Origin of the sequence: Paenibacillus sp. NPDC058177 (genome assembly GCF_042883835.1) — a bacterium.
GTDB lineage: Bacteria > Bacillota > Bacilli > Paenibacillales > Paenibacillaceae > Paenibacillus_AQ > Paenibacillus_AQ agri.
Genome location: NZ_JBHVVB010000001.1, coordinates 115,344 through 173,014, shown reverse-complemented (window position 1 = coordinate 173,014; position 57,671 = coordinate 115,344). Strand labels below are relative to the sequence as shown.

General features: G+C 49.7%; 48 protein-coding genes (2 of these 48 cut by a window edge). 13 read left to right on the top strand and 35 right to left on the bottom strand.

Annotation, left to right across the window (positions count from 1 at the left end; translation table 11 throughout):
* Window positions 1-77, bottom strand: the 5' end (the start) of a protein-coding gene (gene map, locus ACFVU8_RS00720) for a type I methionyl aminopeptidase (protein WP_379196193.1). It extends 670 nt beyond the left edge of the window; the window shows 77 of its 747 coding nt (coding positions 1-77); it begins with the start codon at window positions 75-77; its stop codon lies beyond the left edge, outside the window.
* Between the two features lie 238 nt (window positions 78-315).
* Here map and ACFVU8_RS00715 point away from each other — a divergent pair, with 238 nt between their 5' ends.
* Complete coding sequence (locus tag ACFVU8_RS00715) at window positions 316-2,454, top strand: exosporium glycoprotein BclB-related protein (protein WP_387425494.1); 2,139 nt, start codon at window positions 316-318, stop codon at window positions 2,452-2,454.
* Between the two features lie 177 nt (window positions 2,455-2,631).
* Here ACFVU8_RS00715 and cysI read toward each other — a convergent pair whose 3' ends face one another.
* The 7 genes from cysI to ACFVU8_RS00680 form a co-directional block, all read right to left on the bottom strand.
* Complete coding sequence (gene cysI / locus ACFVU8_RS00710) at window positions 2,632-4,359, bottom strand: assimilatory sulfite reductase (NADPH) hemoprotein subunit (RefSeq protein WP_387425492.1); 1,728 nt, start codon at window positions 4,357-4,359, stop codon at window positions 2,632-2,634.
* Window positions 4,360-4,411: 52 nt separating this feature from the next.
* Entirely contained in the window at window positions 4,412-6,259 is a 1,848-nt protein-coding gene (locus tag ACFVU8_RS00705; RefSeq protein WP_387427153.1) for an assimilatory sulfite reductase (NADPH) flavoprotein subunit, read from the bottom strand.
* Between the two features lie 356 nt (window positions 6,260-6,615).
* Window positions 6,616-7,512, bottom strand: a complete 897-nt coding sequence (locus ACFVU8_RS00700) for an SDR family oxidoreductase (protein WP_387425489.1) — start codon at window positions 7,510-7,512, stop codon at window positions 6,616-6,618.
* A gap of 164 nt (window positions 7,513-7,676) precedes the next feature.
* On the bottom strand, window positions 7,677-8,126 hold the full coding sequence (lspA, locus tag ACFVU8_RS00695) for a signal peptidase II (protein WP_387425487.1): 450 nt from the start codon (window positions 8,124-8,126) through the stop codon (window positions 7,677-7,679).
* Window positions 8,127-8,349: 223 nt separating this feature from the next.
* Complete coding sequence (locus ACFVU8_RS00690; protein ID WP_387425485.1) at window positions 8,350-11,628, bottom strand: ATP-binding protein; 3,279 nt, start codon at window positions 11,626-11,628, stop codon at window positions 8,350-8,352.
* Window positions 11,625-11,987, bottom strand: coding sequence for a response regulator (locus ACFVU8_RS00685; protein WP_379464609.1), 363 nt, complete (start codon window positions 11,985-11,987; stop codon window positions 11,625-11,627). Before ACFVU8_RS00685 ends, ACFVU8_RS00690 begins: the two co-directional genes overlap by 4 nt.
* Window positions 11,988-12,037: 50 nt before the next feature.
* A complete protein-coding gene (locus ACFVU8_RS00680; protein ID WP_387425482.1) occupies window positions 12,038-13,672 on the bottom strand; it encodes a GGDEF domain-containing response regulator in 1,635 nt (544 codons plus the stop codon).
* 258 nt (window positions 13,673-13,930) lie between these two features.
* Here ACFVU8_RS00680 and ACFVU8_RS00675 point away from each other — a divergent pair, with 258 nt between their 5' ends.
* A complete protein-coding gene (locus tag ACFVU8_RS00675) occupies window positions 13,931-14,200 on the top strand; it encodes an ACT domain-containing protein (RefSeq protein WP_175373564.1) in 270 nt (89 codons plus the stop codon).
* A 17-nt stretch (window positions 14,201-14,217) separates the two neighbouring features.
* Entirely contained in the window at window positions 14,218-15,573 is a 1,356-nt protein-coding gene (locus ACFVU8_RS00670; protein ID WP_483875052.1) for a DUF711 family protein, read from the top strand.
* Window positions 15,574-16,413: 840 nt separating this feature from the next.
* Here the strand turns inward: ACFVU8_RS00670 and ACFVU8_RS00665 are convergent.
* From ACFVU8_RS00665 to ACFVU8_RS00655, 3 genes are all read right to left on the bottom strand, one after another.
* Window positions 16,414-19,635: an ATP-binding protein gene (locus ACFVU8_RS00665; RefSeq protein WP_387425479.1), complete on the bottom strand. Its 3,222-nt coding sequence runs from the start codon at window positions 19,633-19,635 to the stop codon at window positions 16,414-16,416.
* A 475-nt stretch (window positions 19,636-20,110) separates the two neighbouring features.
* Window positions 20,111-20,983 carry a sigma-70 family RNA polymerase sigma factor gene (locus ACFVU8_RS00660; RefSeq protein WP_387427151.1) on the bottom strand — a complete coding sequence of 291 codons (873 nt, stop codon included), beginning with the start codon at window positions 20,981-20,983 and terminating at the stop codon, window positions 20,111-20,113.
* Window positions 20,984-21,074: 91 nt separating this feature from the next.
* Entirely contained in the window at window positions 21,075-21,524 is a 450-nt protein-coding gene (locus ACFVU8_RS00655) for a carboxymuconolactone decarboxylase family protein (protein ID WP_379464613.1), read from the bottom strand.
* 207 nt (window positions 21,525-21,731) lie between these two features.
* On the opposite strand from ACFVU8_RS00655, the gene ACFVU8_RS00650 reads away from it, so the two are divergent.
* Window positions 21,732-22,736 (top strand): ABC transporter substrate-binding protein, encoded by a 1,005-nt coding sequence (locus ACFVU8_RS00650; RefSeq protein ID WP_387425477.1) that lies wholly within the window; start codon window positions 21,732-21,734, stop codon window positions 22,734-22,736.
* A gap of 80 nt (window positions 22,737-22,816) precedes the next feature.
* Window positions 22,817-24,424 (top strand): helix-turn-helix domain-containing protein, encoded by a 1,608-nt coding sequence (locus ACFVU8_RS00645; RefSeq protein WP_387425476.1) that lies wholly within the window; start codon window positions 22,817-22,819, stop codon window positions 24,422-24,424.
* Window positions 24,425-24,428: 4 nt separating this feature from the next.
* Here the strand turns inward: ACFVU8_RS00645 and ACFVU8_RS00640 are convergent, their stop codons facing one another.
* The gene (locus tag ACFVU8_RS00640; RefSeq protein WP_379464616.1) at window positions 24,429-25,889 is read right to left on the bottom strand and encodes an MFS transporter; all 1,461 of its coding nucleotides are present in this window, start codon (window positions 25,887-25,889) and stop codon (window positions 24,429-24,431) included.
* A gap of 202 nt (window positions 25,890-26,091) precedes the next feature.
* Between ACFVU8_RS00640 and ACFVU8_RS00635 the strand changes: the two genes are divergently transcribed.
* On the top strand, window positions 26,092-26,511 hold the full coding sequence (locus tag ACFVU8_RS00635) for a MarR family winged helix-turn-helix transcriptional regulator (RefSeq protein WP_379464753.1): 420 nt from the start codon (window positions 26,092-26,094) through the stop codon (window positions 26,509-26,511).
* A gap of 119 nt (window positions 26,512-26,630) precedes the next feature.
* Here ACFVU8_RS00635 and ACFVU8_RS00630 read toward each other — a convergent pair whose 3' ends face one another.
* Window positions 26,631-27,362 carry a type 1 glutamine amidotransferase domain-containing protein gene (locus ACFVU8_RS00630; protein WP_387425474.1) on the bottom strand — a complete coding sequence of 244 codons (732 nt, stop codon included), beginning with the start codon at window positions 27,360-27,362 and terminating at the stop codon, window positions 26,631-26,633.
* A gap of 186 nt (window positions 27,363-27,548) precedes the next feature.
* Between ACFVU8_RS00630 and ACFVU8_RS00625 the strand changes: the two genes are divergently transcribed.
* A complete protein-coding gene (locus ACFVU8_RS00625; RefSeq protein ID WP_387425472.1) occupies window positions 27,549-28,772 on the top strand; it encodes an MFS transporter in 1,224 nt (407 codons plus the stop codon).
* 126 nt (window positions 28,773-28,898) lie between these two features.
* Here ACFVU8_RS00625 and ACFVU8_RS00620 read toward each other — a convergent pair whose 3' ends face one another.
* From ACFVU8_RS00620 to ACFVU8_RS00590, 7 genes are all read right to left on the bottom strand, one after another.
* Window positions 28,899-30,617 (bottom strand): adenine deaminase C-terminal domain-containing protein, encoded by a 1,719-nt coding sequence (locus ACFVU8_RS00620; protein ID WP_387425470.1) that lies wholly within the window; start codon window positions 30,615-30,617, stop codon window positions 28,899-28,901.
* 22 nt (window positions 30,618-30,639) lie between these two features.
* Window positions 30,640-31,704: an ABC transporter ATP-binding protein gene (locus ACFVU8_RS00615; protein ID WP_379464620.1), complete on the bottom strand. Its 1,065-nt coding sequence runs from the start codon at window positions 31,702-31,704 to the stop codon at window positions 30,640-30,642.
* A gap of 15 nt (window positions 31,705-31,719) precedes the next feature.
* Complete coding sequence (locus tag ACFVU8_RS00610; RefSeq protein ID WP_175373576.1) at window positions 31,720-32,508, bottom strand: ABC transporter permease; 789 nt, start codon at window positions 32,506-32,508, stop codon at window positions 31,720-31,722.
* Window positions 32,509-32,512: 4 nt separating this feature from the next.
* Entirely contained in the window at window positions 32,513-33,334 is an 822-nt protein-coding gene (locus ACFVU8_RS00605; protein WP_387425468.1) for an ABC transporter permease, read from the bottom strand.
* Between the two features lie 4 nt (window positions 33,335-33,338).
* Entirely contained in the window at window positions 33,339-34,298 is a 960-nt protein-coding gene (locus ACFVU8_RS00600; RefSeq protein ID WP_387425466.1) for a nucleoside hydrolase, read from the bottom strand.
* Between the two features lie 2 nt (window positions 34,299-34,300).
* Window positions 34,301-35,395, bottom strand: coding sequence for an ABC transporter substrate-binding protein (locus ACFVU8_RS00595; RefSeq protein WP_387425463.1), 1,095 nt, complete (start codon window positions 35,393-35,395; stop codon window positions 34,301-34,303).
* A 290-nt stretch (window positions 35,396-35,685) separates the two neighbouring features.
* Window positions 35,686-36,030, bottom strand: coding sequence for a DUF2294 domain-containing protein (locus ACFVU8_RS00590; protein WP_379464623.1), 345 nt, complete (start codon window positions 36,028-36,030; stop codon window positions 35,686-35,688).
* A gap of 277 nt (window positions 36,031-36,307) precedes the next feature.
* Here ACFVU8_RS00590 and ACFVU8_RS00585 point away from each other — a divergent pair, with 277 nt between their 5' ends.
* The 3 genes from ACFVU8_RS00585 to ACFVU8_RS00575 all read left to right on the top strand — a co-directional run bounded on the left by ACFVU8_RS00585 (window position 36,308) and on the right by ACFVU8_RS00575 (window position 40,709).
* Entirely contained in the window at window positions 36,308-37,951 is a 1,644-nt protein-coding gene (locus ACFVU8_RS00585; RefSeq protein ID WP_387425461.1) for a helix-turn-helix domain-containing protein, read from the top strand.
* Window positions 37,952-38,129: 178 nt separating this feature from the next.
* Complete coding sequence (locus ACFVU8_RS00580; RefSeq protein ID WP_387425459.1) at window positions 38,130-39,242, top strand: ABC transporter substrate-binding protein; 1,113 nt, start codon at window positions 38,130-38,132, stop codon at window positions 39,240-39,242.
* An 840-nt stretch (window positions 39,243-40,082) separates the two neighbouring features.
* Window positions 40,083-40,709, top strand: a complete 627-nt coding sequence (locus ACFVU8_RS00575) for a GyrI-like domain-containing protein (RefSeq protein WP_387425458.1) — start codon at window positions 40,083-40,085, stop codon at window positions 40,707-40,709.
* A gap of 295 nt (window positions 40,710-41,004) precedes the next feature.
* Here the strand turns inward: ACFVU8_RS00575 and ACFVU8_RS00570 are convergent, their stop codons facing one another.
* Genes ACFVU8_RS00570 through ACFVU8_RS00555 form a run of 4 tightly spaced genes read right to left on the bottom strand, consistent with a single transcriptional unit; the run spans window position 41,005 to window position 44,588 of the window.
* Complete coding sequence (locus ACFVU8_RS00570; RefSeq protein ID WP_379464627.1) at window positions 41,005-42,543, bottom strand: MDR family MFS transporter; 1,539 nt, start codon at window positions 42,541-42,543, stop codon at window positions 41,005-41,007.
* A gap of 53 nt (window positions 42,544-42,596) precedes the next feature.
* Window positions 42,597-43,268 (bottom strand): polymer-forming cytoskeletal protein, encoded by a 672-nt coding sequence (locus ACFVU8_RS00565; protein ID WP_387425456.1) that lies wholly within the window; start codon window positions 43,266-43,268, stop codon window positions 42,597-42,599.
* Window positions 43,261-43,944 carry a hypothetical protein gene (locus ACFVU8_RS00560; RefSeq protein WP_379464629.1) on the bottom strand — a complete coding sequence of 228 codons (684 nt, stop codon included), beginning with the start codon at window positions 43,942-43,944 and terminating at the stop codon, window positions 43,261-43,263. The genes ACFVU8_RS00565 and ACFVU8_RS00560 overlap by 8 nt, the downstream gene beginning before the upstream one ends.
* Before the next feature lie 14 nt (window positions 43,945-43,958).
* Window positions 43,959-44,588 (bottom strand): YhbD family protein, encoded by a 630-nt coding sequence (locus ACFVU8_RS00555; RefSeq protein ID WP_387425454.1) that lies wholly within the window; start codon window positions 44,586-44,588, stop codon window positions 43,959-43,961.
* A 354-nt stretch (window positions 44,589-44,942) separates the two neighbouring features.
* Here ACFVU8_RS00555 and ACFVU8_RS00550 point away from each other — a divergent pair, with 354 nt between their 5' ends.
* A complete protein-coding gene (locus ACFVU8_RS00550; RefSeq protein WP_387425452.1) occupies window positions 44,943-45,932 on the top strand; it encodes a GNAT family N-acetyltransferase in 990 nt (329 codons plus the stop codon).
* A 278-nt stretch (window positions 45,933-46,210) separates the two neighbouring features.
* On the opposite strand, the gene ACFVU8_RS00545 is transcribed toward ACFVU8_RS00550, so the two are convergent.
* The 8 genes from ACFVU8_RS00545 to ACFVU8_RS00510 form a co-directional block, all read right to left on the bottom strand.
* Window positions 46,211-46,822 (bottom strand): 50S ribosomal protein L25, encoded by a 612-nt coding sequence (locus tag ACFVU8_RS00545; RefSeq protein WP_387425450.1) that lies wholly within the window; start codon window positions 46,820-46,822, stop codon window positions 46,211-46,213.
* A gap of 223 nt (window positions 46,823-47,045) precedes the next feature.
* On the bottom strand, window positions 47,046-47,519 hold the full coding sequence (locus ACFVU8_RS00540; protein WP_387425448.1) for a GNAT family N-acetyltransferase: 474 nt from the start codon (window positions 47,517-47,519) through the stop codon (window positions 47,046-47,048).
* 242 nt (window positions 47,520-47,761) lie between these two features.
* Window positions 47,762-48,727, bottom strand: a complete 966-nt coding sequence (locus ACFVU8_RS00535; protein ID WP_387425446.1) for an ABC transporter ATP-binding protein — start codon at window positions 48,725-48,727, stop codon at window positions 47,762-47,764.
* On the bottom strand, window positions 48,720-49,703 hold the full coding sequence (locus ACFVU8_RS00530) for an ABC transporter ATP-binding protein (RefSeq protein WP_387425445.1): 984 nt from the start codon (window positions 49,701-49,703) through the stop codon (window positions 48,720-48,722). The genes ACFVU8_RS00535 and ACFVU8_RS00530 overlap by 8 nt, the downstream gene beginning before the upstream one ends.
* A 12-nt stretch (window positions 49,704-49,715) precedes the next feature.
* A complete protein-coding gene (gene opp4C, locus ACFVU8_RS00525) occupies window positions 49,716-50,639 on the bottom strand; it encodes an oligopeptide ABC transporter permease (RefSeq protein WP_066362920.1) in 924 nt (307 codons plus the stop codon).
* A gap of 12 nt (window positions 50,640-50,651) precedes the next feature.
* Window positions 50,652-51,608 carry an ABC transporter permease gene (locus tag ACFVU8_RS00520; RefSeq protein ID WP_066362923.1) on the bottom strand — a complete coding sequence of 319 codons (957 nt, stop codon included), beginning with the start codon at window positions 51,606-51,608 and terminating at the stop codon, window positions 50,652-50,654.
* Window positions 51,609-51,669: 61 nt separating this feature from the next.
* Window positions 51,670-53,436 (bottom strand): ABC transporter substrate-binding protein, encoded by a 1,767-nt coding sequence (locus tag ACFVU8_RS00515; RefSeq protein WP_379464636.1) that lies wholly within the window; start codon window positions 53,434-53,436, stop codon window positions 51,670-51,672.
* A 221-nt stretch (window positions 53,437-53,657) separates the two neighbouring features.
* Entirely contained in the window at window positions 53,658-54,563 is a 906-nt protein-coding gene (locus ACFVU8_RS00510) for an ArsR/SmtB family transcription factor (protein WP_387425443.1), read from the bottom strand.
* Between the two features lie 168 nt (window positions 54,564-54,731).
* Between ACFVU8_RS00510 and ACFVU8_RS00505 the strand changes: the two genes are divergently transcribed.
* Together ACFVU8_RS00505 and ACFVU8_RS00500 are read left to right on the top strand one after the other, a co-directional pair.
* Window positions 54,732-55,025: a GNAT family N-acetyltransferase gene (locus ACFVU8_RS00505; protein ID WP_175373595.1), complete on the top strand. Its 294-nt coding sequence runs from the start codon at window positions 54,732-54,734 to the stop codon at window positions 55,023-55,025.
* 69 nt (window positions 55,026-55,094) lie between these two features.
* Window positions 55,095-55,937 carry a GNAT family N-acetyltransferase gene (locus ACFVU8_RS00500; RefSeq protein WP_387425441.1) on the top strand — a complete coding sequence of 281 codons (843 nt, stop codon included), beginning with the start codon at window positions 55,095-55,097 and terminating at the stop codon, window positions 55,935-55,937.
* A gap of 125 nt (window positions 55,938-56,062) precedes the next feature.
* Here ACFVU8_RS00500 and ACFVU8_RS00495 read toward each other — a convergent pair whose 3' ends face one another.
* From ACFVU8_RS00495 to ACFVU8_RS00485, 3 genes are all read right to left on the bottom strand, one after another.
* Window positions 56,063-56,821, bottom strand: a complete 759-nt coding sequence (locus tag ACFVU8_RS00495) for a hypothetical protein (RefSeq protein WP_387425440.1) — start codon at window positions 56,819-56,821, stop codon at window positions 56,063-56,065.
* A 23-nt stretch (window positions 56,822-56,844) separates the two neighbouring features.
* On the bottom strand, window positions 56,845-57,297 hold the full coding sequence (locus ACFVU8_RS00490; protein WP_175373598.1) for a flavodoxin: 453 nt from the start codon (window positions 57,295-57,297) through the stop codon (window positions 56,845-56,847).
* 315 nt (window positions 57,298-57,612) lie between these two features.
* A protein-coding gene (locus ACFVU8_RS00485) for a VOC family protein (RefSeq protein WP_387425439.1) crosses the window boundary here: on the bottom strand, window positions 57,613-57,671 show its 3' end. It continues 307 nt past the right edge of the window; only the last 59 of its 366 coding nucleotides appear in the window; its start codon lies beyond the right edge, outside the window; its stop codon occupies window positions 57,613-57,615.

Here is a 57,671-nt window from a genome sequence, read left to right as displayed (position 1 = left end):
TGCCGATGGCATTCGGCAAGAATCTTGCCGGCAGCCCGCATCTTCTCGATCTCTTCCATCGTTTTGATGATTATCATATATTCGCCTCTTTTTTTGTACAGAATCCATTACTGATCATAATGGCTCTTTATATGGTTTAGTAGTACTCCCCTTATATTATGAAAGAAAAACGGAAGAAATCCAAATTTTTTATGATTTCATTTAGAACAACTCCTATTTAAGTAGAAGGAATAACTAGATCGTACGAGGGGTCGAGGAACTTTCTTTGGATTAGCACATAAGATATTAAAATCCAAAAGTAAAGGGATGTTTCTCTTGCCTCTAGAAGATATTCCTAATATTACACCTACCGTCCTCATCACTAGAGATGAAGCGCTTAACCTCTTGTTATCCTCAATAGCCATTGAAGAATTAGGATTAGGTCATCTCATTAATGCCGAAGCAGAAAAAATTCAATACGCCGTTGGAACCCTACCTGGATTAACCAATCCACCTTCTATAAGCGATCTGATTGCTATTAATGAAAGTGTTCAAAATACGATGCAGGAAATCATTAAGAAAGAGATACTCCTGGTGTTTAAAATGAAATGCATCTTGGCGGCCCCTTCATTAGTTGGCCCAACTGGTCCAACCGGTCCTACAGGACCAGCCGGCGGACCGATTGGGCCTACTGGGGTTACGGGAGCTACAGGAGATACTGGGGCTACTGGGGCCACAGGTGATACGGGGGCTATAGGGGCTACTGGCGCTACCGGAGCGACGGGTGCTACTGGCGCTACCGGGGCCACAGGTGCGACAGGTACTACGGGTACTACTGGGGCGACAGGGGCTACTGGCGCTACTGGGGCGACGGGTGCTACGGGCACTACGGGCGCTACCGGAGCGACGGGGGATACTGGGGCGACGGGTGCTACTGGAGACACGGGGGTTGCAGGGGCGACAGGTGCTACTGGGGCGACAGGTGCTACCGGGGCTACCGGGGCTACAGGGGCTACTGGGGCTACAGGGACTACAGGGGCGACAGGAGATACCGGGGCTACAGGGGCTACGGGCGCTACTGGTGCTACTGGGGCTACAGGTGCTACTGGGGCTACAGGTGCTACGGGTATTACTGGGGCTACAGGTGCGACAGGTGATACGGGCGCTACTGGAGCTACCGGGGCGACAGGTACTACTGGGGCCACTGGCGCTACTGGGGCGACAGGTGCTACTGGGGCGACTGGGGTGACGGGTGCTACTGGCTCGACGGGTGCTACAGGTGCTACTGGGGCTACAGGGGCTACGGGTAATACTGGGGCTACAGGGGCTACGGGTAATACTGGGGCTACAGGTGCGACAGGTGATACGGGTGCTACTGGAGCTACCGGGGCGACAGGTGCTACTGGCTCGACTGGCGCCACGGGCTCGACTGGCACCACAGGCACCACTGGCGCCACAGGCTCAACTGGCGCTACAGGCACTACTGGTGCCACGGGTACTACTGGCGCGACAGGCTCGGCTGGCGCCACCGGCTCGACTGGCGCCACCGGCTCGACTGGCGCCACGGGCTCGACTGGCGCCACGGGCTCGACTGGCCCCACTGGCACCACTGGTACTGTCGGCGCCACGGGCTCTACCGGCCCCACTGGCACCACTGGTACTGTCGGCGCCACGGGCTCGACTGGCGCCACGGGCTCGACCGGCCCCACTGGCACCACTGGTACTGTCGGCGCCACGGGCTCTACCGGCCCCACCGGCACCACTGGCACTGTCGGCGCCACGGGCTCGACCGGCCCCACTGGCACCACTGGAACTGTCGGCGCCACGGGCGTTACCGGCCCCACTGGCACCACGGGTACTGTCGGCGCCACGGGCTTCACCGGCCCCACTGGCACCACTGGTACTGTCGGCGCCACGGGCTTCACCGGCCCCACTGGCACCACTGGTGCTACTGGTCCCGGGGCGATCATTCCGTACGCATCAGGTGTGCCAATCACTATGACCACTATTGTTGGTGGGTTAATCGGAACAACAAGCCTTGTAGGCTTTGGTAACTCTGTAACAGGTGTCAGCGCTTCAGGTGGAACCATCGATTTGACCGGTTCTTCAGGCACCCTACTCAACTTTGCATTTCAATGCCCTCGGCCTGGCACAATTACGAGTATGGCTGCTTTCTTCAGCACAACTTCCGGTCTTTCATTAGTCGGCTCATCGATTACGATTACAGCACAATTATATAGATCAGTTACTCCTAACAATACCTTTACGCCAATCCCTGGAGCGAGTGTTACTTTAGCCCCCGCACTCACAGGAATTATCCCTATTGGTCAGATTAGTAACGGATTGTCATCTGGTTTATCGATAGCCGTTACAAGCCAAGAGAGCCTGCTCTTGGTCTTCTCCGCAACAGCTTCAGGTCTAAGCCTGCTGAACACCATTGGTGGATATGCTAGAGCAGGTGTCACAATCAGCTAATACTTTAATAATTACTCGGATATCCCAATAATCCTTAACAATAAAGCTGGTCCAAAGATCTAACTAGATCCGAGGATCAGCTCTGTTTTGTTTTAAACTTTGTAATTTACAAAAAAACAAAGCTCCGACGCAATGCCGGAGCTTTAATAATCCCACTGTCTGTTCTAACTTTCTTTTTTATACCGTGTGAAAATTAAGTCCTGAAGTTACCGCCTTCACATACCCGGCACGGATGACAAAGTCGCCAAAGTGCTCACCCGATTGACGCTCTTTGGCATAACGGTGAAGCATCGGCGTGAGCAGCGAAAGAATCTCATCCTCGCCGATATTTTCCCGATAAATCTTATTCAGCCGGTCCCCAGTGAAGCCTGCGCCCAGGTACATATTGTATTTGCCCAGTGACTTGCCGATGAACGAAATCTCACCCAGCGCCGGGCGCGCACAGCCATTCGGGCAGCCAGTCATCCGGATAACGATTTCTTTGTCACGCAGACCCGCCTCGTCGATCACCAGTTCCAGCTTATCCAGCAGCAGCGGCAAATAACGCTCGGCTTCCGCCATCGCCAGACCACATGTCGGCAGGGCCACACAAGAAAGTGAGCTTCTCCGCAGTGCCGAATGATGGGCCCCATCAGTCAGACCGTAATGCTGAGCCAACTCCATAATCTTGCGTTTCTTCGCTGTAGTGATGTTGGCGATTATCAGATTCTGGTTCGGGGTCAGGCGGAAATCACCGGTATGGATCTTGGCAATCTCCCGGAGGCCAGTCATCAGTTCATAACCTTTCTGATCATGAATCCGTCCGCTCTGAACGTAGAGCGTCAGGTTCCAGCGGCCATTGCTGCCTTTGATCCAACCATAACGGTCGCCGTTGTGCTCAAAATAAAAATCGCGTGCCGCCTCCAGCTGCCAGCCCAGCCGGTCATACAGCTCTTCAGTGAACCACTCGATACCGTGACGGTCGATGGTGTACTTGAAGCGGGCGTTCTTCCGTACAGAACGGTTGCCATAATCACGCTGGATCGTTACCGTCTTCTCGGCGACATCAATCAACTGCTCCGGCTTGCAGAAACCGATGACCCGGCCAAGCTGCGGATAAGTATTGGTATCGCCATGGGTCATTCCCATCCCGCCGCCCACAGTGACATTGAAACCGACCAGCTTGTTATCTTCAATAATAGCGATGAAGCCCAGGTCCTGGGAGAACACATCCACATCATTGGAAGGCGGCACCGCCAGACCAATCTTGAATTTACGCGGCAGGTAAACCGGACCGTAAATCGGTTCTACCTCTGGTTGGTCTGCAAGACTGTCCACTACCTTTTCCCCATCCAGCCAGATCTCATGATAAGCCGGTGTGCGCGGCGACAGATGATCGCTGATCCGTCTTGCCCATTCATAAACCTCACCGTGTACATCCGACTGATATGGATTGGGGTTGCTCATGACATTACGGTTCACGTCGCCGCATGCCGCAAGTGTTGTCATCAGCGAATCATTGATGCTTTTGATCGTCTTTTTCAGGTTCCATTTCAGCACCCCATGCATTTGAAAAGCCTGTCTCGTCGTTATACGCAGAGTGCCATTACCGTATAGCTGGGCCAGTCTGTCCATCTCCAGCCATTGGGCCGATGTCGCCACCCCGCCAGGAGCTACGACCCGCAGCATAAATTGGTAGGCCGGCTCCAACTTCTGGCGCTCCCGTTCATTCCTCAGATCCCGGTCATCCTGCATATAGCTGCCGTGGAATTTCAACAAACGGTTATCATCCTCCGGCAAGCCTCCGGTTATCGGATTCTGTAAGGTCTCCACCAAGGCGCCCCGTAAATAATTACTCTCACTCTTTATATGCTCAACATCGCTTGGCGGACCGCCAATAGGCGTTACCGATAATTTATTCGCCAATGCTGTCATCTCCTCTCGCAGATCATCCCGGTGCCCTCGCGGACCCTATATCTCAATATACATCGCGTTGGTAGCGTTGTTCCTGCTGCATTTGCTCCAGATAAGCGACAGCATCCTCGGGGCTAAGTCCGCCCTCCTGCTGAATGACAGTAATCAGTGCCGTATGAACGTCGTGCGCCATATGCTTCTCGTCACCGCATACATAGACATGTGCACCTTCTTGCAGCCATTGATATAGCTCACGGCTCTTCTCCAGCAAACGGTGCTGAACATAGACCTTCTCCTCTGTATCACGTGAAAAGGCCACGTCCAGCTTCGTCAGCACACCATCCTTCAGCATCCGCTGCCAGTCGGTCTGATACAGGAAGTCTGTCACAAAGTGACGGTCTCCATAGAACAGCCACGATTTCCCTTCGGCGCCAAGCTCTTCCCGCTCCTCCAGGAACGAACGGAACGGCGCTACGCCCGTACCCGGTCCAATCATGATGATCGGGGAATCGCCACTAGCCGGAAGCTTGAAATTGGGATTGTTTTGAATATAAATCGGCAAAGTATCGCCCGGCTGCACCCGCTCTGCGCAATGAACAGAGCATACGCCGTACCGGTCACGCCCGTGGGCCTGATAACGTACTGCACGGACTGTGAAATGAACCTCGTCCGGATTCGCATTATAGCTGCTTGCAATGGAGTATAGACGGGCTGGCAGCTTGCGCAGAACCGGTACAAAGCTGCGGGCTGATGCCTGCCAAGGTCCGAAATCTTGCACCAGATCCAGCAGGTCTCGGCCATGGATGTATTCTTTCAGCTCCTGCTGGCGATCCGGCGACAGCAGTTCCTGAAGCTGACTGCCGGTGGAGAACTGCACCGCCTGCTCCAGTAGCGGCTTGGTCAGCACCGTAATCTCATAATGATACTTGAGCGCATCCAGCAAAGAACCTTCTTCGCCCTTCTTATTGAAAGGAACCTTCTCTTCCGGCTTCCAGCCGAAAGCTGCGATAATCTCGTCAACCAGCTGCGGATGATTCTCAGGGTAGACACCAAGGGAATCTCCTGGTTCGAATTGCAGATTAGATCCGGCAAGCGACAGCTCCAGATGCCGTGTTTCACGATCTGAGCCGCGTCCGTTCAGATTAATATTCTCAAGAATTTCAGCTTGAAAAGGATTGCTTCGTGAATATTCTGATGTCTCTTGCCCCGGCGCTTTATCAGCTGCCTTTACGGCTTCCGTAGCGATCGCTGAGGGGTTAAGACGTTCTTGTAAGGATTGCAGTACACCTTCAATCCATTCCGCCACTGGTTCATCATAATCCAAATCGCAATCTACACGCGGGTACAGGCGCTGTCCGCCAAGTTCCTCCAGGCGCTGGTCGAAGTCTTTACCAGTCTGGCAGAAGAATTCGTAGGAAGTATCGCCCAAAGCCAGGACAGAGAAACGCAGATGCTCAAGTCCCGGTGCTCTCTTACTATAGAGAAATTCATGAAACGCACGCGCATTGTCCGGCGGATCTCCTTCACCATGCGTACTGACCAGTATCAGCAAATTCTCCACTTTCTTCAATCCATTTGGCTTGAAGCTGTTCATGGAAGACTGTGTGACCTGAAACCCTTGCTCCTCCAGCTTGCGGGACAGGCTACCGGCTAGTCGCTGGCAATTGCCGGTCTGGGAGCCGAACAATACCGTCACCTCTCGGGAAATGGCCGGTTGACTGACCGGGGTAGCACTCTCTTCGGCCAGAACAGGTGCGGATGATAAAACCGCAGTTGTCGGCACCGCTGCCTGAAGAGCGGACAGGTAGCCGCTGAGCCATATTTGCTGCGATGGCGTCAAGGTTGGTAACAGACGGTTAAGAAGCTCTGCCTGCTCCGGGGTAAACGGACTGTTAGTGACTTGTAATTGCAACAATATCCACCTCTCCTAAACAAGAAATCTTGCTCCGTATATAGGGCTGATGCAGCCTCATATCCTCACTTCATGGATTCAGGCTAACATAATAAATGGAAACGGGCAATGAATCGTAATTCCGCTATTTTTTGTATAATCATGCAATATTGGCTATAAATCGCTAAAAAACGATCGAAATCATAGTAAATCACCCCGTTTTCCCTCACTTCATTACAATAAGTAATAAGTTGTATTAGATAAATTGATAAAGTGATCTATCCGTTAACACTCCGAAAATATAAAAAAGGATAGGCCGAGGCCTACCCTTGTTCGTGAAAACTATATTAATGTTACCTATCTGTAGGACGAGTTAATTAATCAGCGCTGACAAAAGCACTCTTGTTCGCTGCTAGTACTGCTTTCAACCCAACCGGTGCTTGCCCTGTAAAATCTTTTACAGTCGTTGTGACTTGTCCATACTCGCCTTTAGAAGAAGCGGTCTGGAACGAAGCAAAAACCTGCGCTGCGCCATTCGGCAATCCGGCAGCTTCATAGATGCCTACCAGTTGCTCCGTTGTCAGTGGAACGAATTCAATAGCTCTGCCGGTGAACTCGCTGGCGATTGCTGCGATATCCTTGCCAGTCAATGCTTCCGGCCCTGATACATCCAGCGTCTGGTTCCCCGAGACAGTAGCTATGAGTGCCGCTGCCGCTGCATGGGCACAGTCTTCACGTGTAACATAGGCCGTTGCGCCGTCACCGGTAGCAGCGGCGTACTGTCCGGAGGCTATCGCTTGCTGCACCGCAGGAATTAGACTATGAGTATAAAGATTATTGCGGAGAATGGTGTAAGACAAGCCACTACTCTTGATCTTCTCTTCTGTAGCGTAATGATCTCCTGCCAGCAGACAAGCTGTACCCGGTTCTGGGCTAGGTAACGACGTATATACCAAATGCTCCACACCCGCTTGGACAGCTGCATCTACAGCATTGAGATGCTGCTGCACACGCTGGCCGGGAACACTAAGTGCATCAGTGCTAATCAGCAGCAGGCGTTTGGCTCCGGCAAAAGCTTCCGGCAGCGTCTCCGGCTGGTCAAAGTCCGCCTGACGGACAATCACTCCACGTTCCGTGAGACTAGATAACTTCTGCGGATCACGACTTGTGACAATGATTGGGCCCTGATGATGCTCAAGCAGCCATTCAATGGCCAATTGCCCGAGTTGTCCGCTTGCACCTGTAACTAATACCGCTTCATTTGTTTGACTCATGCTCTATTCCTCCCGAATAATGCTTAAATAATCAACCTGTAATCATTATAGTTACAGGTTGATGTATTGTCAACTTTATTAAAAAAAGAGAAGCCCCCCGCTGATCTATTCTGTGATCGGCTCAGGTGACTTCTCTGATTGATGATATTAAAATGCGTTTCGATTCAAATTATCCGCTTTAACTGACCTACAATCATATAACAAAGAACTAGTACAACCCCGGCATTGATCGCCACATCCGCAATATTAAGAATGCCGTTGCTACCGCCGAAGACCAGAAAATCCGTTACCTTGTTGAACAGCACGCGGTCTATAGCATTGCCAATCGCCCCACCGACCAGGAATCCAGCGGCTGCGTTCAGCAAATGGCCTCTAATCTCGCCTTTGCGGCGGTAATAAAAGATGGCTACAACAAATCCTATTGCTACAATGACAAAATATCGACCAAAGCCCTGAAAAGAGCTGAACGCTGCGCCACTGTTTTCATAGAATGTGAATTTCAGGAGATGGGCCGAGAAAGGGACCGTCTCCCCTACCTCCATATGGGTGCGCACCAGCCATTTTGACACTTGATCAACAAGAATGACGAGTGCAGATATCAAATAAAAAATCACCGGCTGTTAGCCTCCTCTTTAACCTCTATTGATAGCCAGGCTTTACTCTGATGTGCTATCTATAAACTAATCGCATCCCGCCTAAAAAACAAGCCTGTCCATTACTTTCTAGTCAAATTGCAATGCCTTTACTCACATTAGAGTTAGATTTTTGCAACCATTAGACTCTCTATTGCAATCATCGAGTGGTACACCCGTTTCTTCAAAAAAAAGACAAGCCCCCTCAGGGCTTGTCTTCTTCCTTCTCCGGACTATTGTCCGGGAATAATACTTCGCCGCTGGCCTGTCTAATCTTCACAATCTCTTCGAGAGTCTGGGACAGTTCGCCAGGCGGGTATGGCTTGGTAAGATATTTTTGAATAACGTTATTAAGTGCGTTTTTATCCGATTTGTCCAGGGCCGAGGAAATCACCAGCGGAATCGTCTCGGTTCGACGATCTTCCTTGAGCATGCGGATGAGATCCCAGCCGTCCAGTTCGTCTCCAAGCATCAGATCAATTACGATGGCTACGAACGGTGTCTTCAGCGCCTGGTCAAACGCTTTTTGCGGATGATAGTGATGGGTGACCCGGAAGCCCTTACCCTTCAGTTCCTCCGACAACAGTAGCGAGAGGCTGTAATCATCCTCCACGATCATGACATTAGGCTTGGATTCTTTGTCCGGGTTCCATCTGCCCCCGTCTTCTTCATACTGCTTATGCTCGGAGTAGAGGTTCGGAAGGCTGAACCAGACCGTAGTTCCTTTGCCTTCGACAGATTCGATGCCGATTTCGCCCTTCTGCTTATCGATAATCTCCTTGCAGATGGCGAGGCCAAGCCCTGTTCCGCCAATGCGTTTCGAAGCGCTATTGTCCACTCTTCTGAATTTCTGGAATAAGTGTCCGATCTGATCCTTCGGAATCCCCAGACCATGATCCTGGATTCTGACCACGATACGGTCTTCCTCATTATGAAGATGAACATTCACCTCATTGCTGTCTGGCGAGAACTTGATGGCGTTACTCAGCAGATTGGTTAGCACCTGAATGATTTTGTCTCTGTCCACTTCCACTTCGGAATTGAATGCTTCGTCTACCAGCAGCACATTATGTGAACCCAGCTTGTATTGGTCCAGTACACCCAGCACGATTTCACTCAGGTTCGCAGATTCCGTCGTATACTGCTGCTTGCCAGACTCCATCCGCTGAAGATCCAGGAAATCATTGATCAGTTCCGTTAATCGCTTCGCTTCCTTGTGAATCGTCTCCAGATATTTAAGCTGCTTCTCCGGCTTCATCGTTCTGGCCAGCAGCAGCTCCGTGAATCCCAGTACGCTTGATAGCGGTGTTCTCAGCTCATGACTGACCGTGCTAACCAGTTCGGATTTCATCAGATCCAGCTCATATTCCCTTGTAATATCACGGTGAACGAACAAGGTACCAATCCGTGCATCCCGCCGGAACACCGGTATAGCATATACATCGATATGCTTCACAGACTCGGTTCCGATCGAATACCGCATGCTGGCCGATTCCGCCGCCTCTTCACCCAGTGCCTTCTGGAAGAAACCGCGGATGTCGTTTGATTCGTTGGCAGCCTGCATGAAATGAGCCATCCACTCTTCTTTGGATTCATGACCGCCTTCTGTCCAACTGCTGTAATCGGTCATTTGACACAGTGCTTTATTAGCATGGAGCATCGTACCTTCGGTATCCACAAACTGAATACCTTCATTCACATTGTTGACGATATCCTGGTTCAGCTTCCGGGCATGCTCGATTTCCTCGTACATGAACAGCCGCTCAATTGCCAGTGACACCCGGTTCATCAGACCCTGGACCTCATTTAGCTCTTCGTCACTGAAAGATAGCCCAATCCGGCTGCCGCAGAAGACGGCTAAAATCTCATCCTCGGCATTAACCACTTTCGTATAGAAATCATAGCAGTACATCTGATCCGGCGCGATTCCCTGTTCCGCCTCAGTTGCCGGCCGTTTGATAACATAGGAGCTTTCTGTCTGCAAGCGATGCAGCATTTCGCTGCAACTTCTTTCCACATAACGCTCGATCCGATCCTGGGGAATACCTTTGGCCGCATAGATTGTATCCTTGGTAAGCAAGAAGAAGCTTGAATCAAAGGAATATAGCCGGTTCATGAAATGCAAGAACTTTTCAGTAAATTCATTTTTGTTAAGTGTATAGGAAATATCGTGATTGAGCTGATTGTTGAGCTCCAGCATAGTCTTCGTCTGTTCCGTCGCCTTAAGCGTCAGCGCCAGCTCCTGCTGAACACTCTTCAGTGAAGTGATATCGCTGGCAATCAAGATATACTGGTAGATTGTGCCCTCACTATTGAGGTAAGGAACAATGGTCAAATTCAGCCAGGTTGTGGCACCGGACTTCGTTTGCAGCCCGATTTCATGAGTCCAGACACCGCCACTCTTCAGCTTACGGTACATCTGCTGCATATCATGCTCCAACATATCCGGCATCTCGAACAGCTTGTACGTATAGCCGATAATCTCGGAGTTCCGGTAGCCCGTATAACTGCTCAGATTGTCATTGGCATAAGTAAAGACACCTTTAGCGGAGAGAATACCCACGGCAGCCGATTGATCCAATGCCTTCATCATGCTTTCAATTTCACTCAGCGAGCGCTGCAATCTATGCTGCTGATCATGAAGCTCATCCTGCTGGGCATGCAGTTCTTCATTCTGCATCATTAGTTCTTCTTCTTTATCCTGAATGCTATGAGCCATATCCAGGAATGCATTGTACAGACGCCCAATCTCATCCTTCTGATGCAAGGTGCCGAGCAGGATTTGTTCTCCGGCCGCCAGGGAGTGGGTAGCCTCTTCCAGCTTCAGGATGGGAACAATCAGATTTCTGAGAATACGCCACACCAGCAGGGTGAAGAGAAAGAGAATCGCCGTACTGAACAAGAAAGCGACTACTGTAAACTCATTGGCTTTACGTATGGAGTCCTTGGCCATCTCATTCAATGCAGTGTCTGCACGCTTTTGATACCCCTTCGTGTAATCAAGAAACTCATTGACTTTAGCCGTAGTGCCCCCTCCCGAGGTTGACCGCAGCGCCTCATAATTTCCTTCTTCCGCCAGTTTAAGTGCTCGTGGCAGGAGTGTGTATTTGTACTCGGTGTAAAAAGCCTTCAGGTCATCCCGATACTTCGATTCTTCTTTTGACAATGTAAGCTGGGAATAGTCTTTCAACACACCGTCAAAATCATGAAGAGCTTGATTCAGCAGCATCAGTTCATTTTCATTTTTCAGCGCAATAAATCCTCTGGCCCGAAGAAAGATCTCATTAAGATTATCCGAGAGTTGATTGATCGTCTGCGTCTTCTTGTGCAGCGTATCCCTGTCGTGGCTCAGCTTCTCCTGCTCTTTGTTGATATACAGGAAAAAGGCCATGCCACACAGAATGATCAGTGTGAATACGCTCGCAATAATGCGAAAATATCGGTTCTTCAAGCTGGCGCCGCCGAAGCGGTTGGCTTTGGTCACTTCAGTATCCCCTCCACGACTTGCAACAGCTCCAGCGGGCTGAACGGCTTGGGCATGAAGTAGCGTACACCTGCCTCAATTGCCCGGTTGCGGTCCACTTCCTGTGCCTTCGCGGTCAGCATAAGAAACGGGGTATTCTTTTTCTTCTCATCATCCACCTGTCCAAGCACTTCGATCCCCGTCATCTTCGGCATCATATAATCCAGAATGACCAGATCATAAGTCTCCGCTTCCAGCTTCTCCAGCGCATCCTCACCGTTATCCGCTGTAAAGATCTCCACATCCTCCAGATCCTCCAACGTGTCCGTAATCAGCATGCGCAATACTTCTTCGTCATCTACCACCAGTACTTTTTGCATTCTAACCTCCACTTGTTTACGCTTCTTGGTTGTTATCGCCTGCTACCTGCCTAGAACAGGAATCGGAAAGCCAGACGTTCAATCCGCAGCATCAGTTCGTTCATGTCAAACGGCTTTATTACATAATCATCGGCACCCATCTGCAATGCGTGAACAATATCCGCCTGATTATTTCGCCCGGTCAACATAATTACGACAATATTCTCCTCCGGGTAATTCCCGCGAATCCGTTCCAGCACCTCAATCCCGTCCAGCACTGGCATGATACCATCCAGCAGAACAATATACTTCTCTTCACTGCTGTACCAGTCTGATTGCAAAAACTCAGGGCCGCTGGAATAGCTGCTAATATTGACCTTAGCCATGTTGGAGGGCTTCCAGTCCGCGAACTCGCTGGTCACAATTCGACGCACCAACGCATCATCATCTACGATGATCACATTAAGCACAGAGTCAAATTTAGTGGCGAGCAACTGCTGAGTATATATTGTTGTTTGATTCCGGCCCCCATGCTTGCTGGCATACAGCGCTTTGTCGGCTTCTTCCACCAGCTTTACGGAATGCTGCTCTTCCCCAGCTTTAACTTCCGTAATCCCACTGGAGAAGGTCACATTAAAGGTATGCTTCTTGGTACGGAACTCTTTTGCCGAAAAACGCCTCTGAATCCTCTCCACCACCAGCTTGGCGGAAGAGGCATCCGTATTCGGCAGGAAAAGAGCAAATTCCTCACCGCCGTAGCGGCAGAAAACATCCTCTACCCGGATCGAAGCCTGTACAAATTCTGAAAATGTATGCAGGACTTCATCCCCGGCCAAATGCCCGTATGTATCATTAATTGCCTTGAAATGATCTAAATCTATAAGCACGAGCGAAAATACCCGGTTCGTGCGTCTGTAATCCGACAGTAGCTGCTTCATCGTCTGGTTGAAATGCTTGCGGTTAAAGGCGCCTGTCAGCTCATCAACAATGATCGACTCCTGCCATTCTCTCTTCAGTTCAAAGCGATTTTGGATCAGGGTTAGGAAGATATCAATATCCACCGGCTTCTTGATAAAATCCATAACGCCAAGGGAATAGGCATGCATCTGTACTTCCTTGGAGTGCTCCGCGCTAATCATAATAATCGGAATCCGTTCTTTTTTGGCCTTGCCGATAATTTGATTCAGCACTTCAATCCCGCTTTGGTCCGGCAGCATAATATCAAGAAGGATCATGTCCGGTTTGCTCTCGTAAAAGATCTTCAGGCCCCGTTCGGCAGACAATGCGATGCTGACATAGTAGGGATTCTTCTCTAGCGACTCCTTCAGGTAGGCTACAAGCTGCACATCATCATCAATGATCAGGATCTCATACTGCGGGCGGGCATCCTCTGTCTTATTCCCATCAGGCAGACCTGAGGGCTTCGTAGTGGAAACGGCGTTGTCATTAAGCAAGGTCATTAGCGGATACAAATAACGTCCCCATTCGGCGGGCGGCCACTCTCTTCGGCTATCATCCCCGAACAAAGGCAGCGTTTTCTCTGCCAACTCCTCAATCTCCTTGAGTCCTACCGTTCCGGCAGTTCCTTTCAGGTTATGCAGGAACCGATGGATATCCTTTTCCTCCACGGAAGGCTGTTTCGACCATTCCTCCAAGGTCTGTCTGGTTCTCTGCTCAACCAGGTCTTTATATTTACGTGTTGTCATAGCAACTCCTTTAAATACGGACATTTCACATCATGCTATTCCCAAATTTTGAGCCTGTCAAAACTCCAGTTCATCATATTTTTAATGTGTTGTCAATTAATATCCTTTGTAAAGAACGTGTAAGGATTAAAAAGTTGATCAACCTGACAAAAAACCTTTGGTTGAAGCTTGCAACATCATTTGCAATAATGATTGAAATGGTCATTTTCGCCCCCAGTTGGCGGAAGAACACTTACATATAAAGGGAGGCTGTTTCGATTGAAGGGGATCATAACGGTATTGGGGAAAGACAAGGTTGGGATTATTGCCAAAGTATGTACCTATCTCGCTGAACACAACTTGAATATTCTGGACATTTCGCAAACCATTGTTCAGGACTATTTCAACATGATGATGATCGTCGAACTTACCGGGGCTACCAAGAGCTTTGAGGTGATTGTAGAGGAACTGCAGCTGATCGGTACCGAAATCGGCGTTGAAATCAAGCTTCAGCATGAAGATATCTTCAATATTATGCATCGTATTTAGGAGGAGTAAGCCCAATGATCTCACTTGTTGAAGTACAGGAAACGAATAAAATGATCCGGGAAATGAATCTCGATGTGCGGACCATCACCATGGGGATTAGCCTAATGGACTGCGCACATAGTGATCTGAAGACCTTTAACCAGAACGTATATGACAAAATCACCCGCTCTGCCGAGAAGCTCGTCAAGACTGGTGAAGATTTGGAAAAACAATTCGGCGTGCCAATTGTCAACAAGCGGATTTCGGTCACTCCAATTGCCATTGCCGCTGGGTCGGTTCACACCGATACTTACGTGCCTGTGGCAGAAGCACTTGACCGGGCTGCCAAGGAAGTTGGCGTAAACTTCATCGGCGGCTTCTCCGCACTGGTGCAGAAAGGCTGTACGAAAGGCGACCGCATTCTGATCGACAGCATCCCCGAAGCGCTGGCCGTGACGGAGCGTGTATGCTCCTCGGTTAATGTGGGCTCATCCCGCAGCGGCATTAACATGGATGCTGTGAAGCTGATGGGTGATATTATCCTGCAGACTGCCGAACGTACCAAGGAAAGAGACTCTATCGGTTGTGCGAAGCTGGTTGTCTTCTGCAACGCTGTAGAGGACAACCCCTTCATGGCGGGAGCCTTTCACGGGGTAGGCGAGCGTGAATGCGTCATTAATGTAGGGGTTAGCGGACCCGGTGTAATCAAGAGAGCGCTGGAAGAAGTCAAAGGGCAGGATTTTGAAACGCTGTGCGAGACTATCAAGCGGACGGCCTTCAAAGTTACGCGTGTTGGGCAGCTCGTTGCCCAGGAAGCCTCCAAGCGGATGGGCGTTCCATTCGGTATCATCGATCTGTCCCTGGCACCTACGCCACTGATCGGGGATTCCATTGCGGAAATCTTCCAGGTAATGGGGCTAGAAGAAGCTGGTGCTCCGGGAACAACCGCAGCCCTGGCCATCTTGAATGATAATGTTAAAAAAGGTGGCGTGATGGCCTCCTCCTACGTCGGCGGACTTAGCGGTGCGTTCATCCCGGTCAGCGAAGACCATGGCATGATTCAGGCCGTTCAGCGCGGCGCACTGACGCTTGAGAAGCTGGAAGCCATGACCTGCGTCTGCTCGGTGGGCCTGGATATGATTGCAATCCCCGGCAGCACCTCCAAAGAGACTCTCTCGGGTATCATTGCCGACGAGGCAGCCATTGGCATGGTCAACAATAAGACCACTGCCGTTCGCGTCATCCCTGTCATCGGTAAGGACGTTGGCGAAATGGTCGAATTCGGCGGCCTGCTGGGCTATGCGCCCGTGATGGCAGTCAATTCGTTTAATTGTGCGGGCTTTGTGAACCGCGGCGGCCGCATTCCGGCACCGATTCACAGCTTCAAGAACTAAAGCTGTGCAATGCTGGCAGGGGCAGTACCAGTGAAGGCGGCGCTATCTGAGGCAATGTCATCAACGACAGTAAGGCAGGTTACAACAAACTAAGAGGATGCCTCATGATTCTATTTCTATTTTCACTAAAGTAACAGCATATCTTCAATTTAGTTAACATAAAAACCCAGTCAATTAGATAGTGTTAAAATAAGCCAAGCAGCGTTTCTCCCGTAATTGAGAAGCTGCTTGGCTTTTTTGTTCCATTACGATCTGCTCAACACTATTATAAGCATGAGAAAACCAGCTGACCTCAAACCTAACTGTTTCTACTTCAAAAGCAAAGCCTATTCTCTATCCCAAGCAACCCGTCCATGGTTTTTGGGACATTCGAATTACATCCTCTTTCCATGATCAATTTCCTGTCTGGAAGTTCGAGAGTATTAGAAATAGATGCAAATATGTACCTTATTTCATACCAATAACTGAAATATAGTGATTTAAGGGCATAATTGTATGCTAATTCCCCTGCTTGGCCTGAAAATAAGCTTTACTGGTAGATTTAGAGTACAATAATGCACTTATTTACCAATTATATTGATTATGCGTGCAATTAAGGTACAGAATTGCAGTTAATTCGAGCGACGGAGGTACAAGACCCGTGAGACAGTGAGGCAGAACTATGTACCGCCGATTACGAGCCATGAGTTACGAGCCATGTTCGGCGGAGCGATGAGCTACGAGCCATGAGCTACAAAGTCCCCTGCGATGAGCAATGAGGCTCATTCATCCAGTCATATGACGACGGGAGCGACAGAGTCACAGCCATGAGTTACGAACCATCTTCGACCATACCCAGTCTTAATCTATCGTTATGGTACCAAAATCTACGCCTCGTTGATCAGGAATTGCAAAGGACACGGTCGTGCCAGCACCCGGCTGGCTCTGAATAATCAACCCCTTGCCATAGAGTCGCTTCAGCCGGCGGTTCGTATTCTGCAGGCCGATCCCTCCTTTGCCCTGCTGGGACGGTTCGAGCAAAGATACAACCTGATCAGGCTCCATGCCTTTTCCATCATCTGTAACTTCAATTCGTATTTCCCTTGCATGGCGGGTGATAGAAATCTTTAGCACACCCCCACGGGCCTGACTAAGTAACCCGTGTCTAACCGCATTTTCCACTAGAGGCTGAATCGTTAGTGGAGGCAGCTGAGGCCCATTCACCTTGTCGCTCTCCATATCTTCCTCCATCTGCCATTCCACGGACAATCTGTCCTCGAACCGTTCCTGCTCAATATAGAGATACGCCCGGACAAGCTCCAACTCATGAGAGAGCGGCACAAGCTCTTCGGCATTCAGTAAATCAAAGTTAATTCTTAGGTACGACGTGAAGGCTTCCCCGAGCCGGGCCATTTTTTCAGAGTCAATGTTGCTAAGGGCCAGAATAGAGTTCAGAGCATTGAACAGGAAATGCGGCCTTATCTGTGCCTGAAGGTAGGCCGCCTCCATACGCAGCCGTTCATCAAGGGACTGCTTCAGCATCGTCAACGAGCGTACACGATATTGCAATTCCAGCCCATCCACTGGCTTAATCACATAATCGCTGGCTCCGGCCAGGAATCCGGTGTAGATATCCTCCGGCTGAGCACGGGCTGTCAGCAGCAGCACGGGAAGCTCCGATACGCTGTAACGCTCACGGATGATCCGTGTCAGTTCATAACCTGACATATGGGGCATCATGACATCGGCGATCACCATATCCCAGCGTCCCCTATCCAGCAGTTCCAGTGCTTCCTTGCCGGACAATGCCGGTACCAGATAATAGTGGGCATCGGAGAGCATCCCGCCAAGCACCCGCAGATTGACAGGATCATCGTCTACCACTAGAATGTTCAGGCTGCCATTGGCAGAGAACAAGCTTGTATCCTGCAATACCGGTACAACCGGTAGCGCGGTCAGGCTCCGGGTATACTGCAGGTCAGACGGCTCCGGATCTCCCTCAGCGGACAGAGCAGCCACACTGTAAGTATTCGACGTACCGGGTAGTTCGGAATCACCTGCAGCAGCCACTTCATCACTGAGAGCGCTGCTTAAACCCACATACAATGGCAGCGTGAACGAGAACACGGAGCCCTGTCCAGGTGCAGAATCCAGAACAAGTATTCCGCCGTGCAGCTCTACAAACTGCTTGCAGATACTAAGCCCAAGTCCGAAACCTCCACCGTCATTGATGCCAAGCGCGCCCTGCTCATATGGCTTGAAGACTCTTGCAACTGTTTCCTCATCCATCCCCGCACCGGTATCTGCCACACGAATGATAGCCTTGCCGTTCACAATTTCCGCGCTGACGGTTATCGTTCCGGCATCCGTGTATTTGATGGCATTATGCAGGAGATTGACTAAGATCTGCATCAGCCTCTTCTCATCACCATACACCGGCGGGAAATCATCAGGGATCTTCATCACCATACGTAACGGCTTACCATCTAGCAAGTAACCCAGCATGGCTAGCACACTCGGCACGACAGCCTGCATCTGGAGTCGTTCCTTCCGTAGCACGATTTTGTTATCCTGAAGCCTGGTGATATCCAGAAGATCGCCAAGGAGGCTAGACATTCTCTTAGTGATAGTAATGAGAAGCTCCATATCTTTGATACTTTTGGGATTCATCCCCTGCTGTTCGTTAACGATCACCGTTTGAGCAATGTTCATAATGCCATGTAGTGGCGTTCTTAGCTCATGCGAAGTATTGGCCAGAAATTCATCCTTCACCTTATCTGCCTGACGGAGCTGTCCAGTCAATTCTACATTCTCCTCCGCGTTGCGGAAATACCGCTTGAACCAGTATGTACAGAAGCTGATGATGGCAGCAATCATGTCGACCGGATAAAAAATACTATCCACAACTCCCCCATTTTGCAGCACGCCCCAGAACACGCTGGAAGAAACGCCTCCAGCTGCCAGCAGCAGAAAAAGTGCATCACGCTGGGATTGGATGACCATCTTGGCAATTAGATAGACCACTCCGATCATCGGCAGTAAATAGATTAGGCCAAAAACTTTGAAATGGTAGGAGTACAAGACCCAGTTCGCGGGTGATACCAGAATAAATAAGACAAAAAGGACAAAACAAGCTACGTAAGTACGGAACAGGTACCTTCTGCTGTTCTCGACATCTTTGTGGAAGGTGCGGGTCAGTAAGAGCATGAAAAAGGAGATAGAGCTATAGGACAGCAGCCGGGTCTTTAGCCCCCAGGTATAATTGATGGGCAGCCATAGCTGGAGCAGATTATCATGATCGGACGCGATCGAGAGTGCTGTCACTATAAGCAGCATACAAAAATAGATAAAGCTTCTCTCCTTCGGATTAAAGAAGAATAGAATAACAGCGTACAAGCTGTGTAGTAGCAGCACAATAAAAATAACCAGCTGAAATCCGATTGAATAAAGCCGCTCCTTGTCAATGGCGGCCTGTGAACCGAATTTTATAGATTTAAGAATTCCACCCAAAGACGGATTGTCATGGTTGGCAGCCTGGACCAGCACATCAAGCTCCTGTTGTCCATTCGCTGTGTAGGTTATCGTATAGGAACTTACACGCGATTGGGATTGGTCTTTCCGTTCCGAAAACACTCCGAATGCAGATTGCTGCTCACCGTTGATGAAGATCGCTGAACTGTTCTCGATTTTACGAATCCATAGCGAGTAAGGCTGGTTCAGCGGCTGATCGACCAAAATGCGCAGGCGATATGTACCTATACCATAGGAGTTGGCCTTAGTGTCGCTGAACCCGCTCCTCCAATCCCCAGGGACCTTGACATATCTTGTTGGCTCCGGCAGTTCTCCTTTCCCGTCTGTCAGCAGTTTATCAGGGTAGAACTCCCATTCCCCATTTAAGGTAATGGACTTGGAACCCTCAAAATTCCAGCCCCTCATGTCCAGTACACCGTTCACTGCTTGCGGAGCTTTCGATGGAGCCTGAACAGCATACCATACCAGCCGCAGCCCAGACAGCAGAGCAAGCGTGAGAAGAAGAATGAGTCCATGCTTTTTCAACGTATGAAGATTGGCTTTAGATATCATAGGATTGATTAGTTGACAGAAATACTGTACTGTCTTTCCTTTTCTTTAGTCTCATCGTATAAAAATCATGTCACGACCAGCAGCAGATGATAAAGGTGACCTTAGTCCCTGTGCTGAACAGTATTATACTGAATCTATGAGCTAAAGCATAGAAAAAAACAGTATCCCCAACAATTCCAAGGAAATCCATAAGCAGTTACCATCCTCAACCATTCCTGTTATTATTCGTGTCTTCGCCAAATATCGCTGAAAATAAAAAAATTAACTGAAGAGATTCCAGTTAATTTTTTGATATGGCCTATACGTAATGGAATAACAGAAAATTTTCCTTCTATATATGACGAACTTAAGATCTTCACTTAAGGCTCGGTCGTCACTACAGATACATTGTCCAGATTTCTTCGATTAAAAAGCCACTTAGCGGTTGAAATCCGGGCACAGCTTGTGCTTTCTCCTCCACAACGATTACGGCATCCTAAGGGTTCACATGACCTAATTTGTCAGGATCAAGCATCAGATACAGTCCTTGAATCCGGTCACCTGACCGGTTCAACTCCAGGCAGAGCACACCTACAATCTCTCCATGCTGGCGATAAATAATGTGGGATTCTCCATTGACGCTAGCAAACGAAGCTTCCAACTCCCGCAGCCTGTTAAGCACCCGGCGTGAGGACAACAAGGCTGCGACTCCTTTGCGCCCGATCATTGGCCGGAGTACAGTATGCACCTGGCCACCACCGTCAGAGATCAGCACCGGATGATCTCCCAGCAATTCCAGCATTCCGTTGATATCATAAGAATCGAAAGCATCAATAAATCTTTTCATAAGTGCCTCTCTGGAGTGCTTGATCACCGGCTCCATACGTTCACCTGCTGGGACAGATTGAAGATTCCGTTTGGCACGACTGAAGATTTTACGGCAATTGGCTTCCGACTTATCTACCATCTCGGCAATATCATCATATTCGTACTGGAACACTTCACGCAGGACAAATACTGCACGCTCAGTCGGCGTCAGCCGCTCTAGCAGAACCAGAAAAGCATAGGACAAGGTATCCTTGCGTTCAGCCGTCGCTTCCGGCCCGTCGTAAATCTCCGCCATCGGCTCAGGAAGCCATTCTCCCTCGTAGGCCTCACGCTTATTGCGCGGAGAATTCAGAAAATTCAGGCAGCGGTTAGTAATCCCTTTAGCTACATATGCCTTCATATTCCGAATCTCACTCCGGTCCTTGCGCTGCAGCTCTGCAAAACAATCCTGCACGACATCTTCGGCATCAGCAACCACACCTAACATCCGATAGGCGATGGAAAAAGCGTACCCTTTATACGTCAGATACAACTCCTCCATACTCCGCTCATTCTCAGTCGGCAGGCTGTCATCCTGTACCTTGTCCAAGCTTTTCACAATACGTCCTCCTTTAATACTTCCTGCCCTGAGATTAATTAAAACAGCCCGGATACATCCCTGTCGAGATCGCAATCCTGTTCCAGCAGTTGATCGTATTAATGGCCATAATCAGGTCTACATATTCCGCTTCATTGAAATGCTCTCTTACTTTATCATACAGAGCTTCCGGTACACCGCCCTCGGAAATGGTTGTCACCGCTTCGGAGAGTTCCAATACAACCCGCTCCTGCTCTGTAAAAAGATGCGGTACTTCATGCCACACACTCAGCAGCAGAATACGGTCGCCGTGATCGCCAAGCTTTAGCAGGTCCTTCGCGTGCATATCGAGACAAAAGGCGCAGCCGTTGATTAGCGACACCCGTAATTTGATCAGTTCATACAGAACCTTGTCTTTAATAGCGTTCCCCGCATATGTCTCCAAACCCATCATCGCTGTCGCAGCCTTAGGGTTAGCCTTACTGTAATTGAATCTCAAACTCATCTCAATCATCCTCCTTAAAGTGTCTAACATTACTGTAGACAAAGGAGTCATTCTTTTTGTGACAACTTTCCTATAGAAAAATCCACATTATTCAAAAGGCCAAATCATGCATGCTCGTGTCCAAATATAACATGTTCTCCTTTTTTTGATTCCTGCTATAATAATGATTATTATTATCAATTAGATGGAGAGAAGGGGTTATTCATAATGCATCGTCACCGTAATTTTCTGCTTTTAGCTGCTTTAATGTTGGTTTTATCGGTTCTATCCGCTTGCGGGAATTCTAACTCGGCTGCTCCAGCCAATGAACCCGCGGCAACCACTGCACCAAGTGAGTCCTCTGCTGAAACTTCGGATTCAGCTGCTACAATAAACTACACCGACAGTTTGGGACGTGAAGTCGTTATTCCAGCACATCCGCAAAGAATCATCACGACTCAATATCTGCCGGAAATGATCGCCGCAGGAACCAAGCCTATTGGCGCAGTCACCCATTTGCTGAATAACTTTGTATCCATCAAGGATCAGATCGGTGGTATTGAGGATGTTGGCCCTGCCAATGCCATCAACATGGAGAAGGTCCTGTCCCTTCAGCCAGATCTGATCATTGCCACAGAGATGGATAAAGATAAAATTGACGAACTAAACAAAATTGCTCCTACAGTGGCAGTGCAGTGGGTAGGCAATGACGCATTCAAGCACTTCACAGACGTTGCAGCTGTTATCGGCAAGAGTGCAGAAGCGGACCAATGGATTGCTGATTTCAATAAGGAGAGTGAGCAAGCGCGTCAAGAGCTGGCCTCTTCTGTACAAGAAGGAGAAACCTTCGGCGCTGTTGTTATTGGCGGTTATGAAAAAGGACAACTGAGAGTGTACGGGCCGGGGAACGTCGGTTATACTTTATACGATACCCTTCACTTTAAAATGACAGATTTCGTTAAGCACGAATGGGAGACTAAAGACCACGAACTGGGACTCAATATTTCCCTGGAAAAGCTCCCTGAATATGCTTCTGCCGATCGGATATTCCTTGTTAAATTTAAAAATGATCCTGAATTCCTGCAGGAAGTGGAAAATAGCAGACTCTGGAATAACCTTCCAGCCGTCAAGAATAACAAAGTCTACGTAGTAGATGAAGCACTATGGTTCTCGTATGACGTCATGTCCCTTAAGGGGCAGTTGGAAAACGCAGTTGAGTTGTTAAAAAAATAAATGGTTGTATGTTCATACCATATGGGGTTCTTCAGCATTAGCTGAAGAGCTCCTTTCTTTCATACAGGGAGGTGAATGCAATGTCGGTTCAACCAAGCAGACGCCCGGCGCGTCTCTCTATTATGTATACCTGGTCGCAGATTTATTTATATACACTGGAAGAAGGTGCTGAGGGACTGACGATCTGCAGCCATGCCGAAAAAATGCTTGTCGTCCCCATTGATGGGTCTGCTGAGGTATACAGTGACGAGCAACGCCACGTTCTCTACGGGAACCACTGTGGCATTCTGGACCCAAAGGAAAATGTTTCTATCCAAAATGCCGGCACAGGCCCGCTGCGCCTGTATCTTATCGAATTTGATGAATTGCGCTTGCCGGGCTCTTCCGAGGAGGTTTCTGCTGAGCGACTTCCAATTACAGCAGGTGTAATCGAATTGGCCTCATTCAGCCATTTTTCCGGGTTAGTGCACAATCTATACGAACGGCGGGATCTGTCCGGGCTGCTTGAAGAGTACGAAAGCCACTTTATTTTCCAAGAGATCCTTTTGATGATCTTGAAGAGCGCCGAATGCAACAGGGAACAGGATGCCACAAGTGCGGTTCAGAAAACCATTGCCTTCATGGAGAATGCTTACGCCTTCGATCTCACGCACGGACAGCTTGCCGAAATGGCCGGGGTCTCCACCCGGCATTATTCGCGGATTTTCAAGGGACTAACCGGCAAAAGCCCTATCGACTACCTCATCGAACTCCGAATGAACAAGGCAAAGCGCCTGCTCCAGAGCCGGGAGGTATCGGTTGGCGAGGTGGCCGGGAGCGTGGGATTTCATGATCCCTTTCACTTCAGCCGCAGCTTTAAGCAGCACACGGGGGTCTCTCCCCGTCTGTACATTAATCTGCGCAAGCATAGCAGCCGGATCGCCTCTCTTCAGTATCTTGGGGAACTACTCGCCTTGGGCATCAAACCTGTCGGCGCACCTTCCCAGCTTCTAAAGGGTCGTTATTTGCAAGGCCATGTGGAGGGCATAACCGAAATCGGCAAATCCGTAGTGACACCATACTTGGACAGGCTCGCTACCTTAAAGCCGGACGTGATTCTTACCTTTGACGGCCATCATTACGATACTTATGCCAAAATCGCTCCTACACTGGATATGTCCTGGTCCCAGCCGGTTTTTGACCGGTTCCGTTTTATCGCCGATTTGATCGGCAAACAACAAGAGGCTGAGCAATGGCTCAGCCAATACGAAGAGCAGACCTTTGAGGCCAGGAATGCTTTGAAATGGCATCTGCAAGCCGGACATACTCTCTCTTTTATCTGGACAAGAGGACTCCCGGAGACAGTGCAAGTCTATTACGACATGAAGGTTCTTTATCAGGACCTGGGGTTTCAGGCCCCCGCTCCGGTAGCTGCCGTACAGAAGACCAAGGGCCATCCGTTCAAATCCAATATTCCGGTCCAGGAACTGCCTCATTATGTGGGCGATCATCTGTTTGTTGTAGTCTCACCAGACCCTGTCTCACAACAACACTTTCGTGAGCTCCGGCAAACCGAGATCTGGAATAGCCTGCCTGCTGTTCAGAACCGCCGGGTATATCTCGGCTCGGAGGACTGGCTCCGCGAAGATCCGGTGTCCATGTCCGGACAGATTCGAGAGGCTGTTCCTCTGCTCGTGGAATTAAATTGAGACTTCAGCCTTTTTCCGCCTGCATCTTCACGCGCCGGGCATCCATTAACCGCCATCCGGTAAGCACTGCCGCCACGAAGCAGATGGATGCGGAGGTCATGAAAACTACATGCATGCCTTCCAGGAAAATATCCGGACGGCCCGGGATCAATCCGGTCACACGGTATCCTGCCTCGTTGCTCATGACATGGAACAGAATCGTTGTCGCCAGCGTAATGCCGACAACCATCCCGACATTGCGGATCAGTGAATTGACACTACCTGCAGAGCCAAGCTGTGTGCGCGGTACTTTGGACATGATCAGTGAATTGTTCGGCGACTGGAACAGGCCGCTGCCGATACCAAGCATGGCAATCCACAGTCCGACAAGCAGGACTGAACTGCCGGCGTGTAGCTTCGCCAGACCAATCTGTGCTACAACCATGACGATAAGACCAGCAAAGGTCAGCAGTTCTGAGCCAATCTTATCCGACAATGCGCCACTGATCGGCGCCACAATGACCATGGAGATCGGCAGCAGCATCAGCAGGAAGCCGGCGTCGAACGGGGACAAGTTCAGCATGTTCTGCGCATAGAACGGAGCGATGATGTTGAAGCAAAAATTCGCCGCGAAGACGAGGAAGCCACAAAGGATACTGACCGAAAACAGCGGATTTTTGAACAGGGACAGATTCAGCAGCGGTTGCGGCTTCCGTACTTCAACCCAAATAAAAGCTGCAAAAGCGCATACCGCGACAACCAATGATATAACAATTCGTGTATCACCATAGCCGATCTGCTGTCCAAGCAGTAATCCGGCGAACAAAAGAACGATAAAGAAAGCGAACAATGTACTGCCCGGAATGTCTATTTTATCCTGAACCCGGACCAGATCCTTCGGCAGCACCTTCCAGCCTAGAATGATAGCAATCAGACCAATTGGGACATTGACCCAGAAGATGTACTCCCAGCCCAGCGAGGACACGATAATCCCGCCTAGACTTGGCCCAGCGATGCTGCCGAGCGAAACGAACGTACCGATGAAGCCGAGCGCCTTCCCGCGCTCACTGGCCGGGAAGATATCGGTTACGATCCCTTGACTGTTGGCCATCGTCATCGAAGCGCCGATAGCCTGAATGACGCGTGACGCTATAAGCAAAGGCAGTGTAGTACTGAGTCCACACAGTAGAGAACCAATAATAAATACCACAGTTCCGATCTTGAAAATTCTGATCTTCCCCGCGATATCCCCTAGCTTTCCGAAGAACAGAATCGCAGCACAGATCGCCATCAGGTAACCTGTCGTCACCCACTCAATCTGCGCAATTGGCAGGCCCAGGCTCTTGGACAATACCGGGAGTGCAATGTTGACAATGCTCCCGTCCAGCGTGGCCATGAACGTGAAAAGATTCAACACAATCAGAATCATCCAGCGCCTTTTCTGAATATCGCTGTTCTCCTGGTAGGTTGCAGGAATTGAACTCATAATTACACCTCATTAAACTTAGAATGTTGGAGCTGAAAAGAGGATTGTCGAATCAAGCCGAATTTTAGTTGCGCACGCAACTAGTTGGGTCCTTCCCAGTGTACAGCATATTAGTTGCGTGCGCAACAATATTGTTGTACACTTTTATACATATTGAGCGCTGACCTCGCATTCAAGCAATCTAACCAAAGAGGTGTGCATGTTGAAAAAGGAACCTATCGGGAAGCTGATCTCCCTGATTCATCGACAGAACCAAAAAACGTTGTCCAGGCAGCTGGTTACCTATGGAATCGGCAGCGGCGGACAGCACAGCTTTCTCAAGCTGATCATGGGGCGGCCGGGCATCACCCAGGACCAGTTAACGAATGAATTAAAGTTCGATAAGGCTACCACTGCAAGGGCTGTGAAGTTATTGGAGCAATCCGGCTACATCGAGCGGAAAGTCGATCCTGATGACCGCCGCTCCTACCTGCTCTATCCAACCCCCAAAGCCATGGACTTTGCGCCGACCCTGCAGGAGATTCTGAATGGACTTAACCGCAAGCTTTCCCGTCATCTGACGGATGAAGAGGAAACACAGCTCATTTCCCTGCTCAAGCGAATTAGCCAGGAAGATGAATAACCTTTCCCCATATTTTCACTCCATATCACTAAAAATAACCGCAAGCTTGTCCGCGATGACGGATGGCTTGCGGTTATTTTTTCAAGTCCATTCAATCTACAATCAGTTCAATTTTCACCTTACTTTTGTACCCCTACTTTACGTATAAACGTCTCTGCGAACAGGGCTGCATCCTTCGGCCATCTGGCGGTCAGCAATTGACCATCCTCCACGATGAAGGGCGTATTAAATGAAGGGCCCTTCACATAGTCCTCCCGCTTCTGCAGATGCCGGGTCACCTCATCCTGAACATATTCTGGATATGTACGGTAGTAACGGCCGCGAGCCCAGGCAGTTAACCAATAGGCGGTCCGCTCCAGGGACTTGGTCAGACTCGTCATCTTTTTTCCGTATACCACCGCTTGACCGGTCAGAGGATCAATGGTCCGGGCCAGGACGATGGGGCCGTGACAGATCGCGCCAACCGGTCTGCCCAGCTTCCAAAAATGCAGCACCTTCTCCTGCAAAGTAGCACTCTCCAGGTATACTGTCATTCCCTTGGCATGCCCTCCGGGCAGAATGAGGCCGTCATAGATCTCAGGATCAATATCCCCGTAAACGAGCGGGTGCAGAAAGCCAGAGTCCAGCTCCAGCTGCTGGTGGTACCTCTGCACAACCACTTGGTCCGCTCCAAGCTGCCCGAACACAACTCCTGTCAACAAATAGGGATCAGTATAGGCGCGCTTCCCGTCAGGTGTGGCAAAGTCCACCTGGAAGCCTGCTTCCCGGCAGAGATACCACGGTACCACCACTTCTGTGGTATCAAAGTCTTGGGACGGCAGTGGCATCAGCACTCTTTTCTGCTGTGGCATGGTATTCTCTTCCCTTCATGGGTCACTAAAAGCGGCCGTCATTTATCTATGCGATCATTTTATCACAAATTTTAAAAAAACATTTTGCCCAATGACTCTGGAGCGTTTAAAATGAAACTTGCATGAAAATACAGACCATTTCAGAAAGGATACACATACATTATAGATTAGGAGCGAAGACACCACATGAATTCATCATCAAGTAAAGCGTCACCCTCGCCGAAAAAGGAGCGTTTTCCTTTATCGCTGCTGTGTCTAACCCTTGGCGCCTTCGCGATTGGAATGACAGAGTTTATTATTATGGGTCTGCTGCCCAATGTGGCTCATGACCTTGACGTAACGATTCCGCAAGCGGGGCAGCTCATTACCAGCTACGCCCTCGGGGTTGCTATTGGCGCTCCAATCTTAACCGTATTCACCCATAAGCTGCCTCAGAAAAAGCTGCTCGTCATCCTGATGCTCATCTTCATCGCGGGCAATGCCGTATCCGTCATCGCCCCAACCTACTCCCTGCTGATCGGAGCGCGCGTGATCACCGCTTTCGCGCATGGCACCTTTTTAGGGGTAGGCACAATTATCGCAGCCAGACTTGTAAGGCCGGAGAAACGGGCCGGCGCCGTCTCAATTGTGTTGGCGGGATTGACGGTTGCCAATATCATCGGCGTACCGTTTGGAACTTTTATCGGCCAACAGCTGGGCTGGAGAGCCTCGTTCGGCGCCATTACCCTGCTGGGTATTGTATCCCTGCTCGGCATTATCCGCTTCATACCTGTAATCACCCAGGATAAAATCAACAGCCTGGGCGAGCAGTTCCGCGGACTGATAAATCCGCAGGTCCTGCTGATCCTGTTGACAGGAGCACTCGGCTGTGGCAGTCTCTTCTCCCTGTTCACCTATATTACGCCGATGCTGGAGAATATCACTGGCTTCGCCGAACACAGTGTCACCTGGATTCTGGTACTGTTCGGACTTGGCGTGACCATCGGCAACATTGTAGGAGGTAAACTCGCAGACTGGAAGCTAATGCCTTCCCTGATTGTTAATTTCGCTGTTCTGGCCGTTGTGATTTCCATCCTTAATCTCACGCTCGACAGCCCGGTGCTGTCCGTCATCAATATCTTTTTCTGGGGCATCGCCGCATTCGGCATTATGCCTGGCATTCAGCTGCGCATCATGAATCTGGCGCATAAGGCTCCCTTGCTGGCTACAACATCCAGCCACTCTGCGCTTAATCTGGGTAATGCTGGTGGCGCCTACTTCGGCGGGCTTGCGATTACCCACTTTGGACTGGAGTCCATTCCTTGGCTGTCCGCATCCCTTGCGATTCTGGGCTTCCTCGGTGCATGGCTCAGCTACGCCATTTCGCGGCGCAATGCTGGCGGAGTGGGTCAAATTACAACCACGCCATAATCAAAGTACAGTCTCGTCAAGCAAAGCAGTGCATCACTTACAAAGCACTGCTTTACCAAACAAAATAACCTTCAGCGCCACTGGAAAGTGGACTGAAGGTTATTTTTCTATTCATATCTATAGTTATTATTTATCCAAATCGAACAGCAGCGGAACAACCTCGCCTTTGCCTACATCGATCAGACCAAGGTCGGTGATCTTAAGTGCCGGACTGACTGGCAGGGAATGTGTGCTGATGGACATAATCGGATTGTAGTGATTATAGCCCAGCGACTCCATGGCTGACCGTAGCTCCTTCACCTTCTGGGCAGTGATCTCCAGTGGCTCCTCAGTGAGAATGCCTCCGACTGGCAGGGCCAGATGGGCGAGCACCTGTCCGTCACAAACGACACAGAAGCCGCCTTGACCAGCGATAACTTCGTTCGCTGCCAGTGCCATATCCCCGGGGTTATGGCCGACCACCAACAGATTGTGGTTATCGTGCGAATAAGTAGTCGCGATCGCGCCACGCTTGATCGTATCGCCGCCAATCAGGCCGTAGGCCCGGTTGCCGTTCTTACCGTATCGCTCAAAGGTAGCGATAAGGCCATAGCCGCTCTCCTGCCATTGCAGCAGACCGTTACGTACTTCCGCTTCGCTATGTTTCTCCTCCGTGAATGTGGATACGTTGTTGACCATCATTACGCGGCAGCCATAACGTCCATCCGTCTTCTCCGAGACAACCGTAAAGTCGGCTGCGGTTACGGGGCTAAGCTTCACACTCTGGTAAAAATGCGCCGGGAACCGGGGCTGTGACTCTGGCTGGGACTGCGGCTGATGGCGATCATAAGCCTGCTTACCGCCTTTGTAGACCGCATCCAGTTCAAACGAATGCAGATCGGACAAGAGCAGATAGTCAGCGATCTTGTTCGGTGCAATCACACCACGGTCCTGCATTCTCATCCGCCGGGCCGGGGTGAAGGTTGCTGCATAGACTGCATCCTCAGGCGTCATCCCCATCTTGATCGCTTTGCGCACCAGATGGTCCAGATGTCCGGTTGCCACTAGCGAGTCCGTCATCACATCATCGGTCACGAAGCAAAAATGCTCACCGACAGGATGCTGAATCAGGTAGTCCACTACATCAGGGGTCATGGACTTCTCCTGAATTTCAATGAACATCCCGGCAGCAATGCGGGCAGTCAGCCCTTCAATGCTCTGGTGGGTATGATCCGAGTCAATGCCCGCGTAAATCAGCTGATGCAGATCGAGATCCAGCAGCTTCGGGGTGTGCCCCTCAATCACCAGCTCCGGATAGCGGCTGCGGATATGCTGGAGTATACGGTTGCTTTTGCCATCCGGGTCACGAATGACATCGACATAGTTCATAACTTCCCCAAGACAGATCATCTGCTCGGTCGCCATCAGCTGATCGATATCCTCAATCTCTATAGAACCACCGGTAGTTTCCAGCAGTGTCGCTGGTACAGAGCTTGGAATCGCGTAGAACATGTCCACCGTGCAGTCTTCACTAGCCCGAATCATCTCATGTACACCCTCGACGCCGAACACGTTGGCCATCTCATGCGGTTCAGGAACGATCGTCGTCACCCCATGACGCAGAATGCCATACGAGAACGTCTCCGGTGTAATCATGGTGCTCTCAATATGCAGATGGATGTCAATCAGACCGGGAACCATATATCTCCCTTGACCCTCAATGACCTCATTCGCAATGAATGTATCCGCGCCAAGACCACCGATATACAGGAACCGCCCATCCTTGACAGCCACATTGGCCAGCTCAAATCTTTTATAGTAACTGTTATACACATTCACATTCAGAATTAGTTGATCCGTAACCATCGTATATGCTCCTTACTGCGGCTTACTGCACCAGCACTAGCTTGTCTTTTGGAAAATAAATCGTAACCTGTTCCCCTTGTGCAAAGGGTACATCCATCTCCTGATTGACCGTAAATACGCCTAGCTCCGTCTCTACTTCATACTGGTAACTCCGTCCCAGATAAGTGCTTACCTGCACTCTGCCTGAAAGGGTATTGCCTGAGAGAGGCGCTTCCTGTGTGCTAGGCCACAGTTGAAGGTCATCCGGCCTGATCGCGCCCAGCATCCCAAGGTTACCTGCCCCATTCGGGCGTTTGGCTGCCAGGAACTTCAAAGATCCCCGGCTCAGCTCGATATCTTCACCTGCATCGCTGCGGCTCTCGAAGGCAATAAAGTTACCAAATCCGATAAACCGGGCCACATATTCACTAGCCGGATATTTAAAAATAGTCGTAGGATGAGCCAACTGTTCAATCTTTCCGCTGTTCATCACGGCTACCTGATCGGAGATGGAGAAGCATTCCTCCTGATCATGGGAGACGTAGACCGTCGTAATTCCAAGTTCCTGTTGAATCCGGCGGATCTCGACGCGCATATTCACCCGCAGGTTCGCATCAAGGTTACTCAGCGGCTCGTCGAAGAGCAGCAGATCCGGCTCGATGACCAGTGCCCGCGCAATCGCAACACGCTGCCGTTGTCCACCGGAGAGCGCCTTCGGCAATCTTTTCTCAAATCCGCCCAGGCTAACGATCTCCAGCATACGGGTTACCCGCTGCTTCACTTCCGCTTCCTTCATCTTGCGCAGGCGCAGGCCGAAGGCCACGTTATCGTACACCGACATATGCGGGAACAAGGCATAGCTCTGGAATACAAAGCCAAAGTTCCGCTTGTTCACCGGCACATTGGTGTAATCCTTGCCTCCGAACATGAACTTGCCCTGCTCGGCATTCAGGAAGCCGGCGATTAAGCGCAGGGTAGTTGTTTTGCCACAGCCGCTGGGGCCGAGCAGGGACAGGAGCTTCCCTTTTTCAATCTGCAAATTGAAATCTTCCAATATAAAACGGTTGTCGTAAGCAACCGATACTTGTTCTAGACTTATTAGTGCCATTACCGTATGCCTCCGTTATCGTTTGGTAAAATAGGCGAATCCCATCAGCCGCTCGATGATAAACATCAGCGCTGCCGTCAGCACCATCAGGATGACCGAAATCGCTGCAATTGTAGGGTCAAAATAATTCTGCACATAGGTCAGCATTTGAATCGGCAGGGTGCTTACCCCTGGACCGGTCATAAACACGGAGATGTCCACGTTATTGAAGGATTCCAGGAATGCGATCAGTACCGCAGCCAGAATGCCGGAGCGAATGTTGGGCAGCACCACTTTGAAAAAGGTCTCTAGACGGCCCGCGCCCAGACTCTGTGCAGCTTCTTCTACGGCAAAATCGAAATTGGCCAAGCTTGAGGCAATGACTCTGATAATGAACGGGAGCATAATCACCGTGTGGCCGATCAGAAGACCGGCATAAATCGGCAGTCCGTATACCACAATCAAATAGCGCAGCAGCGTGAACCCGAGCACAATGCCGGGAATGAGCACTGGCGACAGGAATAACGCGTTAAGCGTATCACGGCCCCGGAACTCGAACCGGCTCAGGGCATAAGCCGCCGGCACACCCAGCAGCAGCGCCAGCAGATTGCCTAGCATCGACACTATAATGGAGGTCTTGAATGTCTCCATGAACATACTTACTTCAAAAATATTACGGTACCATCGCAGCGAAAAGCCCTCCGGGGGGAATTTCAGGACAGTGCCCGGCTCAAATGAAGTAATAGAAATAATCACGAGCGGGCCTAGCAGAAACACAAACACCAGCAACGTGTACAGCGAGAGCCCACGGTTTCCTTCCTTCATCTTCTCACCCCTTCGGATTTAGTCGGTTCGCCCAGGCATTCATTAGACCAACCACCACAAATGTAATCACAATCATTATCACGGCAATGACGGACGCCGCCTGCCAATCATTTAAGGTCATAGCATTTTGGTACAGGAACGTTGCAACGACGCGTTCTTTACCGCCCAGCAGCGCAGGAGTCGTATAGGCTGTCAAGCTGCCGACGAACACGAGAATACTGCCGATAATCAGTCCCGGTACGGTGAGCGGGAAGATGATTTTACGGAAAGCTGTGAACGATGAAGCGCCCAGACTGCGGGCAGCCCGCACCAGCTCATAATCCAGATTCTCCATTACGCCAAGCAAGGTGATAATGATCAGCGGCAGGAAGAGATGCACGAGACCGACCATCATAGCCACCGGTGTATAGAGAATCTCGAGCGGCTTTTGAATCAAACCGATGTTCATCAGGAACGTATTGAGCAGCCCCTTCTTCCCCAAAATGATCATCCAGCTGAAAGAACGGACAACTGGGCTGGTCAGCAGCGGGAAAATGGACAGTGCGAGCAGAATGCTTTTCTTGCGGATGCCCGCACGAGAAATATAATAGGCGGCTGGATAGCCCAGCACCACGCATACCAAAGTTGTCACTACACTCACCCGCAGGGTGGTGAGCAGGATTTTATTGAAATACCCGTCGCGGAAAAAGGTCATATACCCTTCCAGCGTCAGTCTGCCATCCGGCATAAAGGTCGAAACAATTGTAAGAATGATAGGGATCAGCATGAATGCTGCCAGGAACAGAAATCCCGGCAACAGCAGCAGATATAAATATCTTTTATTCATTGAGTTAACTCCCGTCTGTCTTCAGCTCTTGGTTCAGACTCCCGATGAATAGCGTAAGAAAAGCGGGGCCATCCACCTCCAGGCAGACACTGACATTATGCGGCTTGTTCAGCCGGTTCTGAAAATCACAAACCGTCTGCCCGTCGCACAGCTCGCTCCGGGTCTCTACATCCACGTAATAATCCAGTTTTGTCACCAGGTCCGGATTAATCGCCACACCTACTGCCAATGGATCATGCAGGGCACAGGCTGCAACGCCGTTGCGCTCGTAATACCGCTGGCGGTAATCAGCCGTACTCTGCTCCACATACGCTGCGATCTCGGGATTCGTCAGCTTGGCAATATCCTCTTGCGACAGCAGCGCCTTGCGAGTGACATCCAGACCCACCAGAGTGAGGTGCGGGAAGCCCGCACCCATCACCAGCTTGGCGGCTTCGGGATCAACATAAATGTTGTACTCTGCCGTAGGGGTGATATTCCCTGAACCGCGCACCACGCCGCCCATGATGATGACCTCGGCGGTATGCTGCACCAGCTCCGGACATTTCTGCAGCACTTCGGCCAGATTGGTCAGGGGAGCGGTCATAATCAGCGTGACCTCTCCCGGCTGACTCATCACCTGACGGATGATGAAGTCTGCTGCGGATTCTTCCTCCGCGCGCTTATTGACTACCATATCCGATAATGCGCCACCGATGCCGTCGCGTCCATGCACCCGATGCTCAAAATGTACCTCGCGGGCCAGCGGCTTGTCCGCCCCCCGGTACACCGGAATCTCGTTCTGAACGCCGAGAAACTGCAGAATTTTGCAAGTGTTCTCCGTCGCCTGATCCAGCGATACATTGCCATTGACCGTAGTAATCCCAAGGATGTCGAGCGCTCCGCTCTTCACCGCCAGCATGATGGCCAAGGCGTCGTCCACGCCGGTATCCACATCGAGAATTACTTTTTTACGAATAGTCATCCTTAGCCACCGATCTCTTTGTTCCAGCGATCCGTCCATGCTTTGATGTTATCGTTGACGAATTTCATATCCAGCTTACGCAGCTTGCCCACAACATCTGCACCATAAGTTACACCCTTAGCTTCCTCTTCGTTCAGAACAACTTCAGTGTTTACCGGGGAATCAACCTTGGCCTTAGCGGATTTTTCTTGAACTTCCTTGCTCAGCTGCCAGTTGATGAACTCTTCGGCCAATTCCTTGTTATCCGTACCTTTGACTACGTTGATTGTGTTCATAACAGCAAATGCGCCTTCAGACGGAGCCACAAACTTCGCATCCGGAACTGCGGCTTGCAGATCCTTGAAGTACATCTCCATGATCGGTCCTCCGGCAATTTCCTCCTGGCTGAACATGTTCACATATTCGGAAGTCTGGCTGTAGTATTTAATCACGCTCGGGTTAATTTCTTTCAGCTTCGCAAAGGCTTGATCTTCATTGAAGTCAGTGCTGCCAGCAACTACAGACGCAGCATCTACCATCATCGGTCCTGCAGTCGCCGTAATCGCCGGAAGCGTCAGATTGCGATCAAACGCAGTCCAAAGATCTTTCCAGGATGTGATCTCACCCTTGACCAAAGCCGGATTGTAGGCGATACCGAGACGTCCAATCGTATAAGCCGGGCCGTAGCCCTCACCCAGTGGAGCTTTGGCAATATCATAAACATGTTCGAGATTCGGCACCTTTGCGGTATCGATGGTATCGATCAGTCCTTCATTAATACCTTGCTGAGCGTAGTAATCGGATAGGTAAATGACATCTACGTTCGAGCTACCCTGACGAATCTTGTTCAGGCGCTCAGCGTTGTTACCAATCTCCACGACAATCTTGACGTTGTGTTCTTTCTCAAAAGGTGCGTACACTGCTTCCTTGAAGAAGTCTTCCGAGAAGCCCCAGGTGGAGATTACCAGTTCCTTGGGTGCTCCTGATTTCCCATTGTCCCCAGCGGTTCCGCTGTTCGTTCCGTTAGCTGTAGTAGCGGAATTACTTCCCGATGATCCGCAAGCAGTCAGTGCCGCAGTAAGTGTAAGTGCAAGTGCTGTTCCCCAAATCTTTTTCATAATCCAATAGACCTCCCTGATGTGTGTGTATGAAGCTAATATGGCTTAAATCTCATCATTCTCGTTGACAATTGGTCATTTTAGCCCGCATTTTGGGCACCCGGCGATGTTGACAGCACCTCCTAACCTTAATTAAATTCTATGGTTCCCATTTTTCCTCATAAAAAAAGAAAAGTATTCTTGTAGGAACAAGAACACTTTTCTCCGTATAAACAAAGGAAAGAGCTACCCGTTATAGAAAGACGGTCTTCGCTTAAGATAGATCAAAAGCAAAAATCCGTGTAGGTATTTTAATCTTCGGCCAAAATCATGTTCGTAAAAGCCCATTGGGTTCGCGCATCATAATCTCTCAGCAGAACCTCAATCTTTAGGTCCATCTCTTCCTCTAACCTTTCCTGGAACTTCTTCTTGAACAGGAGCGACATCCGAAAGTCCACTTCCTGTTTAAGCTCCGGCGCCTCGCCTTCCAATGCGGAAGAACGGGGAGAACGGCGGTGTTTGGCGTGAAAGGTAATGACCCGCTGATCGACAGTTACGCGGAGCAGGGTCGTCCCGAAACCAAACAATTCCTTGGAAAGCTCATTGTAGATCTGGCACATCTTCTTCTTGTTATCATTACTGTCCAGTTCTGCCATGAAACCACCTTCAACAACAGAATATCGTACAATCACATCAATATTTAATGCCATTATACATAATTATTGCGTTTCAGGCAAGAAAAAAGGCAAACATAACATGTAAGTCACTCCAAACACGAACGATAGATCTTTTTAATACATAAATTTGAGCCTTTCTGCCCTTTCTGTCCCCTGTCAGACCTATACTTCCCTTCTTAAGGTTTGACGATGATAATAATTATCAATTAAAATACTTCATATATAAAAGTAAGTTCGATTAGGAAGGTGCCCTGATATGTTTACCAAACAAGATCATACAGCCGGGGACCCTGACGAGTTATTAAGCCGTACATGGTTCAAGCTGGTCAATATAGATTTGGTCGGCTATAGCAGAGACTATTGGTCGTATCGGAGAGAGCTGACTGATCGGCATCTGCTGATCGTAGCTGGCAGTGAACGGAATAGGATCGTGATAGACGGACAGGCCCTCGCTACGTATTCAGGCATGGTTGTGGCCTGCCGGCCCGGGCAAAGTGTGGAGATTGGCGTCACCTCGGAAGAGGGTCACCCGCTATACTTATTGTATTTTGAAATGGGCAGCATTGACCCTGCAGTGATAGATCACCCTACAACTGAAAACCAACAAAGTGGGGACTTGGAAGAGGAATCCCGGATTCCGGCAGCTCCAGCTTTATGTGGCCAAATACACCGCAGTTGGCTCAGTGAAGGTCTGGCGGATAAGATGCGCGCCCAGGCTACATTTCATGAATTACTGGCGTTGATCATAGAGTACCAAGGTCAAGAAACGGTGAAGCTGCTCGCTAAAGTGAAGACAGAGATCGACCGCTATTATTCCGAAGAAATTACTATTGAGCGTTTGGCTGTAGCTTCCGGGATCAGCCGCTACCATTTAATGCGAATTTTCAGGGAACGTTATGGAAAAAGTATTGGCGAGTACATCACCGGAATCCGACTGCATCATGCAAAACAGCTCATGCAAAAACGTGAACATTCCATCCATGAGATTGCCGGAATGGTTGGCTTTCAGAGCGAGTCTTATTTCCGTACCGTCTTCAAGAAGCAAGTTGGCATGGCTCCAGCCGCCTATCTACGCAACCGGGCATTTAAAGTGGCAGCCTACAGCTGGCCAATCCTGGGTCATCTGCTTCCGTTACAAACCATTCCCTATGCCGCTCCGATGGACCATTACTGGACAGATGATTATCGGCGTCGGTACGGCAGCGACGTTGTCATTCAGCTTGGGCATGAATATGAATTCAATCGCAGCGTGCTTAGACAGGCTCAGCCTGATCTTATCATTGGCCTGGACAGCACCATTTCACCAGAGGAAGAACAACGATTGCAGGAGATCGCGCCTGTTCTGTTACTTCCTTGGATGAGCGCCGATTGGCGGAGTCACCTGCTGCTGGTGGCCGAGGCTCTAGGACGAACTCATGAAGGGGAGCAATGGCTTGAACAATATGACCGTCAAGCACGCTCTGTACGCGAGCAGGTGCAACCCATCGTTAAAGACGATAAAGTGCTGGTACTGAAGGTTTCCACGGACGGGTTATTTGTGTGGGGACGCAAAGCCATGACCGTGTTCTATGATGATCTGCAAATCACCCCTGCTCCCCCCGTTAACGAGATTGAATGGTTCAAACCGGTCGAAGCCTGGCAGCTGGCTACATATAATGCTGACAGATTGGTGATTAGCGTGGACAATGACACTTCGTCCCGCCTGCTGTGGGACAATCTCCAACAGTCGGAGCACTGGACCACACTGGCTGCCGTACAGCATCAAGCAGTACACAGTTTACCAGGTCATTCTTCCTGGGTATTTCCCTGGATTGAGTATACGGCCTGGGATCATAAGCTTCTTCTGGATAACGTACCTAGGATTCTATTGGATAATAACAACTTTGATTCTGTTAGATAACGCTCTCATGATTCTGCTGGGTAACAACACCTATGATTCTGTTGGATATCACACTCATTTGTTTTTGTGCGCCCATTCCTGAGAATACAGCACGATAGTGAATATACAGAGGCAAAAGATTACGATATACTCCTCATTAATGATAATGATTATCAAATGAGAATGTGGAGGAATACAAATGCAACACAGCTTATTTACAAAATCTACATCCGGTAAAGTTACCCCTAAACGGCGGAAGCCCCCGGTATCCCTATTATGGGTTGCTTTGGTATTAGTATTTACACTGACCCTGACCGCCTGTGGGGCCAATACGAATAACAGCGCTGACAGTAAGGGAAATAACGAACCTGCAGCTACGGCTCAAGCCACTGCGGAACCAGATAGCACTAATGAACAAACGGCCGGATCGAATACTGACAAAGATCAAACGAAGACCATCAAACATGATTTTGGTGAATCTGTCATCCCTGCTCACCCTAAACGGATCGTCTCCATAGGAATGGAAGACATGCTGCTGTCCCTTGATGTCCCTATGGTTCAGGCATTTAGCACAGATGGCTATTATCTGGACAAGCAGCTCAAGGACAAAGGAATCGCCATCAACAGTTCCTTCGATATTAATCTGGAAGCCGTCACGGCTGCCGATCCTGACCTTATCATTATGAATAAATACATGACCGACGAGCAGGGCTACGAGCAATTGAGCAAAATCGCTCCGACGATTGCCTATATCCGTGATGACTGGCAGACTGCCATTCTCGAAATTGGCAAAGCAGTTGATAAGGAAGATAAAGCCAATAGCGTGCTGAAAGCCTACCAGGACAAGGTTCAACAGGCCCAGGCCACAATCAAGCAGGCTGTCGGCGAGGACAAAACTGTAGCTTTTATCCGTCCGACCACCAAAGATGTTGAATTGGATTTCCCGGAATACGTATGGACCTCGGTGCTGTATAACGAGCTTGGATTGAAGCCAGATCCAGAAGTGCTGAAAATCGCCTCCACCACTACGGATACGTGGGGCGGCACCATGTTGTCGCTAGAAATGCTTCCTAAACTGTCAGCCGACTACCTCTTTATGGACTACGGTGCTTCTATGTCTAGTGAAGATGAATTTCAACAATCGGTCCGCCAAGCCGCAGAAGTGGAAAAGCTCAGCATCTGGAAAAGCATCCCTGCTGTCCAAAAAGGTAACGTCCATCAAGTATCCGCACGACACTGGGCACTTAACGGCCCTATTGCAGACAGCCTGAAAGTCGACGATGTTGTTAATGCCCTTACTGGGAGTAAATAAGGTAACACTTCGTAGTGCCACCTTGGAACAAAGAAACAACATAAGCTGAACAAAAAAAGTAACGAGAAGTAAGAAGAAGCACGGGGAAAGTTTAGACTGTGTGAGCGAGATGCTCAGATGCAAGCTCTCCGTAGGGAAGCCGGTATCGCAATTCTAAGCTTTCTCCAGGTTTTAAACGCATTAAGCGAAATTAAGATTCTCACGGAAGAATGGCAGAATGGAAGACTGCGTGCCGAAGGGGATTACGATTTCAGGCGTTATTCTAGTGAAGCTGGGGCTTTAGGAAGGGCTTTAGGAAGGGATCTAGGATAGGGCTTTAGGGCGCTAGTCTCCGATCCCCCTTCCCTGTCTTCTTAACCCCGAAAATGGTCCACCTCCTAACTAAGTGCATTTTTGTACCTTATTTTCCTTGATTATAGCTAAAAAAAAGCAAATAAGGGCATTATTGTATCTTAATTTCTGAAAAAGTACGCTGAAGAGGATATTCAGGAAGATTTAAGGTACAATATTGCACTTAATTCCCAATAAACCTGAGTTGCAGAGTATTTAAGGTACAAAAATGCCGTTATTTGCACTTCGGGAGTAACTTCTAGGCTTTAAGTTGTTATTTTTATGCGTTCTATATAGATCGCGACCGGAAGTCCAATCATTGCACTGTAGGAACGACTGAGCTTTACGTTTGAATCTTGAGTTCACTTTATATAATTTAAAAGTAGAAAAAAAAGCTCCCGCCGGAATCTAAGGCGGGAGCTTTTTTTCATTTGAATACACCGTTCCAAACATGACACTGTGCTGTCCAGTTGCCTGTGCTATTCTACCTTAAAAGGAGGCGCTAATCAGATGAAATACGAATGGAAGAAACAGGACAAATCCTTCTACCTGCCACAAGCGAAACCAGAGCTGATCACGGTTCCCGGCTTTAATTATTTTATGCTGGAGGGGAGCGGCAATCCCAACAGTGACTTATTCACTGAGGCTGTAGCCGTACTATATTCCCTCTCCTATGCCGCCAAAATGCTTCCCAAAAAAGGAAGACTGCTCACCGAGGGCTATTACGATTACTCCGTCTTTCCGCTGGAAGGCGTCTGGGATCTCACCGAAGAAGGAAGACAGAAAGATGTTCTGGATAAAGACGAGTTGCTATATACGCTGATGATTAGACAGCCTGAGTTCGTCACCGCCGACTTAGCAGCTGAAATTATAAAGATGGTGAAGCTCACCAAGCCGCATGTGTTGATGGAAAAGGCCATCTTCGGCAAGGTCGAAGATGGCCTAAGTGTACAAATGCTCCATTACGGATCATATGACGATGAGCCGGAAAGCTTTGCAGCTATGGAGGACTACTGCATACGGAATGGGTTGATACGAGCCTCCAAGACCCATAAGGAAATATACTTGACGGACGCCCGAAGAACCCGCCCCGACAAGCTGAAGACTGTTCTCCGATTCAAAGTTAACCGGAACTAATAGGATCAAACCGATTAGGGCAGAACGGTAAAGGAAAACGATAAACCATGCTGGATGAACATACGGGATAAGACTAACCAGACGAGGCGAACCAGATACGCCACACCAGCTAAACCATACCGGATAATCATTCCAGATACGCCACACCAGCTAAACCATACCGGATAACCATTCCAGATACGCCACATCAGCTAAACCATACCGGATAACCATTCCGATACGCCACACCTGTTATGTCAAACTGGATAGGCCAAACAAGGCAACCCGCCCCTCCACCCTCCGTACCCAGAACTACCTAGTGCCCGGACGCAGCCGAGTCCCCGGCTGCCGAGGCGTCCATCTTCTGCCGGCCCATGAAGAAGGATGCCAGCAGCGCCAAGGCCGCCGGAACGAGCGCCCACGCAAAGGTATGCGTGATGGAAGAGGATAATCCTTCTGTAATCTTGGACAAGATTTCAGGTGGAATCATCGCTCTAGCTTCCGGTGACAGCAATGAATGCGGGTCTTTGAAATCCAGCGCTCCGGCTGGAGCTCCTCCGCCCCCGCCTCCGGCGAACATACTGGACAGGCTGCCGGTGAAGTAATGGCTTTGGATAATACCAAAACTGGTAATCCCGACAGTCATCCCCAGCGAACGCAGGAAATTAAGCGTTGCGCTGGCTGAGCCACGCTGCTGAGCGGTCAGCCCGTGAATAGCAGCTGTGCTTAGCACCGAGAACGAAGCGCCTATACCAAGACCGATCAGGATCATATACACAGTTACAAGTAGACGTGAAGCATCTGGCGTAAGTGTCGCCACAAGCCCTGTCCCTACCACCAGCAGCGCTAGTGTAGGAATCAGCAGGCTGCGGTAGCTTGTTTTAGACATCAAAAAGCCGCCTGTTGATGCTGTAACTACTGAACCAACCATCATAGGCAACAGTACCATCCCCGAATTCGTCGCCGAACCGCCCATAACTCCCTGAATAAAGATCGGGATATATACAGAAGCCACAATAAATGCCGCTCCGCTAAACAATGCGCACAGGATGCTGAAGGCGTAAAGCCGCTTTTTGAACAGTGCAAACGAAATGATTGGCTCAGCAGCCTTCGTCTCCACATACAGGAATACTGCTGCCAACACGGCGAACGCTGCGAATAATCCCAGAATCATCGCCGAATCCCAAGCATACTCCTTGCCGCCAAGCTCCAGCGCGAACATTAAGGAGATGACCGCTCCAAGCAATGTGCCTGCACCCAGCCAGTCGATCGGCAGCTTGGAGTGCTCATGCGATTCTCTGTAAAAGAACACTACCATCACAAAAGCGATCAGTCCGAGCGGCAGATTAATGTAGAACACCCATTGCCAGGCAATATGGTCCGTAATGTACGCCCCCAGCAGCGGGCCAAACACACTCGACAAACCGAATACCGCGCCAAAAGCACCGCCCAGCTTGCCGCGTGACTCCAATGGAACGGCATCGAACATAATCGCAAAAGCAATAGGAACAAGCGCGCCACCGCCAATACCCTGAACCGCCCGATAGGCCGCAAGCTCAGTAATCGTGCTGGCAGTTCCGCACAAGGCTGAACCTGCCATAAACACAATAATTCCAAAGATAAAGAACTTCTTCCGTCCATACATATCCGACAGCTTGCCAAAGATCGGCATACCTGCCATTTCTGCAACGAGATAGGCGGAGGTTACCCAGACAAATTTGTCCATGCCCCCTAGTTCTCCTACAATATTGCCCATAGCCGTTGCAACAATCGTACTGTCCATAGAAGCCATCAATATCCCCAGCAGCAATCCTGCAATGACTATGCCCAAATTGGGCGATTTGGCTGCACTCATCTTTTCCACTCCTTAATTTCTGTATATCACACTATATTGCTCTGAGCAGCCTGTCAGATCTTCACCTGTTGCTTCACCATGGCATTCTTGTGAATCTCCAGCTTCTCCCGGTATTCCACCGTTTGAATTACACAATCCGGACCGATGATCACTGATCCGCCACGAACAGTATCGGCTACTGTACATTGCAGTTCTATAGTATCCCCTTCAATCAGATCTGCTCTGAAAATAACATCCTGCTTCGCTTTTATTAAGTTAAGCAGTTTGCCCGTCTTGTTTTGTTTAATGACAATGGTACCGCCGCCAACCTCCCGGGCCTGACCAGCCCCATACAAGTTGATCTGCAATCGCTCTGCACTGAGCAGACCTTCCACCACGGCTGCGCCGGAAATCTCCAGCTGCTCTGCTTCACAATCACCATGTATCACAAGACTTCCACTAAAGTCTATTTGCTCCATTCGAGCTGAGGCGGCTTTAACCTCTCCGGTTCCACGCAAGGACTGCCCTGTAAGCACTCCAGCTACAGCAAGTTCACCTGTCACTTTCAGCTTCTCCAACCGCAGGTCACCATCCACCCTTACATTACCGGTCAGACTCAACCTCCGACAGTCTACAGTATCATTGAATTGGCACTCACCTGTCACTTTAACATTCAGAAAGGAACCTCCCCCTGAAGTGCTAGTCCCCACCATACTGAGGTTATTAAGCGTAGTATTGTCAGACACCGATCTTCTCCTCCCTTCCTACTCTGGCTCCCGGATGTACGGTTAGCTGTGAACGATATTCCACGGCTCCAACCGTGCAGCCCTCTCCAATGATCACAATATTGCCTCTGATAACATCGGCATTCGTATATTCCAAATCAATGAAATCACCCTCAATAGTCCCGGCGTTCAGCTCCGGCTTGAGTTTAGGGAACATGCCTCCTAGCAGCCTGTTCCACGTCCCTTGATTGTTCTGACGAATCACGAGACTCTCGACACCAATCTCATTGGCCTTGCCTGGTCCATGCAGGACAAAATCCACATGCCCCGCGCTCAGCAGACCATTCACCGTAAAAGCCCCCTCGCCGGTTAATTCCTCTAGCTCGCAATCCGCTTTTGTACTGATCACACCATTGAGCACACAGGATTCTCCCCGTAAGGAACCTCCGATTCGGACCATACCTTCCGCCTTGAGCGTTCCAATTTTCAGACTTCCCTTAACATTCATATTACCGTTGCATTCCAGTTCTTCTGCCCGAAGATCACCCTTCATATGAACATGACCATTTCCTTTAAAAATCCGCGCCTCCACCGAACCGTTAACGGTAGCTACGCCATCCAGCCTAACCGTATCATAAGTGCCTCCTGAAGCTCCCCCTACGCCAGCAATGACCAAATCACCGTGTTGCTTCACCATGCTCATTCCCTCCATTAATTAAGCTTTCCTCTTAACTGCTCCATTAGACTACCTACGGTGATCCTGTTGACAAGCCGCACCCCTGCATCAAAGATCAGCTCAGTTGGTGCATATGCAATAAGGAACGACGTCACACCCATTTTGCGGATAAAAAACAGTTCCCATGCCTTCCCTTCCAATCTCGCCGAATTCTCCTGTAAGGTACGGAAGAGCAGATCACCTTCTTCAAGGTTCATCTCTCCACTGCTCAGTAGGCTGTCAATAACGAACAGATACATCACTTCATCAATCGTGTATTTCCCCTCTGCTTCCAGTGGCTTGCCAAAGCGCTCTAATACCAATGTCGAAACAATGTTACGTTCCAACAGCTCTTTACCTGATATTACTGTCTTGCTGAGCGGCGGGGCTGAAGATAATTTGTCCGCCAGTTCATCCAGCGAGAGATCGTCTTTCATACTTACAATGTTATCGATACGGGCCAGAATCATCTTTCTCGGAAAAAAGGTTTCTTGCCCAGTAAAGGTTGATTTGCGGATAAACCATTCCTCAGGAATCAGCTGCTTCCGCTTCCAGCGGTAGAGTTGGCCGTATGATATGCCGGTTAAATCCAGCAAATCCTTTTTGGATATCAGATTTTCTTCCATATTGATCACTCCTCGCGATCATCGTAACATAACACTGTTACGTTGTAAATCTAAAACTAAACCTAAATCTATTTAAGTCTATTGAAGACGAACTTAATGCCCTACATAAAATTCGGTCGTCATTACGGTGAATGTTTAAACAGCTCACGTCTCCTCCTCTTTTTCCATTCTGATTCTATACCAGAACACTGTGAAGGAGCCTCCGCCCTGAGAATGATTTTATGGTTCCCTAAGGAGTACATCCCCTAAGGTGTCTAGGTTGGGAGATGGGCAAAAATTGCTATATCGGTTTTTTCCCTATAATCCTGTTTTCAGGCCAGCCATAATGAAAGAAGAAATGAAGGGGGTAACACAATGTCGATTACACTGCGGCCCTTGCAATTGCCGGAAGATTACGCCGGACTGGCCGAATTGCTTAATACGGAGTGGGCGGAGCCGACCACTGCTGAGCAGCTTGCGGAGGATGATGCCAAACTCTACGAGGTTGGTGATACCTATAAAGATGGACATGGTCTGCTTGCAGGCTATGACCGAACCCGCCATGTTGCGGTGAATGACAGGAATGAAATTCTGGGGTATGTCTATTGCTGGCGTGCACCCTGGACGGAGCCGGGCCAACTGGTGAATCTGATGGTCGTAGCGGAGCAGCACCGTCGGCAGGGAATCGGGCAAAAGCTGTTGGATCTTGCCCTTGAGTGGGGCCGCCAGCTTGGAGCCTCCACCCTTGTGGCCCAGGTTTGGGACGATAAGCCGGATTCTCTTAACTTTACTGCACATCGGGGCTTTGAACAGGAGCGGCATATTTTTCAATCCGTACTGGACATAGAGAAGGTAGACTGGGAGAATTTTGACGAGGAACGCGTCATTTTGTCGCTGGAGCAATCTGGCCTGCGTTTCACGACACTCGCGGAGGAGCCCGGCGAAGTCTCTGAGCAGAAGCTTTATGAGCTTTATAAGGAAACTGCGTTTGATATTCCAGGATATACAGGCGATTTTCCCGTGATTGAAGAATGGCGTAAATGGCACTTGATGGTAGACGGTTATGCGCCAGAACAGGTAATTATTGCTGCGGATGGCGACAAGTATGTCGGAGTATCCAATGTGCTGCACAATCAGCAAACCAACGGCATGTATCATGAATATACCGGGGTAAGCCGTGCCTATCGCGGCCGTAAAGTCGGGCTGGGACTTAAACTCAAAGCCATCCAGCTCGCCAGACGTGTTCGTGCAGATTATATCCGAACAGACAACGATTCCACTAACGCTCCGATCCTAAAGATCAACCGGCGCCTAGGCTATGCACCACTGCGAGGATCTTACCGGATGTTGGGACGTCCTTTCTAGACAAGCCAGATTGGTCACAGACTTCTAATTAGGAGAAATGAGCATGCTTCAGTTACTACCTGTATCAGGATACAGATCCTGATCCCACCCATGTTATTTACGATTTTATGATTCTCCGGAAGTTCAGGAGTGATCTGAACAAGTATATTCAAGCTTTTAGCACCAAGTGATCCATAAATCGTCCTATTCATAGTGACAAAAAAGAGCAGACAATTCCCCATAGGGATTTGCCTGCTCCTGTGATTTAAACCTGTTCGAGCGCCACAACGCAGCCTGTCTTATTCCTCAGTCTTGGCCTCGGCAGCAGCGTCTGCAGCCGTTTCACCAGCTTCTTCAGCTTCTGGCGCCTCTGCAGCTACCGGCGGTGCGATCCGGATGATTAGCGTATCTTCCGGTGTCAATATCTCCCAGCCCTCATGCTTCGGCAGGTCGGAGACGAGCAGCTGATCACCAATCTCCAGGCTGCTGATGTCCACATCGAACGTTGCCGTCAATTTATCCGGCAGTGTGCGAATATCCAGTTCATACAACTCTACCTGCTGTACGCCCCCATTCTTCACACCCGCCGGGTCTCCTGTAAAATGAAAGGCAACCTTAGTATCCAGTTCTGCCTTCATATCAATTTGTTGAAAATCCACATGCAGCAAATTGCGCGATAACGGCTGGCGTTGCGCTTCTTGAATTACAGCATTTTTGGCGCCTGCGCCCGGTAGTTCAAGCTTCAGGATCGCCCGCGGATTCTTGCTCAAAATTTCGTTGATCGTTTTTGCATCCGCAGAAAAGGAGTGAGTATCTGAACCTGCACCGTAGACAACGACCGGTACAAAGCCTTTACGCCGCTGGGAAGCAGCCTTGCCGGATCTTTCGGTCAAACGTACTGTTGTATTCATAACAATTCCTCCTAAGTAGGGATTTAAAAAACAAGACCGATTAGATATGTATGTCTAATCAGTCTCTTATTAACCATATTTAGCTGCATTGGAATCAGTATAGCACTGCGGGTGGGACAAGTCAAAAAAGTCATAAATGATAAAAATATCCAAAATTCAAATTATTCGGGACTTTGATCCTACCGCGAGCAAAACCCCAAATGACGCATTGATCAATAAGTATTTATCCTATCCGCCGATAAAAGACAAGCGTTGCTTTATCATTTAACACCTTATGCTCCCCCGTCTTTGCAAAACCCATTTTTTCATACAGCCAGCAGTTTCGTTCTTCCTGTGCAATCGTCGCTAGCTCCCAAGTAGCCGCCTGCGGGAACATTTCCATGATCAGATTAAGCGCTCTTTGGGCTATCCCCTTTCCCTGGTATTCAGGAAGGATAAAGAGTGGCCCCACCCACATCCGGGTCTCATCCTCTTTCCAAGTCGCGCGTATGCCCCCGACGAGCACGTCATCCAGCACAATTTTATAAAATCCGCCCTGAGGATTCGTAATTCTGCCCATCACCTTTTCAATGTCTTCATTGGCCGGACTGGTATCCTCATCCTTGTATTTTTCCAACGAAGGCAAAAAAGCTTGGACTTGAATGTTGTGAAGAGCTTCCGCGTCTGACTCCACAGCCTTTGCAAGTGTCACCCTCATGTCTCTCCATCCCCTGTTCTTAGGTAATAAAACCCATTTTATCATTTTTTCACAGGGCTGAGGCAACTAACGTAGTATGAACTTAATAATCTAACCTCTTTTCTCCGTAATGCTCTAGTCATGAGGTAATTAACAGGAGTTTTTCCAGTTATCTTTAGAAAAGAAGAGAATTGAAGCAAAATAACAGGAGCCATTCCGTTATTCCAGTACCCTATCGAGTAAAGTTAAGCTTTTCGGCGCACCTAAACCAGATGACACGCTACAAAATGTCCGCCTCCGGCATCCCGGAAGACGGGAACCTGTGAGCGGCAGACCTCTTCGGCGAAGGGGCAGCGCGTATGGAATTTACAGCCCGATGGCGGATTCGCCGGGCTCGGAATATCACCCTTCAGCACAATCCTCTCCCGCTTCAGCTTCGGGATCGGAATCGGCACCGCTGACAGCAACGCCTTGGTATAGGGATGCAGCGGATGCCGGAACAGTTCGTCCCGGGATGCCGTCTCGACCATAGAGCCAAGGTACATGACTCCGATGGTTGAGCATAAATGCTCCACCACACTGAGATCATGGGAGATGAACAAATACGTTAGTCCCCGGCTTTGCTGCAGCTTGCTGAACAGGTTGATAATCTGGGCCTGGATGGATACATCCAGTGCAGAGACCGGCTCGTCTGCGATGATCAGCTCGGGATTCAGAATCAACGCCCGCGCAATGCCAATCCGCTGACGCTGCCCGCCCGAGAATTCATGCGGGAAACGGTCGATATGGTACGACGATAATCCGCAGGATTCCAGCGTTTCCAGCACTAGATCGCGCACATCGCTACGGGGACATAACCCGTGATCCAGCAGCGCTTCGCCGATGGCATCCCCTACCCGTACCCGCGGATTCAGCGAGCTGTACGGGTCCTGGAAGATCAGCTGCATCTTGGGCCGCAGCCCGCGCAGCTCTTCGGGCGGCAGGGTGTGGATATCCACACCCTTGAACTTCACTTCGCCGGCCGTTTTCTCCGTCAAACGGAGAATGGTGCGGCCAACCGTACTTTTGCCGCTGCCGGATTCTCCGACCAGCCCGAAGGTCTCCCCGGGCTGCAGCCGGATGCTAATGTCATCCACGGCCTTGACCTGACCCACTGTGCGGTTAAGCAAGCCTTTCGTAATTGGAAAATACTTCTTCAAGTGATTCACTTCCAGCAACGTCTCAGGCATGGACTAACGCCTCCTCATAAAGCCAGCAAGACACCTTTTGTCCGTTGTCAACGTCTTGCAGAACAGGCTCCTTGCTGCGGCACACTGGCATGCAATGTTCGCAGCGATCATGAAAGTAACAGGAGGGTGCAAGCTCCAGGGGATTCGGCACCTGTCCCGGAATCGAGTACAGCTCTTCCTGCCGCTGATTGATCACCGGCTTCGATTTGAGCAATCCCCGGGTGTACGGATGCTTGGGATTGCTGAATAATTCTACAACCTCGCCCTCCTCCACGATCTTGCCGGAGTACATCACGATCACATAGTCAGCCATCTCCGCTACCACGCCAAGATCATGTGTGATCAGCAGAATGGACATACCCGAGTCGGCTTTGAACTGTCGCAGCATGTCCAGAATCTGCGCTTGAATCGTCACATCCAGCGCTGTAGTCGGTTCGTCGGCGATGAGCAGCTTCGGACCGCAGGAAATCGCGATGGCGATCATAATCCGCTGCAGCATCCCGCCGCTCAGTTCATGCGGATAGCTATCTGCAATCTGCTCAGGCCGGGAAATACCGACTTGGCTAATCAGTTCAATAGCTTTGGCGCGTGCCTCCTTCTTGTTCAGCTTCAGATGAACCCGCAGCGGTTCCATGATTTGTTCCCCGATCTTGATCACCGGATTCAATGAGGACATCGGCTCCTGGAAAATCATTGCGAGCTCATGACCACGCGTACTGCGCAGTGTATGCTTATCCAGTTGCAGCAGGTCTTCTCCCTGAAACTCAATGCTCCCGCTGGTGACTTTGCCGCCCGGTGACTCGACAAGCCCCATAATGGACATTGCAGTCACGCTTTTCCCGCAGCCGGACTCGCCGACAATACAGACGGTCTCCCCTTCCCGCACCCGGAAGCTGACATCGTCCACGGCTTTGACTTCACCGTCTTCCGTGAAGAAGTGCGTGCTGAGACCGTCTATGCGCATTAAGTTGTTCATGATGCTGGTCACCTACCTCTTCTGTTTCGGGTCCAGCACATCTCTGAGACCATCCCCGAATATGTTAATGGCAATTACTGTAGCAAAAATAGAAAGTCCCGGCGGAATCCACAACCATGGCCGCTGCTGAAAATCAATCATATTATTTGCCGCATCAATCATGTTGCCCCAGGTTGGCGTAGGCGGCATAACCCCCAGGCCAAAGAAGCTGAGTACCGATTCACTGAGTATCGCCCCGCCGATATTAAGCGTGGCCATTACAATCAGCAGCGGGATGATATTTGGCAGCAGATGATTGAACAGCTTACGCCGGTCACGAAGGCCCAGCACAACGGCTGCCTGCATAAATTCACGCTCGCGTAAGCTGAGCATCTGACCTCTGACCATCCGGGCCATCCCCGGCCAGTTCACAATACTGAGCATCAGCATAACGATATACATACGATAATCTGTCGGAATTTTCCACTCCGACAACAACGCACCGAAGATGAACAGTAACGGCAGACCGGGAACAGTAAGCAATAGATCGGCGACCCGCATGATAATCTGGTCAGCGACGCCACGATAATACCCAGCCACTGCTCCCAGTAGAGCACCAATAAAGACGGACAAGACCATAGAAGCCAGCCCGACTGTAAGGGATATACGCCCGGCCTGCATGACACGGGTCAGAATATCTCTTCCCAAGGCATCCGTCCCGAGCCAATGCTTCAGTCCTGGCGCCTTGTTCATCATCGCCATATTGATCTTGTTGTCTGTATAGGGGGAGAATAGCGGGCCCACAAAACACAGCGCAAACATAAACAGGACAACCACAAATCCGGACATCGCCAGCTTGTTATGAAGAAGCCTCCGCACAGACTGCCTGAATAACGAGGACCTCCCGCTTGCTGCCCCTGCCCGGCGTACCGGAGCTAAACTGCTGTTAACAGCCAATGTACTCCCTCCTCATTGCAACCGGACCCGCGGATCGGCAATGCGATAGAGCAAGTCCGATAGCAGCGTTCCGATTACGGTCAGTATTGCAATAAACATTGTAAAGCCCATCAGCAGAGGATAATCCCTCAGTCCGAAGGACTGCATGTATAGCTGGCCAATGCCTGGCCAATTAAAAATCTTCTCAATAATCAGCGACCCGCCGAACAACGCCGGAAGCTCGAATCCAACCAGCGTAATCGCTGGAAGCAGGGCATTGCGAAGTGCATGCGTGAACAGCACCTTGCGTTCCCTTAAGCCTTTGGCCCGGGCTGTGCGGATATAATCTTGTCTCAGCACATCAATCATATTGCTGCGGAAATAGCGGGTCAGTGAGCCGAGTCCCAGCAGCGTCATAACGATAACCGGCAGTGCCATATGCCTCACGACTTCTTTGATGTATTCCCACCCGGTGGCGTTGCTGCCTGTCGTTATGATTCCGCCCGGCGGCAGCCATTTCAGGTCCACGGCCAGAATCTTAATCAGGAAGAGACCAATAAAGAAGGACGGGAGCGACATCGCCGCAAAAATCGCCACCATCACCAATGTATCGAACCAGGAATACTGCTTATAGGCCGAGACTACTCCGATAATGACCGCAATCACCCAGGTTAGAAACGTGGATACAGCGGCCAGCAGAAATGAATTCCAAATGTAATCATTGAACAGTTGCAGCACCGGCTTCTGCTGAGCCAGCGAGTAACCAAAGTCACCGTGCAGCGCGTTCTTCATCCAGAGCCCATAACGTTCCAGCACTGGCTTATTAAGACCGTAGATCTCCCGCAGTTCGGCTTTACGTTCCGCCGTCAATTTGATATTGCCAGTGATGAAATCCCCGGGTGTCGAGGCATACAGACAGAAGATCAGCAGCGAGGCCCCGAACAGGATAATAATCATGTACAGTAATCGTTTAGTTAAATAAGTGCTCATGACAGGCTCCTTATCAAACATCCCCTGCCCAGAGTCGTGCAAGCAGGGGACGTTTGCTGTTTTATTTCAGCGTCCATTCCGGCAGGCTGCCAGCAAGTCCGATGTACGGACTGACGGTGAGATTGCCGATGCGGCCGTTATAGGCATACACTGTCTTCTTATAGTTGGTAAAAATAATCGGCAGTTCGTCGTTAAACAGCTGATACAGCTCTTTGTAAACCACCTTGCGCTGTTCAATATCCGTGGTCGCCAGCGCCTTGTTGTACAGCTCTATGAATTTTGGATTATCGTAATCCTTGATTTCACCATTAAAGAATTGCATGAAGCCCTCAGATGGATCGGTCAGCATGCTGGTAGAGAAGGAAACGAGATCATAATCCCCGCCTTCCACTTTGGAAACGAGCGAGTTGAAGTCAGCGAACACTTCCGGCTGGAAATCAATGCCGATCGCTGCAAAGTTCTCCTTGGCTACAGCGATAAAAATATCCGTGTTCTTGCTCTTAGAGCCCAGGTAATGAATCGACAGCGGCTTGCCGTCCTTTTCACGGATGCCATTAGACCCTACCTTCCAGCCTGCTTCATCCAGAAGTTGTTTAGCTTTTTCCGGATCATATTTGTATGGATTGATGCCTTCTTCCGTATAGGCCCATGAGATTGGCGATGCCGGAATATTGGCTACAGACCCTGCACCTTGGGCAGCATCTACATAGATACTTTGCCGGTCCAGACCGTATACAATCGCCTGACGCACCAGCTTATCTTTTACCTGCTCATGCTTCAGATTGACTTGCATATAACCATAGGTGCTTGGCGTATAAGGAATGATGTTCACAAAACCCAGGCCCTTCAGCTTCTCGATATTCTCTTCTGTTGCACTGAACGCAGCATAATCCACTTCTCCGGTCTCCAGGAACTGCCATACATCGCCTTCAGTTGTTTTGTAGATGAAGTGTTCCGTCTTAGGCTTGCCTTTAAAATAATTCTCGTTGGCGACGAAGCGGACTTCCTGCCCCGGAATAAACTTCTCCAGCTTGTAAGGACCATCGCCGAGCGGATGTTCATGAAGCTTCTTGATATATTCCAGATGACCGAACTTATAGTCCTTGCCATAGTAGGCTTTCGACAATACGTTCGAGCCCAGGGTCACCAGCGCTGTCGCGTTAGGTACTTCAAGTGTGGCTGAGATCGTCTGTGGATCAATGACCTTGATACCTTCGATGCTTTGAGCTGTGCCTTCCTTGTATGCTTTGCCACCCTTCACATTCAGCGTCGGAAGCTGGGAACCGCCGTCATAAGCCTTGTCATATTGAATGGTCCAGGTAAAAGCCACATCATCTGCAGTCAATGGTGAGCCGTCGCTGAACTTCAGATCTTTGCGAAGGTGAAAAGTGTATGTAAGTCCATCCTCTGATATATCCCAGCTCTCCGCCAGCTCCGGTGTGGGCACACCTTTTTCATCCACAGTTACGAGTGAGGCATAGAGCAAGGAAGAAACGTTGCCGTCATATCCGCTTTGTTGAAAATAAGGGGTGAACGCCCCGCTGGGATCGGTCAAACCTACAATAATCGTATCATTACGCTTCTGCGCGGTAGCCGGAAGCTTGGACAAATCGGTGGCTGTGAACGGTTCGCTTAGCGCACCAGCCGGTACAACTTCCGCTCCCGGAGCATTCGTGGCGGGACTTTGAGCCGTACTTGTGTTCGTTGTTCCCGTATTCCCTTTAGTCGCATCGTTTCCGGCCGTATTGGCATTGTTGCCTCCGCAAGCGGACAGCAGCAGTGAACCGGTAAGCAGCAATGTAGTGATCAGCATTAATCGTTGTTTCATGGACTCATCTCCCTGTTTTTCTGTGGTATTCAGCAATAACTATTATTCCTACCCACTAAGTATGTTTAAAAACCGATAGTTCACATTATAGAAAGAAATTAGTGTTCTGTAAATAGAGAACTTAATTATTTTTCTGTTTATAAAGAATTTAAATATTTCAATATCTTCCTGATAAAACAAAAAGAGCGCCTAGGGCGCCCTATTGTTCATGGAATATGAAGTTATTTTAAATACTCCAGCAATTGCTCGTTCATCTTGTGCAGCCCGTCCAAACGCAGGCTATAAGTCGTTACATTCTCTCCGTCAATATAGGCGTACAGCAAACCCGCGCAGCGCAGGTTGAAAATATGATCATGGACAATTCCCTTGGAGATACCGGCATCCTTGACGATTTCGGTAAAAGTTTTACGCTCTCCACTGAGGGATTGCAGAATTCGTAGACGACTCTTCTCTCCCAAACTGCGGATCGTCCGGTACATGAACGGGGACATCTCTTCCTCCTCTGCCAGTGAAATCCGTGCGGAGTAATGACAGATTGTTATTTTGCCATAGTGGTAGATGATGTTAGCTGGCTGGAAATGAAATTGCGGAATTAGTATCAGCTTCTGAAGTCCGTCTATGGGGTTAAAATAAAAGCCGTTCGTAGTCTGATTGATAAAATCTTCCGGGGACAACACCTTTAGTTCTTCCTTTTTCTGATCCGCATGACCTTGCAGCCGCCGGGTAACCTCTGGCTTCTGCTGGCTGAAATACTGTGCGTTCCACTCTCTCAGTAAAAAGAGCATTTTACCGCGAAACGCCTCCATCTGAACAGGAAACACTGTGACAAATTCCGAAAGGGTCTCGTAAATTTCCCCGACCGTCAACCCTTCGATCCAGTCCAGAACACTTTCCACACTCTCCTTACAGGGACACTGGTAAATGAGCAGGTTCAGTGTCTTCCAATCATTATTCAGCTCCGTCTCATCCAGAAGGTTCAGCAGTTCCTTGCTCAGCATATTTCGCGTTTCCACCGCCCAAGCCTGGCCCAGATCAATCTTCTTATAGGACTTCCTGCATATAAACGTATGTACGCTGTTCAGTAATTCATAGACAGGTTCAAATTGAACCTCAACCTCGTAATTCATGGGCATTCCTCCTTTTGCAGCTTCTGTTCAGTGCCAGATTAGTGCTTTTATCTTATTGTATATCCCGGCGAACGCGCAAGCATTCGGTTTGTAAGTACTCTTCTATCGCTTTTTGAAAACAGAAGTAGTAAGATATAGGCATTAACTTTTCGGGGGATGATTTATAAGATGAAAATTCAACATGGAGAAGGTCGTTTTTTTGTTGCCGGTGACGACAAAGACCTTGCCGAGATTACATATGCAGCTGATGAAAAGACTGGAGACCTGGTCATTGACCATACATTCGTCTCTGAAGAGCTGCGCGGCCAAGGTGCCGGGGAAGATCTCGTTAAGGCTGTCGTGGACAAAGCACGTGCAGAGCATTTGAAAATAGTACCGGAATGCTCCTACGCAGCGCATCAATTCAAGAAGCATCCTGAGTACCAGGATGTACTGAGCGGAGACGGAAGCCGGTCTTCCTGAAGGTCGGCCCCCGTTTCCCCAGAACTACTATAATCGGGCGGGATACCGTCACATTTGGAGGGAACGGGTTTGACTACAACTAACACATTGAAAGATATAGAAGAATTGCAACAAAAATGCGAGCAGTATGATGGCATCTCGCTCAAGCTGAACTGGGAATCATTGCGCTTAGGCTCTGCTCCCGGTGGAGCGGAATGGCTTGTAAGCTACGAGGACGGATTGCTCGTTGGATTTATTGGGCTTTATGCTTTTGGCAGCGAGGTGGAAATCTGCGGAATGGTTCGTCCGGGCTACCGGCGACGGGGGATTTTCACAAAGCTATGGAACCAGGCACTGGATATCATCAAGGCTAAAGAGTTCAAGAAGATTCTACTGAATGCGCCTGGGGCCTCTACCTCAGGGGCAGGATTTCTTGCTACACTGCCGCTGACCTTTAGTCATGCCGAGTATCAGATGAAATGGGACAGCGCAGCTGCCAAGCGCTATAGCGGTGGTGACAGTTCAGCGAGAGCCTCTGTGAATATGCGCCCGGCACGTACGGAAGAGACTGCCTTCTTAAACCAACTGGATGCCGATGCTTTTGGCCTGTCGCTGGAGGAAGCCACCGAATTGAACAAGCATGATGCAGCGGAAGAACACATCATCCTTGAATTTGACGGACGGCCTGTAGGTAAGATGCGCCTGAACACAGAAAATAATGAGACCTGGATTTATGGCTTTACTGTGGATAAAACCATGCGGGGTCTCGGCATCGGTCGCAGTGCCTTACTGCAGACGATTGAGCGCGAGCAGCGTAATTACAATGGCATCAATCTGGAAGTTGCGCTGGATAATCCCAACGCGCTAAAGCTGTATGAAAGCTGCGGTTTTGTGATTTTGAATAAGCAGGACTATTATCAGTTTATCGGTTAAGTCAGTGCTGATACGGCCTGTTAACGAATAAAATGTAAACAGAACACCCTTTCTAGTCTGGTCTGTATGACCGGAGGAAAGGGTGTTCTTTGTTTTTTTCGATTAGAAACATCGCTTATGCTCTGTTACATCAATCCGTAACGTCCGCAGACATCCTCATTCTTGTCGCTCCTGCGGTTACTGGAGCAAACGACTCGGTCTGCCAGTTCTGCTTGGTCCAGAAACACCGACAACAAGCGCACATAATCCAGAGATTCCGCATATGAAACTGCCCCGCCATCGAAGGAATGCTTGCGTCCATCCAGCAGCGAATAGATTTCCACCGTTTCTGGCGGTTGTCCGTAAGCTTGGTTACAAAACACGTTGCTCATATGTAGAAATCCAGTGATCACGTCCTCGTTCCCGTTGACCATGAATTTCTGTATGCTGAGGCTACGCCCCGGTGTCCCGGAATTCCAGGCCAGCTGAAAGATCATCGACAAGTCCACTTCCAATTCGGGGACAGGGACGAACCACTGCTCATAGAGCATCACAGGAATTTCCTGCAAATGATTGACAGAGACAATCCGCATCAGTTCATCGGCGATGGTAGTCTTGATGTCCCAATAATGCAGCAGTGATGGAAACGCCTCACCCTTGGGCGGCCACCGGCGTTCCAGTAGAAACTGTACAGGGGTCTCTCTGCGTACCTCGGGCTGAAGACTGTAGAAATCGTTCAGTGTATGCCCTACCGCATACTGCACCTGCTGCCGCCAGCGGGGAAGCCCTGTCGCTAAAGCGCCTTTGCCCTGTTTTACCGATCCGCCTTGCATAATATGCTCCATCCGGTAGTCATGCAGACGGCTGTACTGTGCGACTGGTTCGCCTCCTGTGCTTGCTGCCATACTGCCTGCCAGCCGGCCCATCCCTATGAAACCGCCGCGCAGGCTTCGATGAATTGGCGCCCGAACTGCCGGCAGGCATCTTTCTCAGTAGCGCTCGGCCCGTATTCGATCTTCAGACTCTCCTGCACGATCTCTGCGCCCAGTTCCTTCAGCTTCTGCTCAATGGTGTCTACGGCACCGCAATAGATCTCATACCCTGTATCACCGCTACCGAAGGCCGCCGCCTTGAAGCCAGACAGATTCAGTTCATCCATTTCTTCATAGAAATCAAGGAATTCATCCGGCAACTCACCGTCGCCCCATGTGTAGGCACCCAGCAATACACCCTCATATTCTTTTATCTCATCAGCATTACAGTCGGTGACTGATTTCAATACAGCCTCTCCGCCTGCCTGTTTTATTCCTTCTACGATCAATTCAGCAATCTCTTCTGTATTTCCAGTAAGACTGGCATACGCTACTAATACTTTAGCCATAAATCTGTTCCTCCCCAATCCAACTTTATCGCTGTAAACATCCTATAGTCTGACTCACCTATGGTTGTGAACATTTCTCGATTTCTATTCCTGCAATCATAAGGTTAACATTTTCATAACCATTCTATTTGATAATGATTATCAGTGTCAACTATAAATAATACTTCCCCTTCAGATTTAGTTGTCTGAATCCCAAAAAAGCCGGCCATTCCACCCCAGACATCTCTGGTTAGAATAGCCGACATTCTTATTTTTCTGAAAAATAACCCTGTTATCAAGACTCAGTGGTGGTGTTATTCCGACCTAAAAAGAAAGTTAGTACGCACCCTCTAGCAAGGTGATGCTATTGCCATCCGGATCGCGGAAATTCATTT

Coding starts and splice junctions, on each gene's coding strand:
- ACFVU8_RS00630 (WP_387425474.1), bottom strand. CDS start 27,362: ATGCCACAGCAGAAAAGAGTGCTGATGCCACTGCCGTCCCAAGACTTT.
- ACFVU8_RS00680 (WP_387425482.1), bottom strand. CDS start 13,672: ATGACAACACGTAAATATAAAGACCTGGTTGAGCAGAGAACCAGACAG.
- ACFVU8_RS00660 (WP_387427151.1), bottom strand. CDS start 20,983: ATGGAGGAGTTGTATCTGACGTATAAAGGGTACGCTTTTTCCATCGCC.
- ACFVU8_RS00575 (WP_387425458.1), top strand. CDS start 40,083: ATGAAATACGAATGGAAGAAACAGGACAAATCCTTCTACCTGCCACAA.
- ACFVU8_RS00620 (WP_387425470.1), bottom strand. CDS start 30,617: ATGGTTACGGATCAACTAATTCTGAATGTGAATGTGTATAACAGTTAC.
- ACFVU8_RS00495 (WP_387425440.1), bottom strand. CDS start 56,821: ATGGCAGCAAGCACAGGAGGCGAACCAGTCGCACAGTACAGCCGTCTG.
- ACFVU8_RS00595 (WP_387425463.1), bottom strand. CDS start 35,395: ATGAAAAAGATTTGGGGAACAGCACTTGCACTTACACTTACTGCGGCA.
- ACFVU8_RS00610 (WP_175373576.1), bottom strand. CDS start 32,508: ATGAAGGAAGGAAACCGTGGGCTCTCGCTGTACACGTTGCTGGTGTTT.
- ACFVU8_RS00600 (WP_387425466.1), bottom strand. CDS start 34,298: ATGACTATTCGTAAAAAAGTAATTCTCGATGTGGATACCGGCGTGGAC.
- ACFVU8_RS00655 (WP_379464613.1), bottom strand. CDS start 21,524: ATGAGTTTGAGATTCAATTACAGTAAGGCTAACCCTAAGGCTGCGACA.
- ACFVU8_RS00510 (WP_387425443.1), bottom strand. CDS start 54,563: ATGAATTACGAGGTTGAGGTTCAATTTGAACCTGTCTATGAATTACTG.
- ACFVU8_RS00535 (WP_387425446.1), bottom strand. CDS start 48,727: ATGCCTGAGACGTTGCTGGAAGTGAATCACTTGAAGAAGTATTTTCCA.
- ACFVU8_RS00530 (WP_387425445.1), bottom strand. CDS start 49,703: ATGAACAACTTAATGCGCATAGACGGTCTCAGCACGCACTTCTTCACG.
- ACFVU8_RS00585 (WP_387425461.1), top strand. CDS start 36,308: ATGTTTACCAAACAAGATCATACAGCCGGGGACCCTGACGAGTTATTA.
- ACFVU8_RS00540 (WP_387425448.1), bottom strand. CDS start 47,519: ATGAGGGTGACACTTGCAAAGGCTGTGGAGTCAGACGCGGAAGCTCTT.
- ACFVU8_RS00550 (WP_387425452.1), top strand. CDS start 44,943: ATGTCGATTACACTGCGGCCCTTGCAATTGCCGGAAGATTACGCCGGA.
- ACFVU8_RS00545 (WP_387425450.1), bottom strand. CDS start 46,822: ATGAATACAACAGTACGTTTGACCGAAAGATCCGGCAAGGCTGCTTCC.
- ACFVU8_RS00640 (WP_379464616.1), bottom strand. CDS start 25,889: ATGAGTTCAATTCCTGCAACCTACCAGGAGAACAGCGATATTCAGAAA.
- ACFVU8_RS00505 (WP_175373595.1), top strand. CDS start 54,732: ATGAAAATTCAACATGGAGAAGGTCGTTTTTTTGTTGCCGGTGACGAC.
- ACFVU8_RS00665 (WP_387425479.1), bottom strand. CDS start 19,635: ATGATATCTAAAGCCAATCTTCATACGTTGAAAAAGCATGGACTCATT.
- ACFVU8_RS00700 (WP_387425489.1), bottom strand. CDS start 7,512: ATGAGTCAAACAAATGAAGCGGTATTAGTTACAGGTGCAAGCGGACAA.
- ACFVU8_RS00515 (WP_379464636.1), bottom strand. CDS start 53,436: ATGAAACAACGATTAATGCTGATCACTACATTGCTGCTTACCGGTTCA.
- ACFVU8_RS00645 (WP_387425476.1), top strand. CDS start 22,817: ATGTCGGTTCAACCAAGCAGACGCCCGGCGCGTCTCTCTATTATGTAT.
- ACFVU8_RS00580 (WP_387425459.1), top strand. CDS start 38,130: ATGCAACACAGCTTATTTACAAAATCTACATCCGGTAAAGTTACCCCT.
- ACFVU8_RS00605 (WP_387425468.1), bottom strand. CDS start 33,334: ATGAATAAAAGATATTTATATCTGCTGCTGTTGCCGGGATTTCTGTTC.
- ACFVU8_RS00625 (WP_387425472.1), top strand. CDS start 27,549: ATGAATTCATCATCAAGTAAAGCGTCACCCTCGCCGAAAAAGGAGCGT.
- ACFVU8_RS00570 (WP_379464627.1), bottom strand. CDS start 42,543: ATGAGTGCAGCCAAATCGCCCAATTTGGGCATAGTCATTGCAGGATTG.
- ACFVU8_RS00520 (WP_066362923.1), bottom strand. CDS start 51,608: ATGAGCACTTATTTAACTAAACGATTACTGTACATGATTATTATCCTG.
- ACFVU8_RS00685 (WP_379464609.1), bottom strand. CDS start 11,987: ATGCAAAAAGTACTGGTGGTAGATGACGAAGAAGTATTGCGCATGCTG.
- ACFVU8_RS00560 (WP_379464629.1), bottom strand. CDS start 43,944: ATGGTGAAGCAACACGGTGATTTGGTCATTGCTGGCGTAGGGGGAGCT.
- ACFVU8_RS00615 (WP_379464620.1), bottom strand. CDS start 31,704: ATGGCACTAATAAGTCTAGAACAAGTATCGGTTGCTTACGACAACCGT.
- ACFVU8_RS00650 (WP_387425477.1), top strand. CDS start 21,732: ATGCATCGTCACCGTAATTTTCTGCTTTTAGCTGCTTTAATGTTGGTT.
- ACFVU8_RS00555 (WP_387425454.1), bottom strand. CDS start 44,588: ATGGAAGAAAATCTGATATCCAAAAAGGATTTGCTGGATTTAACCGGC.
- ACFVU8_RS00490 (WP_175373598.1), bottom strand. CDS start 57,297: ATGGCTAAAGTATTAGTAGCGTATGCCAGTCTTACTGGAAATACAGAA.
- ACFVU8_RS00590 (WP_379464623.1), bottom strand. CDS start 36,030: ATGGCAGAACTGGACAGTAATGATAACAAGAAGAAGATGTGCCAGATC.